The sequence below is a fragment of the Pseudoalteromonas sp. A3 genome (genome assembly GCF_025942345.1).
Lineage (GTDB): Bacteria > Pseudomonadota > Gammaproteobacteria > Enterobacterales > Alteromonadaceae > Pseudoalteromonas > Pseudoalteromonas atlantica.
Genome location: NZ_JAPCKL010000012.1, coordinates 308 through 57,978, shown reverse-complemented (window position 1 = coordinate 57,978; position 57,671 = coordinate 308). Strand labels below are relative to the sequence as shown.

General features: G+C 42.3%; 44 protein-coding genes (1 of these 44 cut by a window edge). 21 read left to right on the top strand and 23 right to left on the bottom strand.

What is annotated here, in order from left to right; genetic code table 11:
• Together OIZ54_RS16880 and OIZ54_RS16875 are read right to left on the bottom strand one after the other, a co-directional pair.
• A protein-coding gene (locus tag OIZ54_RS16880) for a hypothetical protein (RefSeq protein WP_096740325.1) crosses the window boundary here: on the bottom strand, nt 1-525 show its 5' portion. It extends 300 nt beyond the left edge of the window; 525 of the gene's 825 nt are visible here — the first part of the coding sequence; the start codon lies at nt 523-525; the stop codon falls past the left edge of the window.
• A gap of 71 nt (nt 526-596) precedes the next feature.
• Nucleotides 597-1,211, bottom strand: a complete 615-nt coding sequence (locus OIZ54_RS16875) for a PQ-loop domain-containing transporter (RefSeq protein ID WP_029773076.1) — start codon at nt 1,209-1,211, stop codon at nt 597-599.
• A gap of 363 nt (nt 1,212-1,574) precedes the next feature.
• Between OIZ54_RS16875 and OIZ54_RS16870 the strand changes: the two genes are divergently transcribed.
• Entirely contained in the window at nt 1,575-2,708 is a 1,134-nt protein-coding gene (locus OIZ54_RS16870) for a PepSY-associated TM helix domain-containing protein (protein ID WP_138577359.1), read from the top strand.
• A gap of 48 nt (nt 2,709-2,756) precedes the next feature.
• Nucleotides 2,757-3,902: a tetratricopeptide repeat protein gene (locus tag OIZ54_RS16865; RefSeq protein WP_126008625.1), complete on the top strand. Its 1,146-nt coding sequence runs from the start codon at nt 2,757-2,759 to the stop codon at nt 3,900-3,902.
• A gap of 84 nt (nt 3,903-3,986) precedes the next feature.
• Here the strand turns inward: OIZ54_RS16865 and OIZ54_RS16860 are convergent, their stop codons facing one another.
• The 4 genes from OIZ54_RS16860 to OIZ54_RS16845 all read right to left on the bottom strand — a co-directional run bounded on the left by OIZ54_RS16860 (nt 3,987) and on the right by OIZ54_RS16845 (nt 9,965).
• Nucleotides 3,987-6,806: a TolB family protein gene (locus tag OIZ54_RS16860; RefSeq protein ID WP_264390887.1), complete on the bottom strand. Its 2,820-nt coding sequence runs from the start codon at nt 6,804-6,806 to the stop codon at nt 3,987-3,989.
• A gap of 206 nt (nt 6,807-7,012) precedes the next feature.
• The gene (locus OIZ54_RS16855) at nt 7,013-8,557 is read right to left on the bottom strand and encodes a PH domain-containing protein (RefSeq protein ID WP_264390886.1); all 1,545 of its coding nucleotides are present in this window, start codon (nt 8,555-8,557) and stop codon (nt 7,013-7,015) included.
• Entirely contained in the window at nt 8,550-9,083 is a 534-nt protein-coding gene (locus tag OIZ54_RS16850) for a PH domain-containing protein (RefSeq protein WP_264390885.1), read from the bottom strand. The genes OIZ54_RS16855 and OIZ54_RS16850 overlap by 8 nt, the downstream gene beginning before the upstream one ends.
• A 21-nt stretch (nt 9,084-9,104) precedes the next feature.
• On the bottom strand, nt 9,105-9,965 hold the full coding sequence (locus tag OIZ54_RS16845; protein ID WP_248443766.1) for a D-hexose-6-phosphate mutarotase: 861 nt from the start codon (nt 9,963-9,965) through the stop codon (nt 9,105-9,107).
• 532 nt (nt 9,966-10,497) lie between these two features.
• Between OIZ54_RS16845 and OIZ54_RS16840 the strand changes: the two genes are divergently transcribed.
• The 7 genes from OIZ54_RS16840 to OIZ54_RS16810 all read left to right on the top strand — a co-directional run bounded on the left by OIZ54_RS16840 (nt 10,498) and on the right by OIZ54_RS16810 (nt 18,244).
• The gene (locus tag OIZ54_RS16840) at nt 10,498-10,980 is read left to right on the top strand and encodes a MarR family winged helix-turn-helix transcriptional regulator (protein WP_004586011.1); all 483 of its coding nucleotides are present in this window, start codon (nt 10,498-10,500) and stop codon (nt 10,978-10,980) included.
• Between the two features lie 102 nt (nt 10,981-11,082).
• On the top strand, nt 11,083-12,402 hold the full coding sequence (locus OIZ54_RS16835) for a hypothetical protein (protein ID WP_024033996.1): 1,320 nt from the start codon (nt 11,083-11,085) through the stop codon (nt 12,400-12,402).
• 128 nt (nt 12,403-12,530) lie between these two features.
• Nucleotides 12,531-12,929, top strand: coding sequence for a YbaN family protein (locus OIZ54_RS16830; RefSeq protein WP_264390884.1), 399 nt, complete (start codon nt 12,531-12,533; stop codon nt 12,927-12,929).
• Nucleotides 12,930-13,051: 122 nt separating this feature from the next.
• Nucleotides 13,052-13,684: a PepSY-associated TM helix domain-containing protein gene (locus tag OIZ54_RS16825; RefSeq protein WP_029773070.1), complete on the top strand. Its 633-nt coding sequence runs from the start codon at nt 13,052-13,054 to the stop codon at nt 13,682-13,684.
• The gene (locus tag OIZ54_RS16820; protein ID WP_054983579.1) at nt 13,684-14,193 is read left to right on the top strand and encodes a DUF2271 domain-containing protein; all 510 of its coding nucleotides are present in this window, start codon (nt 13,684-13,686) and stop codon (nt 14,191-14,193) included. The genes OIZ54_RS16825 and OIZ54_RS16820 overlap by 1 nt, the downstream gene beginning before the upstream one ends.
• Before the next feature lie 34 nt (nt 14,194-14,227).
• Nucleotides 14,228-15,073, top strand: a complete 846-nt coding sequence (locus OIZ54_RS16815; RefSeq protein WP_024033999.1) for a DUF4198 domain-containing protein — start codon at nt 14,228-14,230, stop codon at nt 15,071-15,073.
• A 642-nt stretch (nt 15,074-15,715) separates the two neighbouring features.
• Nucleotides 15,716-18,244: a TonB-dependent receptor plug domain-containing protein gene (locus tag OIZ54_RS16810; RefSeq protein ID WP_054983880.1), complete on the top strand. Its 2,529-nt coding sequence runs from the start codon at nt 15,716-15,718 to the stop codon at nt 18,242-18,244.
• Between the two features lie 459 nt (nt 18,245-18,703).
• Here the strand turns inward: OIZ54_RS16810 and OIZ54_RS16805 are convergent, their stop codons facing one another.
• Complete coding sequence (locus OIZ54_RS16805; protein WP_264390883.1) at nt 18,704-19,237, bottom strand: hypothetical protein; 534 nt, start codon at nt 19,235-19,237, stop codon at nt 18,704-18,706.
• Between the two features lie 827 nt (nt 19,238-20,064).
• Here OIZ54_RS16805 and OIZ54_RS16800 point away from each other — a divergent pair.
• Together OIZ54_RS16800 and OIZ54_RS16795 are read left to right on the top strand one after the other, a co-directional pair.
• A complete protein-coding gene (locus tag OIZ54_RS16800; protein ID WP_264390882.1) occupies nt 20,065-20,958 on the top strand; it encodes a DUF4097 domain-containing protein in 894 nt (297 codons plus the stop codon).
• A 95-nt stretch (nt 20,959-21,053) separates the two neighbouring features.
• Nucleotides 21,054-22,943 (top strand): monovalent cation:proton antiporter-2 (CPA2) family protein, encoded by a 1,890-nt coding sequence (locus OIZ54_RS16795; protein WP_264390881.1) that lies wholly within the window; start codon nt 21,054-21,056, stop codon nt 22,941-22,943.
• Nucleotides 22,944-23,028: 85 nt separating this feature from the next.
• Here OIZ54_RS16795 and OIZ54_RS16790 read toward each other — a convergent pair whose 3' ends face one another.
• The 10 genes from OIZ54_RS16790 to OIZ54_RS16745 form a co-directional block, all read right to left on the bottom strand.
• A complete protein-coding gene (locus OIZ54_RS16790) occupies nt 23,029-23,340 on the bottom strand; it encodes a hypothetical protein (protein WP_264390880.1) in 312 nt (103 codons plus the stop codon).
• A gap of 336 nt (nt 23,341-23,676) precedes the next feature.
• Nucleotides 23,677-23,931: a type II toxin-antitoxin system RelE family toxin gene (locus tag OIZ54_RS16785; protein WP_264390879.1), complete on the bottom strand. Its 255-nt coding sequence runs from the start codon at nt 23,929-23,931 to the stop codon at nt 23,677-23,679.
• A gap of 144 nt (nt 23,932-24,075) precedes the next feature.
• On the bottom strand, nt 24,076-24,321 hold the full coding sequence (locus OIZ54_RS16780; protein ID WP_264390878.1) for a hypothetical protein: 246 nt from the start codon (nt 24,319-24,321) through the stop codon (nt 24,076-24,078).
• A 299-nt stretch (nt 24,322-24,620) separates the two neighbouring features.
• Nucleotides 24,621-25,334, bottom strand: a complete 714-nt coding sequence (locus OIZ54_RS16775; RefSeq protein ID WP_264390877.1) for a hypothetical protein — start codon at nt 25,332-25,334, stop codon at nt 24,621-24,623.
• A gap of 162 nt (nt 25,335-25,496) precedes the next feature.
• On the bottom strand, nt 25,497-27,284 hold the full coding sequence (locus OIZ54_RS16770; protein ID WP_264390876.1) for an alkaline phosphatase: 1,788 nt from the start codon (nt 27,282-27,284) through the stop codon (nt 25,497-25,499).
• Between the two features lie 11 nt (nt 27,285-27,295).
• Nucleotides 27,296-28,879, bottom strand: coding sequence for an alkaline phosphatase (locus OIZ54_RS16765; RefSeq protein WP_264390875.1), 1,584 nt, complete (start codon nt 28,877-28,879; stop codon nt 27,296-27,298).
• A 210-nt stretch (nt 28,880-29,089) separates the two neighbouring features.
• Entirely contained in the window at nt 29,090-31,516 is a 2,427-nt protein-coding gene (locus OIZ54_RS16760; RefSeq protein WP_055255432.1) for a TonB-dependent receptor, read from the bottom strand.
• 212 nt (nt 31,517-31,728) lie between these two features.
• On the bottom strand, nt 31,729-33,468 hold the full coding sequence (locus OIZ54_RS16755; RefSeq protein ID WP_198401356.1) for a solute:sodium symporter family transporter: 1,740 nt from the start codon (nt 33,466-33,468) through the stop codon (nt 31,729-31,731).
• A gap of 101 nt (nt 33,469-33,569) precedes the next feature.
• Entirely contained in the window at nt 33,570-35,630 is a 2,061-nt protein-coding gene (locus OIZ54_RS16750) for an alpha-xylosidase (RefSeq protein WP_264390874.1), read from the bottom strand.
• 107 nt (nt 35,631-35,737) lie between these two features.
• Nucleotides 35,738-36,505 (bottom strand): sulfite exporter TauE/SafE family protein, encoded by a 768-nt coding sequence (locus OIZ54_RS16745; RefSeq protein WP_264390873.1) that lies wholly within the window; start codon nt 36,503-36,505, stop codon nt 35,738-35,740.
• A gap of 170 nt (nt 36,506-36,675) precedes the next feature.
• On the opposite strand from OIZ54_RS16745, the gene OIZ54_RS16740 reads away from it, so the two are divergent.
• The 6 genes from OIZ54_RS16740 to OIZ54_RS16715 all read left to right on the top strand — a co-directional run bounded on the left by OIZ54_RS16740 (nt 36,676) and on the right by OIZ54_RS16715 (nt 42,011).
• Nucleotides 36,676-37,425 carry a GntR family transcriptional regulator gene (locus tag OIZ54_RS16740; protein ID WP_004586029.1) on the top strand — a complete coding sequence of 250 codons (750 nt, stop codon included), beginning with the start codon at nt 36,676-36,678 and terminating at the stop codon, nt 37,423-37,425.
• Between the two features lie 216 nt (nt 37,426-37,641).
• Complete coding sequence (locus OIZ54_RS16735; protein WP_029773103.1) at nt 37,642-38,604, top strand: aldo/keto reductase; 963 nt, start codon at nt 37,642-37,644, stop codon at nt 38,602-38,604.
• A gap of 9 nt (nt 38,605-38,613) precedes the next feature.
• Nucleotides 38,614-39,609 (top strand): TauD/TfdA family dioxygenase, encoded by a 996-nt coding sequence (locus tag OIZ54_RS16730; RefSeq protein WP_248463058.1) that lies wholly within the window; start codon nt 38,614-38,616, stop codon nt 39,607-39,609.
• Nucleotides 39,609-40,613, top strand: coding sequence for a YeiH family protein (locus tag OIZ54_RS16725; RefSeq protein ID WP_264390872.1), 1,005 nt, complete (start codon nt 39,609-39,611; stop codon nt 40,611-40,613). The genes OIZ54_RS16730 and OIZ54_RS16725 overlap by 1 nt, the downstream gene beginning before the upstream one ends.
• Before the next feature lie 83 nt (nt 40,614-40,696).
• Nucleotides 40,697-40,942: a DUF3297 family protein gene (locus OIZ54_RS16720; RefSeq protein WP_024034014.1), complete on the top strand. Its 246-nt coding sequence runs from the start codon at nt 40,697-40,699 to the stop codon at nt 40,940-40,942.
• A gap of 166 nt (nt 40,943-41,108) precedes the next feature.
• On the top strand, nt 41,109-42,011 hold the full coding sequence (locus OIZ54_RS16715) for a homocysteine S-methyltransferase family protein (protein ID WP_264390871.1): 903 nt from the start codon (nt 41,109-41,111) through the stop codon (nt 42,009-42,011).
• A 14-nt stretch (nt 42,012-42,025) separates the two neighbouring features.
• On the opposite strand, the gene OIZ54_RS16710 is transcribed toward OIZ54_RS16715, so the two are convergent.
• Nucleotides 42,026-42,862: an alpha/beta hydrolase gene (locus OIZ54_RS16710; protein WP_264390870.1), complete on the bottom strand. Its 837-nt coding sequence runs from the start codon at nt 42,860-42,862 to the stop codon at nt 42,026-42,028.
• Between the two features lie 449 nt (nt 42,863-43,311).
• A complete protein-coding gene (locus OIZ54_RS16705; RefSeq protein ID WP_264390869.1) occupies nt 43,312-43,728 on the bottom strand; it encodes a MerC domain-containing protein in 417 nt (138 codons plus the stop codon).
• A 141-nt stretch (nt 43,729-43,869) separates the two neighbouring features.
• Here OIZ54_RS16705 and OIZ54_RS16700 point away from each other — a divergent pair, with 141 nt between their 5' ends.
• The 3 genes from OIZ54_RS16700 (at nt 43,870) to OIZ54_RS16690 (ending at nt 51,088) form a co-directional block, all read left to right on the top strand.
• On the top strand, nt 43,870-46,278 hold the full coding sequence (locus tag OIZ54_RS16700) for a TonB-dependent receptor (protein WP_264390868.1): 2,409 nt from the start codon (nt 43,870-43,872) through the stop codon (nt 46,276-46,278).
• 32 nt (nt 46,279-46,310) lie between these two features.
• Nucleotides 46,311-47,711 (top strand): 5-methyltetrahydrofolate--homocysteine methyltransferase, encoded by a 1,401-nt coding sequence (locus tag OIZ54_RS16695; RefSeq protein ID WP_264390867.1) that lies wholly within the window; start codon nt 46,311-46,313, stop codon nt 47,709-47,711.
• Nucleotides 47,712-47,866: 155 nt separating this feature from the next.
• On the top strand, nt 47,867-51,088 hold the full coding sequence (locus tag OIZ54_RS16690; RefSeq protein ID WP_264390866.1) for a S41 family peptidase: 3,222 nt from the start codon (nt 47,867-47,869) through the stop codon (nt 51,086-51,088).
• Nucleotides 51,089-51,186: 98 nt separating this feature from the next.
• Here the strand turns inward: OIZ54_RS16690 and OIZ54_RS16685 are convergent, their stop codons facing one another.
• From OIZ54_RS16685 to OIZ54_RS16670, 4 genes are all read right to left on the bottom strand, one after another.
• Nucleotides 51,187-52,482 (bottom strand): DEAD/DEAH box helicase, encoded by a 1,296-nt coding sequence (locus tag OIZ54_RS16685; protein ID WP_264390865.1) that lies wholly within the window; start codon nt 52,480-52,482, stop codon nt 51,187-51,189.
• Nucleotides 52,483-52,687: 205 nt separating this feature from the next.
• On the bottom strand, nt 52,688-53,875 hold the full coding sequence (locus tag OIZ54_RS16680) for an alpha/beta hydrolase-fold protein (RefSeq protein WP_264390864.1): 1,188 nt from the start codon (nt 53,873-53,875) through the stop codon (nt 52,688-52,690).
• Nucleotides 53,876-53,987: 112 nt separating this feature from the next.
• Nucleotides 53,988-55,808: a glutamine--fructose-6-phosphate transaminase (isomerizing) gene (gene glmS / locus OIZ54_RS16675; protein WP_264390863.1), complete on the bottom strand. Its 1,821-nt coding sequence runs from the start codon at nt 55,806-55,808 to the stop codon at nt 53,988-53,990.
• A 46-nt stretch (nt 55,809-55,854) separates the two neighbouring features.
• Entirely contained in the window at nt 55,855-56,619 is a 765-nt protein-coding gene (locus OIZ54_RS16670; protein WP_004588893.1) for a DeoR/GlpR family DNA-binding transcription regulator, read from the bottom strand.
• 154 nt (nt 56,620-56,773) lie between these two features.
• Between OIZ54_RS16670 and OIZ54_RS16665 the strand changes: the two genes are divergently transcribed.
• The gene (locus OIZ54_RS16665; RefSeq protein ID WP_264390862.1) at nt 56,774-57,301 is read left to right on the top strand and encodes a sugar O-acetyltransferase; all 528 of its coding nucleotides are present in this window, start codon (nt 56,774-56,776) and stop codon (nt 57,299-57,301) included.
• Nucleotides 57,302-57,671 lie beyond the last annotated feature (370 nt).

The window sequence follows — 57,671 nt, the reverse complement described above, 5'->3', positions numbered from 1 at the left end:
GCGGGGAAGTAAAGCTTTTGATAAACCAATAAAAGGCTGCGAGTCGGTTAAAGCGCATGCATTTTTAATTTTAAAAATTACTATAAAAATAATGCTTTGCAGTAAAACCAATAGAATAATTGGCACATACCAATAAGAAAAGTAATCACCTAAGGTGTGCGCGGAAGAAGCCATATGATTGCTATATATCTCTACAAATGTAGGAACAACAAAAGACTGATATAAAAGCGAAGAAAAAACATAAATAAAAAAAACAGCAGTTAAATAGCTAAAAATGCCTTTGTGCTCAAATTTATACCCGCTAACTAGCTGCGGTACACATTGATAATGCAGGGCTTGTTTTTGCAAAATACCTGCATCTTGCAGGGCAAATTTTGCTGCAAGGCAATTGGCTAATTTACTGTCTGCGTATTTATTAGCATAAACGGCTAAATACGATTGTGTGGTTAGCTCTTCTTTTTGTGCGGCACTTAATGTTTTAGAACTATAGACACGGCAAATGTAGCCAAACTGATTCCAATTCATACTTTATCCTTTTATTTGATAAAGTAACTTGCCACATATTTAGCACAATATAAATAGAAGACGATTGTTTTTTAAGCCATTGCGGGGCGCATTTTATAATATTGCATACATGCAAATTGCACGGCATTTGTAAGTAGTAACATAACGAACATTAAAATATGCGAGGTGCTGGGCATAGCACTGCTTAGCTCTACAAATAAGCCACAGGTACCTGCTACAAACTGCAAGCTAAAGTAGCGGGCGCTTAAATTGCTAATATTGCCACTGCGTAAGGTTTTGTACGTTTGCGGCATAACCCGCACTGAGCTCATTACCAGCCCTACGTATGTAAGGGCGTTGAGCACCGATGATGTTTCTAAGCTTTTATTTAACAGCAATAAAAAAGGTAATAACGAAAAGCCAAGCATAGCCACAAGCTGTATACGTTCAGCTTTTGCGGCGTTATAGCGTGCAAAGTAATATAAAATTAAACCACTTAGCGCCCCAGTTACAAAAAATGGTAAAGCAATAAAGTAGCGTTCAAAATAAATATTGTAGGTAATAAAGTAGAGGCTTTGTGCTAAACCAAAGGTCATCATTAATAGTGATAACCCCGACACACTGCGATTCTTTCTAATTTTGCTCAATAGCGGTAAAAAGCTAAAAACTAAAATAAAAGCCGACAAAATAGGTAGATAGTGCGCCAAAACAACCTCGCTCGTTACTTAAATGTTAATATAAAACCCGCCTGAAACAATAAATAAACATATGTTTTTAAAAGGGTTTTAAAGTGAGCGCGCATTGTAATGATGAATACATTTTACTCAACAAATTAGCGTAAACCTATATTAGGCACTGGCAAGATAGCTGTACAAAAAGCGTTACTTTAAGTGAACACCTGAGCCGCTTTGTATTTAAAAGTTACCAACCTTACACCTCAGCTTAAACGCATTTTACTCTAGAGATCGGCTCGCTCTAAAACAATTATTGTGCATTCATCGCACAACTATGAAATAGAACTGATAATTGTTATCATACGCAGGTCCGTGGCAATTACACAAAAAAAAACTATGAGAAAAACACTTTTTAAAATTCACAGCTGGGTAGCACTTATAGCGCTTATTCCGCTGCTTGTTATCAGTATAACTGGTAGCGTTTTGGTATTTAAAAGCGAGATTGACGGCTTACTAATGCCAGACAGTCACTTTGTTGTACAACAACAAGCCAACCGCTTACCTATTGATACACTTATAACAAAAACTCAAAAAACCTACCCTGAGTATGTTGTTGGTAGCTGGGAAATATTTAACGATGACACTGCTGATCGGGTTTATTTAATTAAACGCGGTACAGAGGACTGGTATAAATTTCATTTAGATCAATACACGGGCAATATTTTATCGGAGCCAGTAGGCACTAGCCATTACTTTACCGACTGGTTTTTAGACTTACATTACACCTTTTTACTTAACGATTTAAAAAGCTTACCAGGGCAAACTGGCACTGTTTTAGGGTTCTTTTTTGCGGTGTTTTTTTTAGTACTGAGTATTACAGGTCTTATTATTTATCGTAAGTTTTGGCAGCGGTTATTTAGTGTACGCTGGCGCGCCACACTGCAAATAGTGCTTAGCGACATTCATAAAATGACCGGCGTAATTGGCTCGCCAATTATTATAATTTTAGCCATCACCGGCGGCTACTTTAATGGCGCGGTGTGGTATCACGAAGTAATTGAACACGCAGAAGAAGAGCACTTTGTATTAACTAAAAATTTATACAATGAAGAGATTTCTTTTCAGCACGTACTTGATGACAGCCAAAAGCAAATACCCACCTTTAATGGTACGTTTTTAGTAATGCCGCTTGAGCCAGACGAAAACATAACGTTATTTGGTGAGGTTGATACCAGCAACCCGCTTGCCAGTGAATATGCCAATACCGTGACTTACAATAAGCTAACGGGCGAGCATATGGCTAACTGGGACATTCGCGAAGTGGGTGTAGGTTGGCAAGTAATTGATAGCTTTAGAAAACTACACTTTGGCTATTTTGCAGGACTCATTAGTAAAATAATTTGGTGTGTTATTGGTTTAAGCCCTGTTTGGCTTGGCGGTACTGGCTTTTATTTATGGTTTACTCGCCGTAAGCGTAAAAAACAGTCTCAAAAAAACCGCTTAAGTAAACACCGCACTGTAAGTGCTTGATTAAAAAATTACCTCACTGTAATGTTAAAACTCACAGTGAGGTGATATATGAAATATTTAGTTTTTACACTTAGTTTATTGCTAACTGCTTGCAGTAGCACCCCGCCCGAAGCGCCAATTAAAAAAGTACAACTTACCCATATAATAAATCACTCGCTTTTCGAGCAGGTTAAAACACCTAGCGAGCACAGTATTTTTGAGCTATCGGAGCCTGAAAAAAGCGCATTTTTAACCTACGCACACTCGCGTTTAAACAATGTACGCGCTGATGAAATTATTTTTAATTACCTGCAAAACCAGCTCACCAACTTTAAGTATGATGGCGCCACCCTCACAGCCCAACAAGCGATTGAACGCTCAGAAGGTAACTGCATTAGTTTAGCCATACTTACGCAAAGCTATGCGCAGCTTTTAAACCTCGAAACCAGCTTTCAAGAAATGACGAGCGAACCTGTGTATGCCAAAGAAGGCAATGTAATTTATGTTGCTAACCACTTTAGAACGAAAATTTACGCCCCAAAAAAAGAAACAGATGAAGATATTATTGTAATAATTCGCGCAGGCACGTTAATTGATTACTTCCCCACCCGTGGCAGCTTTTACTCAGGCAGCGCTACGTATAACGATTTACTGTCTAATTTTTATAGCAACTTAGCGGCCACGGCACTAGCCGAAAACAACCTTAATAAGGCTTACTCTTTAATTATGCAAGCCAACCGCTTTACGCCAAACGATGCAGAACTATTTAATATAGCCGGCGTGCTGCACCGCCGTGCAGGCGATTTAAAAAGCGCTCACATGATTTACCAAACCGCGCTTGATAGAAACGATATAAGTATAAATTTAATTAATAACTATCGAATATTAGCAAAAGAGTTGGGAGATAAAACACTAGAAAAACGCCTTACAAGCCAGCTTGTTGATAAAGAAAAAGATCCCTACGAGCTACTCGTTATTGCTAAAAATAACTTACATCAGGGCAAGGTCACTCAAGCTAAAAAACAACTCGAACTTGCCATTGCAAAAGCCCCTTATATATCGGAGCTCTATTTAGAGCTGGCTAAAATTCGCTACCAACAAGGTAACACAGCGCAAACACAAAGCTTGCTTGAAAAAGCCATCCAGTATGAGCGCAATAAAGAAAGGCTAAACGTATATCAAGCTAAGCTTGCGTCGCTAAACAAGCACAATTAACCATAGGTATTTTAAATTAGTTTAAACACGGCTTTTGCTAATGCACTTATTACACAAGTGCGTTAGCGTGTTATAGCAATTTACTTAAAGCGAGTAGTAAAAGCTAAACCAGCCGCGCATTTCATCCTCAAAGCTATCGCCTTCAACGCGCGATAATCCCATATTAAAGGTTAAATCGTTCACACCGACTGGGCCTAATCCAAAGCTAAAATTGCCTTGATACTTTAAACCATAACTTTGTGCGTATACCGCATCATCTACCTGATGCTGTTTGTAATAAAGCCACGGCATGCCTTCTTTAAAGCTAAAACCACCGCCATAACCCATGTAGCGCTCAGCAGTTGTGCTATAAAATGGCAGCTCTGATGAAAGCACAAACTCACTATTTTGATGCTCGCTAATTAGGTTTGAGCTAAATCCGCCTAGCGCTAAGCTGCTATCATCGCGCTGCTTTTGAGTAAAATTAATATAAAGCGGCACATCAAACGCTTTACCAAATAATTTGGCCGCTAAATCATAGCCATCCCAATTATTGTTTTTACTGCTGCCATCGTAATACTGGGCATTAACACTTTGCCCTATAGCAAATGCTTGGCGGTCGTACTGCCAGCTTTGTGTAATGCCTATGCGTGCCCATTTATTATAGTCTTGCTTATAATCGGTATAGTTATAAGCCAGCTCTGGCGTTATGCTAAACGCCGCGTATTTAATCGGGTAACTTAAGACTGCAAAACCACCTCGTGCAGATACTTCTGCATTTTCGCTCGCTTGGTATTGTTTTGCGGTATTTAAATCATAATTAAATACACTCAATTTAAGCTTAACTGGCAGTGCATTATATTTTGCCTGAGCGTATCCACCGTGCAAAGCATCATCATTTAAATCAACACCATAGCCCGCTTGAAGGTCTAACTGTTTAAGTAAGTCACTACTTTTAATATTTATATTTAAAGTACTTGAAGCGGCCGAGTAATACTGTGCGCCTAGCGCTAGGCTCGCATGCTGATCAAGCACATCGTAGCTGCTTTGTTTACCTACATTTTCGCTATATATTTTTGCTTTAGGCAAAGTGTATTGATCAACCAAAAGCAGTGGCGCGCTATTATCAAGTGCTAAATCAGTGATTACTTCACCCTCTAGCGTACTCGGTAGTTGCTTTACATTAGGCCCATCAGCAGTAATAGATAAATAAAGTAATGCCCCTTCGTTTGTTTCTAGCGGGTGGGCAACGGCTTCTTGGCCCTGGGTAAGTTTAGTTAATGTGCTATTTGCAATATGGTAGCTATAAATATCAGTTGAGCCTTTTAATCCGGCTACAAAGTAAATTTTTTCTCCGTTTTTACTAAAGCTGGTTTGGCTTAAGTATTGATACCCGTTTGGCATAGGCACGGCTTGGCGAGTATTATTGGCAATATCTTGTATATACAATTGCCAATTCTCATTCAAATTGGCTGATACATAAGCTAGCTGGGTTCCATCAGGGCTAAAAGTTGGGTAGTCGTAAGCTGTTTTTAAGCTTTTAGTAAATAAAGAGGTAATGGTTTGCGTTGTTAAGTCTACTTTTACTAATTCTGAGTAGCCACCACGTACTTGCTCGGCGTAAAGGGTTTCTCCATTGTTTGTAACACTAAAGCGGCGTAAGCCAGCAAGTTTAGTTAACTGCTCAACTTTTCCGGTTTCGGTGTTATAACTAAAAATATCAGACACTTTGTTATAAATACCCGTCTCTTCACGTGTATAAGCATTAAAGTAAAGTGTACTGTTATTTACCCATTGTGGATTAGCAATTCCCGCTCTGTTTATTTGATTTAATACGTGCTTTTTCTCACGTTTAAATACACTCGGGGCGTTATCGGGTATATCCAATGCATCGTTTTCTAATAGCGCTTTTTGTGCTTTTGTAAATTCATCTTCAGCTTTAGTATTATCCTGCGTGCTATAAATAATAAGCTTGGTTTTTTTATCTTTATCGCGCTCAACAATCGCAAGTTTACTGCCATCTTTTGAAAGCGCAGGGTTGCTTGCATATAAGTTAAGCTTTAACCACAGCTCGCTGTTAAGCGCAGGCTCTGACTGCTCTTTTGCCATCGCTTTATAGGTATATTGTGCAATAAAGCGGCCATATAACTTAGCCGCACTTTGGCCAAATATCCCAGTAAAGGCCTCGTTAAAATCGCGCTTTTTAACTGCCTGCATACGTGTCCAAACGGCATCGAGCATTTGCGCTGAATAAGTTTGCTCTAGCCAATTTAAAAACCGGCTGCCCATTAAATACGCCATAGAGCCAGCCATAAAACCGCCCTCTGTATCGCTTAGCTGGCTATAGCTAGGCAATGCCCCCTGCTGGGCAAACTCAATTAGCATTGACTCAGTGTAGTTATCAAATAGTCGCCCTCGGCCCGTCATTTTTGACTCAAGTAAGGTTGCATAACCTTCGGCTACCCAGCGCGGCATATCACTGTAAGTTAAGTCGTAAATATCCCACACACCCCGTATTTTTTGCTGCCACGTGTTGCGTGTTGGCTGCGCTAAATGCACTAAGTGAATATATTCGTGCAATATCAGTAATTGCTGCCAGCCACTAATGTTAGAAACCACCGTATCTGATTGTGGGGGCGTGGTAAAAAGGGCCATTAAAGGATTATTAGAAGTAGGTAAAGCAAAGCCGTTGGGCGCATTTAGGGGATCAAACACCACCACATCAACTACTTTATCGAGCGCTCGGTTTTGCTGCTCAAGCACTTTACTGCGTACTATTTCAAGTTCGACCGCTGTCGATTTAGCATAATCGGCGTTTTCGGTGCTGTAATGCACATTAAAGTGCTCGGTATGAATAGTTTGCCAATCAGCAGCTAAGGTAGGTGTGGCTAATAACAAAGAGGCAGCGATGAGTGATTTTTTCATAATAATCCTTTAAATGATTGATACCACTTAGAGTATTATTAAACCAACTAATGTTGCAGTAAAAAAATGTAACAAAGCTTATGAAAGTGTATAATTTATAAGCTTTTAAATTAAGCAATGCCTTGTTTTACATGAAAGATTAATAACGCCGTTAACGCTTTATTTGGCAACCTAAAAAGGCTAAATATGTAAGTCGATTGGTATAATTACATCCAATTACGCTGCGTTGACTCCGCCTGATAAAGAGTAAAATCAATTATATAATCAGCATCTTGCTGCTTTATATAGGGCATAAAGGCAAACCCTGATGCAAGTTGTATATACAGGCTTTTAAGCCCTGCGCGGCGCATAAAGTAGGTACTAATACTGCGTGCACTTTGTGCTTTATACAGTTCAAACACACGGTAATGCACACCTATCATACCTTTGCGTACCACCATGTAAAAACGGCCGTTGTCTTCATGCAAATAATAGCCATAACGCTGATAAGTAAGCGTTACTAATCCCGCTAAAATAAGTAATACTCCCAAGCTAAGCCAGGCATTAAAGTCGCCTAAATAACAACCTAACAGCACAATAGCGCTTGGAATTAAGGCATAAAAGCTCAAGTTTTTATAAAGTAAGGCACGTTCTGCGCCGTTAAACTGCAATTTTTTGCTATTAAACCACGGGTAAATCCATTGGCAAACGCTATCTACTTGCTCGCTATTTAAAACGGGTAACACTAAGGTTTGTTTATTTTTTTTAGCAGCCACGCCCGCCGCTATCCCCCCGCTACTAGCTTGTAAGCACTCAACGGTAAAACGCTTTAGTAACCGCCCCATTAGGTTTTGTTTTATAACTATAGATTGCACTTTATCCATGCTCATAGACAACTGATGGCGCTCTAATAAGCCGGCAATACGTTTAAATTTTTGACCTTTAAAGTAAAGCTCAAAGTTATAAAAACGAATAAACGACATACCTACCGACAACATCACAGCCGTTAAAACAAGCAAAGCAATAAGCGTTATCATGGCAAAGGTTGCAGCACTTGCCAGTAAACCAAGCTCTTGCTGATAAAACCCCTCTACCTTAGCAATAATTTGCTGCTCTAAAAAATCTACCAACACATTTATAAAAGGCGCAATAGCGGCCATTGCTAATATAGCCATATTAGACATTAAGCCAAATTTAGCGATTTCTTTATTACTGATACGTAAGCTATTTTCTGCTTCAAAATGCTCGCTTGAGGGTGTTTTCTCGTCGGGTTGCTGCTGCGCCTTAAAGGCAAAAATTTGTTTACGCATTTGCTGTGCATAGGCTTTGGTAACACCTGGCAATACCGCCTCTTGGGTTACGCTGCCTGCGGCATCAAAAATACAATTAACCAAATTAACGGGCGTAAAATAAAAGGGCTCAGCAATATTAACGTTTTGCACGCGCGAAAACTTTAGCGTTAGGCGCTCTTTTTTAAACACCCCTTTGTTAAGCAAAATTTCGTGATCGTCGCTAATGCAAAACTTAAAATTTATGTAATATAAAATTGAATATATTAGCAGTGTCACTAACGCAATAGCACCTGCAACTTGCGCCCAAAACAGCTTGTTTTCTACTTGTGTTACAAACACCACAAGCATAGGCAGCAGGTTTAAAAGCCCGTCTTTTACAAAGCGCACACTAAAATACACCACAAAATACAACACCGCCCAAGGCGATACTTTTTGCCAATGTAGTGAGCTACTTTGCTCCTGGCTAATGGTATTACTCATTTGCTAATTCAACCTGCGCGGGTGTGCCGTCTTGGCGATAATTTTGTACAAATTGGCGTATGTTTTTGCACTGCTCGTGGGTTAAGCCACTTATTTGTAAATCAGCACTGACCCCGCCGGCACTAAATAACTTTAAGCTGGCTAACTTTAGTTTTCGCTCAATGGGGCCTTGGTGAATTTCCATATGCTGTACACGCGCGAGGGGCAAAATAGTTATTTGCTGCCAAATAACCCCTTTTTTAAACGCAATATCGTGATTGCGCAGCGCAAAGCCCTGCAGCTTAATACTCAGGGCGTTATAAAGCATTGAAAGCAATATTAAAATAGGCACGCCTATCAGCAAGTAGGTTTGCGCTTTGTTAGCAAACGCTTCGTTAAAGTAACAAACAGCAAACAGTACCGCGCAAAAAGGAATGTAAAACGCCAGCCAATTAAGTTGCACGTGTAGTAACGCTTTATCGGCCAAGGGGTTGAGCTCTATTTCGCTATGCTTTGGTAAATCCATTACTTGCTGATTATCAAACACGATTTTAAGTACCTTTCCTATTTACTGACTATTAGCCCAGCTGATTGTAGTAACTAACGTATGGCTTTGTTTAGGCTCAAGTGTCACGTTATCTTCTAACACATTGGCGGCTTCTAAACACACCATGCTCAGGTATTCATCGTCAGCAAAATTAGATAAACGCTTAGATTTTTCTATCCATGGGTTCCACAGCACACACGAGCTTGAGTTCTCGCGGCTTACATTAATAATCCCATCTGGGGTGTGAATGTGTTGCTGCTTAGCGGCCTGGGTATAAACCATATCGGTTTCGCGGGTAAACTCCACTGGCGCATTTTGCGCAAACGGCCCTTCACCAAATTCAATATATTGCGCGCCTTGTAAACCTTCTACATGGGTGTGTTTTATATCTGAGGTAGGAAAATAGCTGTGCAAAGCCTGCGTATAGCTAAAAGGGCTATTACTTAAATTAGTGGTTGTTAAACGCACCTGTAATTGCTCGCTCAATACAAACTCAACCTTTAACGCCGAGTGGTGCGGCCAATACGTTGGGTTAACTAACTTCATGGGTAAGTTTAAGCTAATTGTAATGTGCTCATCATCTTCATGCACAGCATCAGCTTGCCATAAACTGGTACGTGCAAAGCCATGTGCTGGCCAATCTTGGTTTTCATGATTACCAAACCAAGGCCAACAAATAGGAATACCACCGCGAATGCTCACCCCTTCTTGAAACGTCTCATTTTTAGAGACCCAAATAAGTGGCTTGTTATTTTTTGGGATGAACTCGGTAATTTGCCCGCCTTGCAAAAATATTTTTGCATCACACTTTGAGCTCGCAACTTTTATAAACTCTAGGCCGGTTTCGCTTTGTTCAATGCTAACTGATGGCGATAATTTCATGTTTTTCCCTACAATGCTGATATTAAAGATTTTTAACATGTGCATATAAACAATAATGCATGTGCAAAGTATACGCTATACTCACTAAACATTGCGTGCATAATTTGTTCATTGGCGATTAATACATACACAGCTAACTTACAAACAATTACCAATTAATAACAGCTGTTATAAATAACACTAATGCGTATAAATAATGGCCATGCTTTAGGGTAGTAAAACCGCGGCTAAGCTTAGGCAAGCGCATGTTAAATTTATTAAGGTATTAATGCAGGTGGGTATAATACTAAAGTCTAAACCATAAGACTTGCCAATTATTCACAACATACGTAGTGTGCGCACCACAATGCAAACAATATGCTAATAACATTTAATAAGTTTTAAACAAAATTATACTATTTTAGTTTCTGCTCAAACTAATAAAAACCAATAAACATGGGCTCAAGCTTAATTTATTATTTGAATTCAATTTATTTGATGTGTAACATTTCGCGATTACGGCACACCTTTGGCCCATCGACGAGATAAGCAAATGCAAAAATATGACGAATTATTAGTTTCTTTACGTAAAGTAATCCGCGCGATTGACTTACATTCTAAGCAGCTAAATAAAACATCAGGTTTAACAGGCCCACAATTGCTTATAATGCAAGAAGTAGCGCACACCGATGGAATAACAGCAAGCCGTATCGCTCAGAATGTTAACTTAAGCCCGGCTACTGTAACTAATATTCTTGATAGAATAGAAAGCAGAAACCTTGTAACACGCGTTCGTAGTCAAATGGATAAACGCCGAGTGAGCTTATACCTCACCGAGCAAGGGAAAGAGTTACTAGAAAAAGCACCTCAGCCACTGCAAGAACACTTTATTGAAAAGTTTTCTGCACTTGCAGAGTGGGAGCAAAGTTTATTGCTTTCATCTATGCAACGCGTTGCAGCAATGATGGATGCTGATAAGTTAGACGCATCACCTCTATTAGAGGTAGGCGCGTTAACTCAAACACCAAATAAATAAAAAAAATAAAAAATAAATTTAAATTAGTTCTTACATCATTCGTAAGGGGCTTTTGGGCACCTTGAATTTTTTTATTTTTTAACCAAAACCTGAGCATCAACAATGACTAAACTCTCAAAATTAACGCTAGCACTAATGCTTGGCGGTGCAGCAAGCACTGCTCATGCAGCCGATCTCGACACACTGCAAAGCCAATTAAAGCAGCTTAAGCAACAAATGCAGTTGCTTGAACAGCAGCTTGCTGATGAAAAATCAAAGCAAAGCCAAATCAACAAGCAACACGAACAACAAGTTGCCGAGATCAGTAAAAAGGCCGACAACAAAGAAGTTGTTGTTGCCGCCGCTGCGCCTGAACAAGAAGATGAAGGCATTAAAATTGGCGGTGCCGTACGTTTTAACTACAGCACAAACACCTACGATGAAGACACGCAAGACCGTGGCGGCGATTTAGACTTTGAAGTATTTCGCCTTAACTTATCGGGTGAAATTAGCGATATTTCTGTAAATGGTGATTTTCGTTTTTACGATTACATGACCATTGTTAAGTATGCATACTTAGGTTACGAATTTACAGATGGCTGGGAAGCGCAAGCCGGTATTGCACCTGTACCGTTTGGTAACGGCCCATACAACTCACACAGCTACTTTTTTAGCACCAACTACTACGTTGGCCTAGAAGATGACTTTGATTTAGGTGTAACAGTAAACCGTAAACTTAAAGACAACTGGAAACTAGACCTCGGCTTTTTCAAAAATGATGAAGTAGGCGGCGTTGATGGCAGCTCAGAAGTTAACGAACGTTACTCTTACGATATTGTTGGTAGCCGTGCAACAACCGAAGGCACCTACGACGCACCAGGTTCGCGCCTTGGTGAGTACAATACTTTTGCTGGTCGTACAGTGTATCAAATAGAGCACAGCGAAAACGCTAAAACCGATATTGGCGTATCACTACTAAGCGGTGGTTTGCACGACGGTAACGACCGTGCAGGTAACTACGGCGCATGGGCGTTTCATGTAAATAGCCAAATTAACAACTGGAATATTCAATTTCAGCACGGCGAGTACGACTACGACCTAGACGACAACAGCAACCGCTTTGTAGTTGGCGCGTTTGATTACTACGATACCGTATCAAGCGAAGCAACCATGACCAACTTTAACGTAGCTTACGACCTATCGCTTGATTGGGGCCCAGTAACAGGCGTTCAATTTTACAACGATTACGGCATTATTTACGACAAGTCTGACGACAGCCCAGATACGTGGATGAACGTAACAGGCATGAGCGTATCGGCCGGTGCATTATTTACTTACTTTGACTTTATTCAAGCACGTAACCAGCCATTTATTGGTGGCTCTGTTGCAGGTGATGGCGACACAGAACGTCGCTTTAACATCAACGTAGGTTACTACTTCTAAATAAGTAACACATATTTAGTATTTTAAAAGGGCAAACTTAGTTTGCCCTTTTTTGCGTTTATAGGGTTCGATTTTATAACTATTTGGCCTACAATCCTAACTAACAGCCATTACTTAAAAGAGCCTAAGTGAATATAAAAGCAGTATTTATTTGTTATAAAAACTTATGGCTTAAAGCACTCGGGTTATTGTTAGTGGCTCTTGGCATTGTTGGTATTGTGCTGCCGGTTATGCCTACCACCATTTTTTTTATTCTTGCGCTTACCTGCTTTACTCGCTCATCACCGGCGCTTGAACACTGGCTACTTAGCCACCCTCGTTACGGCGTTACCTTACAACAATGGCAAGCGCATAAAGTAGTGCCTGTAAAAGCAAAATGCTACGCCGCGATTGGTATGCTTATTGGTTTTGTATTTTTGCTTTACTCAAACGCCCCTGTTTGGGTTATTTACCTTGTTGGCGTAATTGAAATAGCCGTTATGATTTACCTAATTTTAAGGCCCTCGCACCCACCAAGAGCTAAATAACCGCCCTTTTTTGCATGCACACACCGTTTAGGCAAAAATTTAATGTAAAGTTAAGTAAGTAAATTTGTAATGGTTAATGCAAATGATTATCATGTTCTAAATTTAATTTAATTACTGTTTCTATGGCGTTTATTAATAAGCGGGCTTTGTACAGCACAAGCCGTGCGCTCCATATTTATATTTCTACAGCTTTGTTTTTTTTGCTTATTTTATTTTGCGTTAGCGGCATTGTACTTAACCATGTTGATTGGCTTAAAAACGACAAAAACAACGGCCAAGTAAGTACCGCTATTCCTCAAGCGTTAATGGCTAAAGCGAATACTCAACTAGATACATTACCCACCCTCTACCCAGACATAGAAGCGTTTTTTGCCGAGCAATACGCGCTCACTAAAGTTAAAAGCATTGAGTGGGAAAAAGAAGACGCGCTGGTTATGCTCGACTACCCACTACCGGCAGGTTTTGCTTACGCAGAGCTTGATTTTACAACCGGTGAGCTAAACCTAGATTACCAAACCGGTGGCTTTTTAAGCCTGATTGGCGATTTACACAAAGGCCGCCACAGTGGCGCTGTGTGGAGCTGGGTTATTGATATTTCAGCGGTATTGATGATTATTTTTTCAATCACCGGGATGATTATTTTATTTCAAAACAGAAAAAAACGCTTAGCAGGAATATGGATAACCGTTTTAGGCATAGCAACGCCTTTGGTTATTTATTTATGTTGGGTGCCACAAATTAAAGGAGTGTCTTAATGTTAAAAGTAAGTACGGTACTAAGTGCAGCACTATTAATGGTTGCCGCATTATTTCAAACAACTGCGCAGGCACAAACGCCACAGCTAGAGATTGAATTAACCCTACCCGATCTTGATGTACAACCTTACCACCGCCCATACGTAGCTGTTTGGCTAGAAACGCCAAAGCGTAAACACGTAACTACGCTTGCGCTATGGGTTCAAAAAGCAGAATGGTTTAAAGATTTGCGCCAATGGTGGCGTAAAGCGGGTAAAACCGACATTAACTTTGACGGCATAAGTGGTGCAACTAAGCGTGCAGGTACTTACACCATTAACTGGCAAGGTAAAGATTTAGACGGCAATGCCGTAAAGCCTGGCAAATACCTTTTAAACATTGAGGTTGTGCGCGAAGAAGGCGGCCGTGATTACAGCCGCGTAGAGCTTGATTTATCGCAAGCTGGCAAAGTGACCATTGAAGGTAAAAAAGAATTTTCGACAAGTTTTGTAACCGTAAGCACTAAGTAGCTGCTACTTAATCATTTGAATTTAAGGAAATACAATGAAAATTAATTTATTAAAAACGGCTTTAATTGGCGCACTTAGCTTATCGGCGCTGGTATCTACATCGGCAAGTGCACATGGGCGCTGGTTATTACCTTCGCACACGTCATTATCTGGCGACAAAGCGCACTACGTAATGATTGACGCGAGTATTTCTAACGAAATATTTGCACCCGACAAAGCCTTTAAACCAAAAGAAAAAGGCGCAGAGTACGACGACACTCTACTTATGGCCCTTGCACCAAACGGCGAAGAAGTATCTGAGACCATTCGTGCTTATTACCTAAAGCGTAAAAGCTCAGCGGCGGTAAGCCTAAAAGAAGAAGGCACTTACCACATTGCCATGACGCAAAAGCCAATGTACATGACCTTCTACAAAAACGAAGAAGGTAAGCGCAAGCGCGTATTTGGTAAAAAGTCAGAAGCTAAATTACCAAGCAATGCAAAAGATGTAACCACAACTAAAGTTATATCTACAGTAGATACATTTGTAAGCCGTAACGGTACTTCTAAGCCTGCACAACTTGGTTTAGGCCTTGAGCTTAGCGGCCCAACGCATCCAAACGATTTATTTGTTGGCGAGCAAGCGCGTTTTCAGTTACTACAAGATGGCAAGCCAGCGGGCGAAGGCATTGAAGTAAGCATTTTAAAAGGCGATACACGCTACCGTAACGAACGTGGCGAAATAAAAGTAACAACCGATAAAAACGGCATGTTTAGCACAACCTGGAAAGAGCCAGGCCTATACCTAATCGAAACCTCTAACAAAGTTAAAGTAAACGAAGAAGGCGTAGATGCCGGTCGTTATGCTTTATTCACGACGTTAGAAGTAGCGCCTGAATAATTTTTTTCACGCAATTTACACAATAAATTAAGGCCAAGTTTTCAGGGCGTGTTGAGCTTTGATGGTTGAATTTGCAGCAGTGTGTTTGGTTTTTAGGCAAGGCAGAGCCTATGAAGTGTGGTTATTCCCCATAAATAGGCGATAACGCAGCATAAATGCCAAACATGTGCTGCCCTTCAGGTTCTGCCTAGGGGCGATAAACTCTTTGTTGCCTACATGGATGTAGGTAAGGGGCGTGAGCAGGACGCGGAAGCTTTACTCGATTTTTACTTATTCTTACAGGGATGTAAGTCATTAGAATAACGCAGGAGCAGTTATCGAGCCCACTAGGTTACAAACCTCGCGCCGCGATTTAATCGCCCCTAGATTGAACAAATTTCAATCCGCAAAGTGCAACACGCCCTAATATGGCCTTTTTGTTTTTTCAAAAAAACCTACAACTTACCTTGAATTTGCAGCCATTCGACACAAGATTGCAACTCGAGCGATCTAAACGTCTATAGCGGGCGTAAACTGTCATTTTAGTTGTTAACAACTTAGAATAACTTAGACAGTTTTTATCTTTGCACACAGGTAGTGCCTTCTATATTATGCGCTCCTTTGAAAAATCAATAGTCAGCAGCCCTTAAGGGAATCAACATCATGTTAAAGCAATTATCAGCCAAAAAAGTAGCACTTAGCCTGGCCGTTACCTCTGCGCTTGGCGCGTCTTATTCTCCTGCATTTGCTGCAGAACAAGACACTCAAGCACAAGAAAGTATTGAAGTGATTTCGGTTACCGGTACCCGCAGAAGCCTGCGCAGTATTGCCGAAAGTACCGTACCTGTAGATATTATTACCAGCGGTGATATGCAAAGCACGGGTCAGCTAGAAATTAGCCAAATACTGGCCAACCAAGTACCTAGCTTTAACTACCCAAGCGCCACCATGGGTGATGGTACAGACCACGCTAAACCGGCTGTATTACGTGGTTTAGCACCCGATCACACCCTAGTGCTTATTAATGGCAAACGCCGCCACGCTGGCGCGCTATTAAACTTAGCGGGTGTTGTTGGCCGTGGTTCTACCGCTGTTGACTTAAACATGATCCCAACTTCAGCCATTAAACGCGTAGAAGTACTACGTGATGGCGCAGCAGCGCAGTACGGCTCAGACGCCATTGCCGGTGTAATTAACATTGTACTTAAAGATGCCTCAGAAGGCGGCAGCGTAAGCGTAACCTACGGCGAGTACGACACCCAAATGGCTGGCGTACCTCAGCTAGAGAGCACCTACGCAGATGCAGATGGCAACCTTGCCTTTAATACCGGCGCCGACCGCGAAGTAAACGACGGCGCAAGTCGTACAATTAGCGCAAACTCTGGTTTTGAGCTTTTAGATAACGGCTTTGTAAACGTATCAATTGAGTATCGCGATAACGACTCTACGCAGCGCTCAGGCTTTGACCCGCGCGAGCAATACGACCGCCTAGAAGATGGCAGCCTAGACCCACGCGAATTTACTATCGACCGTTACAACCACCGCTTTGGTAAAGCAGAGCTTGAAGACTACGCACTGTTTTACAACATGGGTTACGACTTTGATAACGGCTATAACCTGTACTCGTTTGGTAGCTACTCAAAACGCGAAGGTAACTCAGGTGGTTTTTACCGCCGTGCAAAAGACAGCCGCAACGTGTTAGAAGTGTACCCAGACGGCTTTTTACCGCAAATTGAAACCGACGTACAAGATTACTCATTTGCCCTAGGCCTGCAAGGCGAAACTGGCGAATGGACATGGGATGTAAGTACCAACTACGGCCGTAACGACTTTGGTTTCGGCGTTGTAAATAGTATAAATACATCTCTAGGTGCCGACAGCCCAACCGAATTTGACAACGGTGCATTGGTTTACGATCAGTTTTTAGTAAACGCTACGGCAAATACAGTGCTAGATTTTGGCTTGCCAGATGACGTATTTTTTACTGTAGGTGCAGAATACCGCCACGAAAGCTACAAAATTGAGCAAGGCGAAGAAGCCTCTTACATTACCGCTTTAGATAGTGATGGCAATCCAATTGCTGCCGGTGGCGCACAAGTATTAGCTGGTTTTGGCCCAGAAAGCGTAACCGATGAAAGCCGCCATAACGTAGCGGTATTTGTTGAATTTGATACTTACCTAACAGAAGACTGGAACCTTGTTTTAGCGGGTCGCTACGAAGATTACACCGACTTTGGCGATACATTTACATCAAAGCTTGCGTCGCGTTACAGCATTAACGAAAACCTATCATTGCGTGGCGCAATTAGCACAGGTTTCCGTGCTCCATCACTTGCGCAAAGCTCGTACCGCCAAATCTCTACCGTACTTGAGAACAACCAACCGTTTGAAGTAGGTTTATTCCCTACCGATTCAGCGGCAGCGCAAGCGCTAGGTGCTGAACAACTAGATGCCGAAGAGTCAGTAAACGTAACGGCTGGCTTTATGTACACGCAAGGCAGCTTTAGCCTAACTGTAGACGCCTACCGCATTGATATTGATGACCGTATTGTATTGTCTGAAAACCTAGAGGGCGATGCCGTAGTAGAAATACTGCAAAATGCCGGCGAGCTAAACACAGAAAGCGTACGTTACTTTACTAACGCTATCGACTCGCGCACGCAAGGTGTTGATATTGTTGCTACCTATAACTTAGATTTAAGCGATTTAGGTGACTTACGCTTAAACGTAGCGGCTAACTTTAACGATACCGAAGTAACGCACGTAGACGACAACCCAAGCGAGCTAAACTCACTAGGTGACGACTACGTTGTATTTGCACGTCGCGAAGTAGGCCGCTTTGAAGAAGGCACACCAGATAGCAAATGGAACCTATCAGCAGTGTGGAACTTTAACGAATGGCAAACCACCCTTCGTGCAACGCGCTACGGTGAAGTGGCCGATATTTCAACTACCGCCGATCGCGATGAGTACATAGACCCTAAATGGATCACCGACCTAGAAGTAGCCTACCGTCCAGACGAATACTGGAAATTTGCAGTAGGTGCAAACAACTTGTTCGATCAGTACCCACAAGCAACGGTAGATAACATTGGTTACTCTGACTTTGGCCAAATATTCCCGTACACGCCTTATGCACCGTACGGATTAGACGGGCGTTTCCTATACGGTAATATTACTTACAGCTTTTAATAAATAACCTAAAAGCAAACACTTAAAAAGGATGCCATGTGCATTAATGCCGCTCACTTAAGGTGAGCGGCTTTATTGAATCACAACAAAAGAGGCCTATTAAATAAGTTGAAGATATTAAAAAAACTAGCATGCTCTACTCCATCTGAACTATCTATTTTTAAATTATCTCACATACCGATACTCAGGCTATAAACCTAGAAAGGCTTAAAAACCATGCCGCAAGGTATTTTTTTGCACTATTAAATTTCAATGGTGCACAAGAGCAAACCCAGCAATTACATTTAATAAATAATTTAAAATCATTTAAATTCATAGCCTTACATTGCGATAAGCACTGTTTCACTAGAATTTATACGAAAGTGAGCTTATATTAACATCGAACAAGAGGTTTTATAGAGGCGAGAAGAAGAGATTTAAAAGCCCTTTTCAGGGCTGTATTTTTGTGCGTTTCTGAAGCTAAATTATTTGTTTTCGCTCTTTGACATACTCAAGCACCTTGTGCAACGGAGCTAATCTCTTATTGTTAGATCTGACTGCCAGAGTAGTTACACCTATAAACCCACCGATAAAAAGAAGGTAACCGGCATCCTCGCTTTTAGTCATAAAGTACGTAATAAGTGAACCTACCCCACCAACGATTATCCAAAGTAATGAAAAAGATATTAGCTGCATAGTAAACACTACCTTCATGGCCGTTAACGCAGGTTTGAGCTCTACGTCAGAAATATGGTCAAATTTTCCCGCTTCAGTGGTGATACCTAAGATGGTTCTTTTTAATGTTGAGCGCTCTTTTAATTCTATGTAATCAAACGTAAACTCTTCACCAACTCCATGCACAAGATGCCTATTTATAACGTCGGGCACTTGCATGTTGCCATATTTAACACCGTCAATTTCCAAGTAATCATAGACATTTACAGTAGTTTTATCCGTTACTTGCCTATGACTTTCAGTTATGTCGGTGAGCTTACCTTTGAGTTGTTTTATCATTTAAAAACCTTATTTATTAATAATTTAAGAACAAACTAATCTTAAACAATTGTTGCTATACCACTAAAAAGCGAAAAGAGTGCTTCAGCAGGTGTATAGTTGAACCTATCAAATATTAAAAATTACGCTACAGAATGGATTTTATGAAACGAGCAGAGGTTTTCTTGGCTTTAGCCATAAAAATAATCCATTACTTTTTAGCAAATAATATTGTAGATGAAAATGATTGCATAAAGCACTTTATTGCTACATATCAAATATAGCATACAACTTTAGAATTAATGACTGTCAGAAGAATTATTTTTAGATATGTTTTTGTTTAGAGCACACGCAAATATAAAGCTAAAAGGCTGGGCAGAATTATATAGTTGCTATTAACCATAGCGAGCAGCAACAAAGCAGCATTGGTTTTACGAGTTACGCCTAATTAGTACATAAGACCCTCCAGCTAATGCAAACAGGATTAAAGAAATACTACTAATGTTGCGATTTGAATTGGAGGGCGATCAAAATTCCATACTCAGGGTAAGCGGCTGACAGAGTTTACTTATAATGGATTTATCAAATTCAGCACCTGCCTTTGCTGGTTAACAAATCAATTGTATCAGCTTGCTGGTTCACTTGCACAAACAACTCAAGTCTACTCTCATTGATACCATACGCATCCTTTTTTTATTACTTCTTAGTGTATTTAACCACTTTTTAGTAAATCCACTTTTCATAAACACATCTCACCACAATAAAATCAATGACTTACAGTTGGTCTTGTTTTTGCTCTACTATGCTTATACAAAACATGCATAAATAACAAACACAAAGGACTAAACATGAGCTCACCAACTGTATCTAACATTACAAAACCACTTTCACTTATTGGCGGCATTTTATTATTAAGCGGCTGTGTGTTTCATATATCGCCAAGCGTTGCCTCAGTAAAACAAACTCAGCAGTTATCACTGCCAAGTAATAACCTAGAATACTTAAACGTATTAAGCGGTGCAGGTTCTCTTGAAATAAAAGGCTCGCCCAATGCCACCAGCATAAGTGTAGATGCCACAATTTTTACCGCCGACATTGAAGACGAATACACACTTACCCTTGAGCAAAACGGCAAACAAGCTACCTTAGTTGCTAACAATAATACTGCCAGCGGTATGCGTTTTTACAGCGGCCAATCGCCACACATTGATTTAGTGGTTACCGTGCCTAGTAATTTAATGCTCGATATTGATGATGGCTCTGGCGACATTGCAATAAGCGCCATGCAAAATAATATAGATATAGAAGACGGCTCAGGCAGCTTATCTATCAACAGCGCTAAAAACCTTACTATTGAAGATGGCTCAGGCGATATAACCCTTGAAAACATCACCGGTAACTTAGCGCTTACCGATGGCTCTGGCAGCGTAAATATTAATAATGTTAGCGGCAATGCGGTTGTTGATGATGGTTCGGGCGATATGCGCATTAGCAATGTGCGCGGCACCTTAACTGTTGAAGACGGCTCCGGCAGCATTGCTATTAATAATATTAATGGCGCAGTAGATGTAGACGATAACTCTGGCGATTTAGTCATTGAGCATGTGCAAGCAAGCGTAACCATTGAAGATGGTTCGGGCAATATTCGTGTAAACTACGCTAAGGGGCTTACCATTACCGAATCAGGCTCAGGCGATGTAAGTATTGATAACATTAACGGCCCTGTAAAAGTAGCCGATTAATTATGCCTAAATGATCCATTTTCAGCCACATGACCCATTGTATTTTTAAAGCCACTAAGCCATGCTAAAAGCCTTGATACTATTAGGATATACGCGTGTTAGAAATAGCTTTAATTTACTTAGCGGCGGCCATAGTGGCTGTACCTATTGCCAAGCGAGTGGGACTTGGCTCGGTACTTGGTTATTTAATTGCGGGCATACTAATTGGCCCTTACGCCCTGGGTATTGTGGGCGATCAAACAGATGTAATGCACTTTGCCGAATTTGGTGTAGTGATGATGCTGTTTTTGGTTGGCCTTGAGCTACAACCAGCCCGTTTATGGAAACTTCGCCATTCAATATTAGGGCTTGGCGGCTTACAGGTCGTACTTACCGCCGCGGCTATTTTTGCGTTTTGTTATTGGGTTTTTACCATGCATTGGCAAACCGCCCTCGCCATTGGCCTAATGCTGGCGCTGTCATCAACCGCTATTGTACTGCAAAGCCTTGAAGAAAAAGGCTGGCTAAAGCAAGAAGCCGGGCAAAATGCATTCTCGGTTTTGCTGTTTCAAGACATCGCCATTATTCCTATTTTAGCGCTCCTACCACTATTGGCTTTTGCGCCGCAAAGTAGCTCAAAAGACATTAGCGACTCCATTATTGCAAGCTGGCCGGTATGGCAACAAGTTGGCGTATCGGTAGCGGTTATCGCCGCTATTATTGCCGGTGGAAAGTATGTGTCGGCGCCGTTATTTAGATACATAGCACAAACCCACATGCGTGAAATATTTACTATTTTTGCGCTGTTTTTAGTGGTGGCGATTGCCCTTGTAATGCAAAGTATTGGTTTATCTCCGGCACTCGGTACATTTTTAGCCGGTGTAGTCCTTGCCGAAAGCGAATTTAGACACGAGCTAGAAGCCGATATAGAGCCCTTTAAAGGCCTACTGTTAGGGCTGTTTTTTATCACTGTTGGCGCATCAATCAACTTTGAATTATTAGCGGATGAATTTACAACCGTTATTGCACTCGTTGCACTGCTTATTGTAGTAAAAGCCTGCATTTTATTTGCCCTTGCCATCACCTTTAATATTAGTAAAAAGCAGCGTTTACTGTTTGCACTAGCGCTGGCACAAGGCGGCGAATTTGCTTTTGTACTTTTAAGTGTAACCACTACATTAAGCATATTAACGCCAGAGCAAACAAGCCTCGTGACGTTAGTAGTGGCTGTTTCAATGTTGGTTGCGCCACTGTTATTAATGGCTTACGAGCAGCTACAAAAACGCACCAGTAACAGTGCGCCCGAGTTCGACAAGCCCGAGCAAATTAGCAGTGCTAAACACGTTATAATTGCAGGCTACGGTCGCTTTGGGCAAATTATGGGGCGCTTATTACACGCCCAAGGCTACGACATTACTGTACTTGATCACAGCCCAAGCCAAATAGAACTCCTACGCCGCTTTGGCAATACCGTATTTTATGGTGATGCTGCCCGCCAAGAACTCCTTGAAGCCGCAGGCGCTCACACCGCGCAAATGCTAATTGTGGCAATAGACGATGCAGACAAAACCCTCGAAATTATTAAGCTTGCGCATAAAAACTACCCGCAGCTTAAAATTGTTGCCCGCGCTATCGACCGCCGCCACGCGTATCAATTACTTAATTTAAAAGTAGATGCCTTTAACCGCGAAACGGTCGACTCGGCCATTAACCTAGCGGTAGATGCATTAGAGCTATTAGGTAACAATAAAGAAGATGCCCAGCGCGCCGGAAAACTATTTAGAGACCACGACCGCGCTGCTGTATTGCAACTAGCCGAACTGTGGGGCGACGACGCCAGCTACGGCGTAGCCGTGCGCCAACGTATGGAAGATTTGAAACAAGTGCTGCAACAAGACAAGCAGGCACAAAGTGATTTAAATACCTGCGACAGCGGCGACTGTGAAGACGGCCTAACAGAGCTAGCTGATAGACCTAAAAAGAATGATGATACTCATATTGGATAGCGCCAGATAGTTAGAATTAAGATAATAGCAGATCATGATATTGCCTCGTTGAGAGGCAATGCGTTCTAAAAATTAACTTCCTATGTTATTCAACCTCAAAGAATCCACCTTCGTCTCCTTTAAATTTTTCTTTATTTTTATCGCTAGACTCTTCAAGTTCTTTATCTAAGTCATCACTCATAGGCCAACCAGCATCTATAAAGCCCAAAAAATCCCCGATAGTAACCCAACCAACAACCTTTATTGAGTCAGCTTTAAGCCACTTATCGCCATCCCAATTAAGGTAATCGTAAGAGCCGAACCCTGTCGTATTATACCTAGATGCAACAAAATATAGGCCAGGCTGAACGGGATTTGAATTCTCAACCCAATCTACCGGCACATTCAATTTTTTCATTATTTTACGCCTCTAAAATCTGGAGCGTCTGTATATGTCTTGTTTATTTACCTTTGAGCAACAGCACTAGCTACGAAGTAGCTAGTGCAAACGTAGGAAAGATATAGAAACGAGTTCTGCACAATAAAAGCGATTTACATACTTGCGAATACGGCGACCTTAAGATTGGCCTAATAGAACAGGCTGATAAATCTAAAAGACTCGGGCGAGAATACCTTTAGTAGCAGCAACTAGTTGGCCTATGTTGTTAGAAAAGCATTCACATAAATTTTGAATGGCAGTTACACCCTCGCTAAAATTAGCAAACTTAATGGGTTTTGATGTGCTCGTTAGCTTTTAGTATATATTACCACGCCAATCAGCCTCTAAAACCCACACAACAAGATCGTTATCGATGACTTCGTAAACAATTCTGAAGTCACCCACTTTATATCTGTACCTATTAGAGAATCCTTGCATGGTTTTGATATTAGGGCCATTTCTAGGTGAATTTTCTATAAATTTAAATTTATTAAAAACTCGCTTTTTCATAACTGGATCTATTTTTTTAAAAGCTTTCTCAGCTCTTTTAGAGAAACGAATTGTATACATTATCGTTCCTCTTTCATCAGCTCATCTAACGTTTTAAGCTGTTTAATATCTTTGGTTCTAACTTTCTCAGCTGCTATATCAGATTTCTCTTTTATTTCCCTATTCACATTCTTGTGATCTTTCCTTTGGCTATCCCTTAACATTTTACTCTCCCATTAGGTCTTCAAGTGACGGTGAATTAGGATCATATTTTTCGTTTAATGATGAATCTATTTCATTTTCTTTTTCTTCAATTTTCTTTAGAAAAAACTCATATGCTTCAGGTTGTATAATTATACCTATAGTTTTTCCAAATTCGTTTTCAATAATTATGTCCTCACCTTCTAGAGGATCTGGATTAATAATCATATCTAATATTTGTGTTGAAAGTTCTGTACTTTTTAATTTCATAAAATTCTCTTTAGTTGGAATATTAAAAGCTTACATCTTTATAAGTGGACATTTCCTTATTGTCACAAAATGTCCCTATTGCGTGAACCTCTATTTGTATCAAATAGATTAAATATTTACCAATTATAAATAATTTTCATCAGACCGGTTCTTTCTGAAATAAGGGAGATCTGCTTGACTGATGCGCATCTGAAGCAGTAATTTAAAGTAATATGCTCTTTAAGTTAAACAAGTAGCCAATTTGTTGAAGTAGAAACTTAACCCCAGTCAGAAAGCTAGCTATGCGCTACATTTTAAACCTAGTGATGGTGCCCACCTTGAATCGCTTTACCTTGCTGGTTATAAAACCCCGTTGCGCCGTGTTCTATAAAACCTAGGTTGATCATTTTTGCTAAAAACGGGTCGTTTTCGTTATCGCCAATGTCGGCGTAGTCGGTGGTTTGAAAGCGATCCCATTTGGCAAACTGTGCGGTTATTTCTGCTTTATTGCTGTTTACATCGTTAAGGCTTAGCAAAGTATGGGTATCGCTTTTTTTATTGGTTACGCTAAAGCTTTTAACTAAGTTCGATTTGGTAAATAAAGCGAGTTTAAATTGGTTGTCGCCCTCAGAAAGTGTGTAGTTTTTTACTTCATCGCAGCCGTTGCCTTGGGTGTTAACTAGGGTCATTTTTTCGATTAAATGCGTATCCACCAGCTGATTTTTAGCGCTCCAACTTTGTACACCGCGTACCTCAGATGGCTGATACTCAATACCGCGTTGCTGGGCATTAAAATAACGAATTGGGCGAATTTGTTTGTTAGCTAAGTGCTGCCAAAGCTCAGTAATAACTTCACGCTGATGCGCAACTTGTGAGTTGTTTCGCCAAAGCGTAAGTGATTGCGTGCTTTGCTCGTTTTTATGAGTATTGGTAATTTTATAGTCGGCTTTTAAATGCGCGCTATCAATATTACATTGCTGCGCTAGGGTGTTGGTACTGGCAAGTGTTGCCATTAAAAATAATGCTAGTTTCATTAAATTATCTCTTATTTAAACGTCACTGTAATAGGCATTACCATACCCATTTACAGTGGCATTTTTATGACATAAAAAAACAACCCGCACAGCGTACGAGTTGTTTTTAAATACCTCATTTTTAATACGTACTTTATGTGCTGAGCGTACGTATTAAATTACTTATGGCGTTACTTTTTCATCAGCGGTAGTTACTAAGTCTGCTGCAAAGTCCATTACATGGAATAAAAAGCTTTGCTCGTTAGTGCCTGTAACTAAGTGAGCGCCTGGGCCCATTGCGTATACGCCAACATCTTCACCTGCGTGAGTTTCTGAGCCAAGTGGTACAAGTGCCTCTTGGTGAAAGCCCGCTGCAGTTGTATCAACATCGGTTAAATCTACACGCCCTGTAACAGGTGCAAATGCATAACCTGCATCGGCATCGGTTTCATCGCCTAAATCTCTAAAGCCGCCACCGTTGGTGTAGCCAACTGTGGTATATGGCATATCGTCGGCAGCTAGGCTTGGCTCGGTTTCACCTACGGCAACAACTTTACCTAATATTGGGTTACCACGTTTAGGGTAGCCTGCAATAGTAAATACGTGGCTGTGATCGGCAGTTACTACTATTAGCGTTTCTTCTGGGTTAGTGTTTTCCATTGCCACTTGCACAGCTTTTGCAAATTCTACTGTGTCGTTTAGGGCATTGTAGGCATTACCCGCATGGTGCGCGTGGTCAATACGACCTGCTTCTACCGATAAGAAAAAGCCATTGTCGTTGTTATCTAGTACGTTAATTGCTTTTTCGGTCATTTCGCTAAGCGACGGCTCGCCCGCTACATCGTTTGCTCGGTCGGCTTCGTATTGCATGTGCGATTCGTTAAATAAACCAAATACTTTAGTGGCATCGTCGCTAATTGCATCAAAACCGGTTTGGTCCATAACGTAAGTGCCGCTTGGGTAAGTTGTTTGCCACTCGGTTACGAGGTTGCGGCCATCAGTACGGTCGCCTTCTACTGCGCTTACTGCATCGGCTGAATTTGCTGCTTCATCTTTTGGTAAAAAGTGACGGCGTCCGCCACCCATTACAACATCAATGCCATCTACATCAATACCCGCATAACGCGACTCTAAGTTGGCTTCAAAGTTAACAAGCTGCGATGCAATATCTTCACAGGCTTCTGTGCCCTCTGGCATATCTGAGTTATCTTCCCAGTTACGGTCAGCCGATTTAGCATACGTTGCTGCAGGTGTTGCATGGGTAATACGTGCGGTTGAAATAAGGCCGGTTGCTTTACCCGCTATTTCAGCAAGCTCTAACGAGGTAACTAGTTCGTTGCCTGTTACCGTGGCACAGTCGCCGCGTTCAATGTCTTCATCCACGCCAATTACGCCCACATCGGTTTTAACACCTGATACCATTGCCGTCATTGTGCCTGCTGAATCCGGCGTTTGTGCATCTACGTTGTAAGTTTTAACAAAACCTGAGTAGGGCATTTTTTCAAAGCTTAACTGGTAGTCTTCACCTAAACCGCCTTCAAGCTGGCCTGCTAAAATACGTGCAGCTGTTACGGTAGAAATACCCATGCCGTCGCCAACAAATAATATAACGTTTTTCGCTTTGCCAGACTCAGTAACCACTTCGCTATTAGCTTGCTGTGTTGCCGCAAGCTTTGTTTGTGCATCGCCATACCATGCGTTAGTAGTTAGGGTGGCAAGTTGCTCGCTGGTAAGTGACGTAGCAGGTGCATTACACACTAAGTTAGAAGAGGTAACTTCGTCGCTATCTAGCACGCCGTTGCCGTTTGTATCTACGCCAGTTTGGGTTTCTACGCCGCCATTAACACATTGCTCAGAGCCGACTGCAATGGTGTTATCTACCGCGAGAATATTATTTTCGTCTTCGTCGTCGTCACTACAACCTGCTAGCGCGACCATTACTGCCAAAGAAAGTACTGTTAATTTGTTCATGTTAGCCGCCATTATTGCTGAGTTAGTTCAAGAGCTTGATTAATTAAATGAAATACTACGTTTTGCTCAATTACGCCTTGAGCTAGCTGTGCACCTGGGCCTTTTGCATGCAGCGAAATATCTTCACCGGCATGGGTTTCTGAGCCAAGAGGGACAGTGGTTTCTTGGTGAAAGCCAACATTGGTAGTATCAACGCCAGTAAGCTCTACACGTCCAGCAACTGGGCCAGTTGTATATGCTGCATCGGCATCTGTTTCATCAACTAAGTTTCTAAACCCTAAACCATTTGCATAGCCTACTGTGGTGTATGGCATATCGTCGGCAGCAAGGCTTGGTGTGGTTTCGCCTACGGCAACTACTTGGCCTAAGATTGGGTTACCGCGTTTAGGGTAGCCTGCAATAGTAAATACGTGGCTGTGATCGGCGGTTACTAAAATAAGGGTTTCTTCTGGGTTGGTATTATCTACCGCAGCTTGCACGGCTTTAGCAAATTCAATGGTGTCGTTAAGTGCGTTGTAGGCATTACCCGCGTGGTGTGCGTGGTCAATACGGCCCGACTCAACGGTTAAGAAAAAGCCGTTTTCGTTTTTACCTAATACATCAATTGCTTTGCTAGTCATTTCGCTCAGCGATGGCTCACCGGCAATATCGTTTGCGCGGTCTGCTTCGTATTGCATGTGCGATTCGTTAAATAAGCCAAACACTTTAGTGGCATCATCAGCAATGGCATCAAAGCCTGCTTGGTCCATAACATAAGTACCTTGTGGGTATTGTGTTTGCCACTCAGTAACTAAGTTACGCTCATCAGTACGATCGCCTTCTACAGCGCTAAGTGCATCTGCTGAGTTAGCTGCTTCATCTTTTGGTAAAAAGTGACGACGTCCGCCACCCATTACAAAATCAAGGCCGTCTACGTCGGTACCTACAAAACGTGCTTCTAGGTTTTTTTCAAAATTAACTAATTGCGAAGCAATGTCTTCACATGCAGTTTCGGTTTCTGGCATGTCTGAGATATCTTCCCAGTTACGGTCTGCCGATTTTGCATAGGTTGCCGCTGGCGTTGCATGGGTAATACGCGCTGTTGAAATAACACCGGTTGCTAGGCCTTTAATTTCAGCAAGTTCTGTTGCTGTTAAAAGCTCATTACCCGATACAGTTGAACACACACCGCGCTCTATGTCTTCGTCTACACCAATAACGCCTACATCGGTTTTAACCCCTGAGATCATCGCGGTCATTGTGCCTGCAGAATCTGGTGTTTGTGCATCTACGTTGTATGTTTTTACTTGTGCTGAGTACGGGAACTCTTCAAAGCTTAAATAACCTTCTTCACCTAAATCGCCCGCTCTTTGTCCTTTTAAGATACGTGCTGCGGTAAGGGTAGATACACCCATGCCGTCGCCTACAAACAAAATAACGTTTTTAGCTTTTGTTGTTTGCTGGCTTTGTGCAAGCGCAGTTTTTGTGGCGAGTGTAGTTTGGGCATTTGTATACCAGTCATTATCTGTTTGGCTTTGTGGTAATACATCGGCATGGCTTGCAGCACTTAATATAAACGTTAAGCCAACTGCCGCAGCAACTTTTTTAATTTTCATCCTTTATTATTCCCATTGTGTAGTGGTTATTTTTTGCTTGAAGCGTAAACCTCAAATAAGTAACCGCTGCACTATAGAAAATAGATGTGACCTCTAAGAGTACTTTTAATTAAAAAACAATGACTAAACCATGACAAAATTAAGGCACAAAAAAGCGCAGCGGTTAAACGCTGCGCTTAGCACAATTTTCACAGGGATGTATTTATAAAATTAAAAACGTGCCTTAAACGATACACCAAAGTAGCGCTCTGCATCACGCGGAATTTGGTAACGGAAGTTGTCGCCACTGTAGGTGGTTACGTAGCTTTCATCGGTTAAGTTTTTAGCAATAAGCGATACTCTAAATGCATCATCTTTAAACGATAAGCCCACACTTGCGTTTAAAATACCGTAATCTGGCAGTAACGCTGCTGGGTTAAACTCGCCTACATTGTTTGGTAGGTCTGAGTATTGCTCGTCGGTGTAAATGTAAGAGCCGTTAATATGAATATTAAAGTCGTGCTCCGTTTCAATAAAGTAATCAGCACTTAATGAGTACTTTAAATCTGGCGAAAACGGGACATCTAAGCCAGAGCGGTCAGTACATGAGCCTGCTTCTACTTCTGCCGGACAATTAAACTCGTCAATTTCGGCCTGAATGTACGCAATACCACCAGTTAACGTAAGTGAGTCGGTAGCCGCCCACATAAAGTCAACCTCAGCACCTTGTGTACTTACATCGCCGGCATTGGTTAAACGGGTAATACAGGTGCCGTCTGAACAGTCAAAGTTATTGGCTTGAAAGCCTTCAATTTCGGTTCTAAATACAGCAAAGTTAAATACAAAATCGCGGCTTGCGTATTTGTAGCCTAACTCGTATGCGTCTGACTCTTCTGGCGATATTTCGCGGCTATCGTTATCTGGATTAAAGTTGTAGTACACGTTAAAACCAGGGCCTTTATAGCCTTGCGAGTAAGTACCGTAAACCATTTGGCCATCGCCTAGGTCGTATTGCATACCTAAACGACCCGACACATTGGTTTCTTCTGCACTGCCTGATTCGTCAGTATTTAGTGCTGCTGAGCGTACACCTACACCGGTGCGACCAAATTCGTCATTGCTTACGCGGCGGTGTGTGTACGACACTTCATCGTCGGTATAACGAATACCAAACAGTACACGTAAGTCTTCAGATAAATCGTAAGTACCATCGGCAAAGGCTGCCCAGTTGTTAAACTCGGTACTCATGTACGCGGTTGCCGATACAATATCGTTAGCATTACAGCTTACACCTAAGCTTTGTGTGTAGGCGTCTAAGTCGGCCAATGCGGCATCAAGCTCTGCACCGGTTAAGTTATTTTGTGCGTAATACGCCATTGCAGCGTCTAGTTGGCCACCGTTATTTTGACAACTCGCGTCACGGGTAAAGTTACGTTGCGAGTCCATGTTCCAGTAAAATAAGCCAGCCACATAGTTAAACGGACCCGCTAGGTTTGAGGTGACTCTAAATTCTTGCGAAAACTGATCCCACTGCTGGGCACCTAAATCGTGTAATTGAAAGGGCGCGCCAAATACAGGTTCGTTACTGTCGCCAGCAATTGAGGTAAAATCGCCTTCGCGGTATTCGGTGTTATCCCACGAGCGCTGTGCAGTAATAGAGGTGTATGTGTAGTCGCCAATGGTTTTATCAACCTGTACCGAAAACGCGCTATGTTCGTCAATGGTGCGCGACTCATAGTCGTGATCAACTTTGCGCTGGTCTAGGTCAATATCGGCCACACCATCAACAATACCGTTGCTATTAGGGGCTGCGTCTGAATCTGGGTTGCGGCCACTTGGCAGGGCTTCTAAATCGGCACAACAGTCGTCGTCGGCGTTATAAAATTCGGCAATAAATTTTACGTTTAAATCATCGCTTGGCTCGTATTTAAATACAGCACGTGCGCCTTCACGGTCGTAACCGTTTACTTTTTCGTTGTTGTAAACGTTATCAATGTAGCCATCAAACTTACCTTTAAACACGGTTAAGCTTGCTGCTAAGTCGTCGGTTAAGCCGCCGCTTACCACGCCTTTAAAGCGGTATTCGTTGTCTTGATAAAACGAGGTTTCTACGCTGCCGGTAGTATCGTACGAAGGATCTTTGGTTGTAATGTTTACCACACCCGCCGAGGCATTTTTACCAAATAGTGTACCTTGTGGGCCGCGCAGTACTTCAATGCGAGATACATCGTATAAATCGGCAAAGGCTTGACCAGAGCGGCCAAGTACTACGCCATCAACTACAGTGGCCACACTTGGCTCAGCGGCAATACTAAACGAAATAGTACCAATACCGCGCACCGTTAGCGCTGAGTTACGGGTTGTGGTGCCTTTTCTAAAGCTCACCGAAGGCACAAGTGACTGTAGGCCTTCCATATTATTAGCAAACGCCGAATCAATCTGGTCGCTATTAAGTACAGACACCGCAAGTGGTACTTCGTTTAGGCTTTGCGTTCGTTTTTGTGAGGTAACAACAATTTTTTCAAACTGGTCGTTATTGTTTTGCTCTGCTTGTTGTTCAGTTTGCTCCTGCTGCGCATGTGCTTGCGTGCTTAGTGCTAAACCCGTTGTCATTGCTAACGTGACTGCCAAGCTTAAGACGGACTTTTTAGCTCTCATGTCATTCTCCAAATTGTGCGTGTGTGCTGTTAAATTACCGCGCTAGCAAGTGTGTGGGTTGCTAAAAAGCGGTGCCAGAGTGTTGTAGTTATTTTCCTTATATCTCTTATGTCTTATATAAGAGATATAAACTTAAACAAACTTATGTTCTATTGCAAACATTATGTGAATAAAATGTGATTTAAAATTTGTATAAAGAATATAACGCCGCGTTATGCGACCTTAGCAACGCCAATATGCGCTAAGCTGCTTTGGTAACGCTTATGCCATCGGCGTACGCTCCACCAGCTAAGCACAAAGGCGCTAGTCCAAACAGCAATTAAGCTTGGTACAAAGTACACGCTGGTGCCACCCACCAATCCAAGCGGAGAAAATAGTATGTACAAGCTTATAATTAAGCTCACTAATACAATCGCGCAAGGCAGTGCGTATTTCCACGGGCTTAGGTTTACCTCGGCTTTGCGGGTAAAGTTCCATGGTGTGGCAAGAGGTTTGTAGTAGCCAATACCTAACATAATGGCCAGCTCAATAAAGAATAATATGGCGTAAATATGGATAAAGTTAATATCTACATCCCACACAAATTTAAGCAAAGTGTAGGCAATAACATGAAAAACAATAGCCACTTTAGCGCCCAGTGCAGGCACTTTGCGAGTAAATAACCCCACGAGCACAATTGTGATGACCGGAATGTTGTAAAATCCGGTAAATACACGAATGATGTGCCATAAACCTTCTGGCGCAAACATCAGTAATGGCGCGGTAATAAACGATAAAACAGCAATTACAATACTGGTAATTTTGGCCACTTTAATCAGCTTTTCGTCGCTTACTTTGTCTTTTTTCATGGGTTTGTATACATCTAAACAAAACAACGTGGCGGCACTATTTAACAGTGAATTAAACGAGCTAAATACCGCACCTAATAGCACCGCTAAAAAGAACCCAGATAAGTACTGAGGCAGTACATCTTTAACTAAATGTGGGTAAGCTAAATCTATGGTTTGTAAGCTTTCGTGCTTATAAAGGTGATACGCAATTACGCCTGGGATCATCATCATAAAGGGTACTAGCACTTTAAAGTACCCTGAAAACAACACGCCCTTTTGGCCTTCTACTAAGTTTTTAGCGCCCAGTGTACGCTGGATCACGTACTGATTGGTGCCCCAATAAAATAAATTAGCGAGGATCATACCGGTAAAAATGGTGCCAAATGGCACGGGATCGTCACTGCTACCAATAGCGTTGAGCTTTTCGGTATCGGTGTTTACCAGTGTGCTTAGGCCATCGGCAAAATTGCCATCGCCAAGGGCAATAAGGCCAAGGGTAGGCACTAAAATACCAATAATTAATAACCCTACACCGTTAATGGTATCTGATACCGCAACCGCCTTTAAACCACCGAATACCGCGTAAATAGCGCCCACGGAGCCCACAATAATAATGGTGACAATTAAGCTTGCTTGATAGCTTAAGTTTAATAAGGTGGGCACATCAAACAGCCTAAGAACGGCGATTGATCCTGAGTACAAAACAGAAGGGATCGTTATAAAACAATACCCTACCATAAATAAGATCACCGTCATACGGCGTACGGTATCGTCAAAACGATCCCGTAAAAATTCAGGCAGGGTAGAAAACGCGCCAGCTAAATACCGCGGTAAAAAGATCAGCGCCATTATAATGGTTGATATCCCAGCCGTTACTTCCCACGCCATTGAACTTAGGTTGTAACCATACGCTGAACCATTAAGGCCAATAAGTTGCTCGGCCGATAAGTTAGTGAGGATCATCGACCCCGCTATAAATGTACCCGTTAAACCACGCCCCGCTAAAAAGTAGCCGTCTTGGGTGTTAACTTCCCCTTTGGTTTTTTGGTACGAGATATATCCTACCAGCGCCATAAACGCCAAGCACGATAGCAGTGTCATGGTAATGTTCATACCTTCCATCTTACGCCCCTTTTAGCTTACTTTACTCGGTAAAAAGTAAGCTAATATCTTTATTATTGTGTGTGTTACGTGTGTTGTGTGTGTTTGCTATTAACCGAGTTTTATTTTGGCCATGCTGTTAGCTGGCTCATGTCTTGCTCTGTGTGTTGAACCTCTGGGCCTAGCATGAGCGTATCGCCTTTACGAACAAATACGGCCATTTGTGTAAGCTCAAGTGTTTCTTCGTAATACTTGCCGCCTTGGTACGCCTGCCCATAAGGAAAGCTCAGCCATTCCCCTTGCGGTAAGTAAAATTTAACTTTACCGTTTGGTGCAACACATGGCACAACAAGGAGTTTTTCGCCGCACATAAATTGCTGATCAAAACTATGTGCCAGTATGTCATCAGGAAACGCCAATGCCATAGCACGCTGAATAGGCAGCCCTGTTTGCTGCGCTTGCTCTGCACATTCTTGTAAGTACGGAATTAACTGATAGCGTAATTTAAGCGCTGCAAATACAGCGTCACTTGCTTGCTCGGTGTATGACCACGGTTCGCGTGGGCCAATGCCATGTAAACGCATGTGTGCACTAAATACCGACGCTTGCGCCCAGCGAACATAAAGCTCTGCATCGCGGGTGTCTTTGTAAAAACCACCAATGTCGGTTGCAAAAAATGGCCCGCCCGACATGCCCCACGCTAAGCTGCCGCGAATACTCGCCGCTAAGCCTTGCCAATCGGCTTGTGGGTCGCCGCCCCATTGTGCTGGGAAGCGTTGGCTACCAGTCCATGCAGATCGGCTAAACAAAAATGGTCCTGTTTTACAGTATTTTTCGGCGGCTTCATAAACGCAGCGGTTGTACAGCATGCTATAAACATTATGCAGTCTAATACCACTGTCGCCACTGTGCGATACCATGTTTTCATCTTCTAGCTGCTCGCCAAAGTCTGCTTTTATCATATCTACGCCAAGCTCAAATAATGGCTTGTGCGACTCCAACCAGTATTCGTAAGCGTCGGGATGAGTAAAATCTAAAATACCCGACTCTGGTAATGGCGTAAGTACTTCGCCAAATGGGCTTAAATCCCACTCGTATTGATACGCTTTACCTGTGCGTTTGTCTTTTATTAGCCAGCCGTTTTCGGCCGCTTTTGCAAATAATGGGTTGTTTACCGAGATCATTGGGTATTCCCACACACAAATTTTAAAATCCATGGCTTTTAGTTCATCAAGCACAGGTTTTGGGTCGGCGTAACGTGTTGGGTCCCATTCAAAGGCAAAGCGGGTGTCGGTGTCTTGCCATGCACGGCCATCAAGGGTGATTACATCGCACGGCATGTTTTTAGCGCGTACTTCGCGGGCGACACTTAATAGCTCGTCGGCATCTTTGTAGTACGCTTTTGATAAAATAGCACCAAAACTCCACTGCGGTGGCACCGGTGCAAAACCAGTTAGCTCGCAGTAGCGATTAATGCTTTGTGCAGGCGTTTGCTCTTGGTATAAAAATACATCTAATGCGTCGTCTTCTACTAAACACACATAAGCACGTTGCGACCAAAGTGCGTAGCCTACGCCATGTGTAACGGGCGCCGGCGTGTGTACAAATAAATTCCAGCCCTCTGGGCTCCATGCGTATGGCGTATTTTTATAAGACTTTTCGGCGTTGACGCCTAGCGCATCGTGGTTGTATGAGCGAATAAGCTGGCCGCGTTTATCAAGCTTGCCCCATTTTTCGCCAAGGCCGTAAACGGCTTCGTCGTAATTAAGCTCTAGGCTTAAAATCCAGCCGTTATCAGTTTTAGCCAGTGGCGGTAAACGATGCTGGCGCACAAAGTGGCCATCGGTTGCTGATTGCTGAACTAATTTATCGTTTTTATAAAGCTCAAAGTAAAAAGGGTCGCTGTAAAATTCTAAACGGTACTCACCGGCGGTGGCTGCAAAGCCTTGGTCTAATTTATTAAGTGATAGCGGTAAGTTTGAAGGGGTGGTGGTTAATATTTTAAACGTCTCGTCATGCGTGGAGCCTGCATTTAAACGTAAACCAAACTGGCTTATGGTAACGCTGACCTCGCCAAATTGAGTTGGTAAAACTAGCACATGGCCTTGTAATTTAGGCTCTGCAGTTAAGCGTGCTGGCTCTATTGCGTTCCAGTCTGGCTCACGTAATTCAAATGCATTCATGGGAGTTCCTTAACCAATTATTAGTCTTGTATAAGACACAAGTTAAATAATTGTAATCCCCATGTCAATGTAAATAACCCTAAGATGAATTATTTACATCGTTACTTTTAAAATATGCCCGGTGCCGATGTTGCCACCAGCGAAACGCCGCTTAGGCCAAGCAATGCAATTGCTATTATACGAATCCATTTTGCATCAACGTAAGGCGTTAATTTACGAGCAAATTGCGTTACTAATAATACCAGCGGTATGGCCGCTGCAATTAAAAACATAATGTCGAGCTCGGGCAAGGTGCCAAATAAGGCAATACCAACGCGGACCAAGCCACCAATGGTAAATACCGCAAGTAAGGTGCTACGAATGGCCTCAATAGACCAAGCTTGTTTATAGCACTGAAACACCAATGGCGGCCCCGACGTTGAAAACAGCCCGCCCAATAAACCACTTACGCCGCCGGCAATTAAAAACGAGCTACGCCCGCTTTGCTTATTTGCTCTATCACGGCCAATTAGCATTAAGCCACAACATAGCAAAATACTAATGCCTAAAATAAAGTTTAAAAACTGCGTTAAATGCGCCGACATATATTCAAGCAATATAAAACCTAACAGCATTAGCGGAATTCCGGTATACAACATAAGTTTAAGCTCAGGCACTTTTACTGTACTGCGATTTTTAACCACCACAGTGGTTGAGTTAACTAAACCCAATAAACTCACTAAAAAGGTGGTGGCAGTGAGCGGTAAAACATCTAGCAACGTAAAGCTTGCAACCACCAGCAACCCAAAGCCAAACCCGCTAAGCGTTTGCATTATGGTGGCAAGGCTTAGGCACAACGCCATAAGCAAGATGAGTTCTAACGAAATACTGAGCACTTTAAATATCCTACGTGTGCGCTATTGTAGTGTAACGATTTGTTTTTAGGCATAATGTAAAAACAAACTACACGGCAATAGTTCACAATTAATTGAGCTTGCGCAAAACTGCGCAAAAAGTTTCACCTATGATATAAATACAGGTGGATTAAATTTAATGGTAAATAACAATGAGTAACTCTATGTTTGATCACAAATTAAGTGGCCCAAGCTTGGCTTTTCAACCACTTTACTTACAAGTGGCTGATTATATTAAACAGCTCATTGTTGAAAGACGCTGGGTACCTGGCGAAGTATTACCGAGCGAGTTTCGCCTTGCTGAAGAGTTTAACGTAAGCCAAGGTACTGTGCGTAAAGCGCTTAATTTATTAACCGACGATAAAATAGTTACTCGCCGCCAAGGTGTTGGTACGTTTGTATCTGAGCATACCGCGCAAGATGCCCTGTTTAGGTTTTTTCCGCTACAGGCCGACGGTAAAGGCGCCGACCTACCTAAAGCCGAGCTATTGTCGGTTGAGCTTTGCCCTGCACCACAAGATGTTATTGATGCGCTGCAACTTAATAAAAAAGACAAAGTCACTAAGCTTGTTCGCAGACGCATTCTCGATAACGAATTTTGTATGAGCGAAACTATATATCTACCACAAAGTTTCTTTCCTGATATACATCAAAGTAGTGATATTCCGCACACATTGTATCATTACTACCAAACCAAATTTAACCAAACCGTACATAAAACCCAAGACAGCATTAAAGCCGTTTTAGCAGATGAAACCGACGCTAAAATGCTCGCTATTAAAGCCGGTGACCCTTTATTGTTGGTATCGCGCATTACCGAATCAATCGAAGGTAAACGCATTGAATACCGTTTAAGCAAATGCCGTAGCGATCATTACCACTACCAAATAGAACTTGATTAATTAACCGCGCTTTAACCGCGAGTAAGTTATATTAGCGCATACTTATTAAATATTTTTTAAAGGCAGCAAACGCTGCCTTTTTGCTGCCTGTAGGTTTTTTAACACCTTTCATTTATTCCTTTGTGGTTAACACAGTGTTGACACTGTTAGATTCGTATAATAACTTATGTCTTATACAAGACCAAAGTCATTATGCAATTTTAACAGGAATTCCCAATGAGTTCATTAAATAACATCCCGCCAGTCGGGTTCGGTTTATGGAAAGTAGCACAAGAAGATTGCGCGCAAACGGTGTACCAAGCTATTAAAGCAGGTTACCGCCATCTTGATTGCGCATCAGACTACGGTAACGAAGAACAAGTAGGCGATGGCATTGCTCAAGCAATAAAAGACGGCCTATGTACCCGCGAAGAATTATGGGTAACATCAAAACTATGGAACACCTTTCATGCGCCAGAGCATGTAGAGCTTGCCATTGATAAAACCTTGAGCGATTTAAAGCTCGACTACCTCGACTTATACTTAATTCACTTTCCGATTGCGCAAACGTTTGTACCAATCGAAACGCGCTACCCACCAGAGTGGTTTGTAGACCCAGATGCACAAAACCCACAAATGGAACTGGCAAAAGTGCCGCTACACTTAACGTGGCAAGCAATGGAAGAGCAAGTACATAACAACAAAGCAAAACGCATTGGTGTGTGTAATTACTCAAGCGCGCTTATTCACGATTTAATGACCTACGCCACAATTAAACCCGCCATGCTGCAAATTGAGTCGCACCCTTATTTAACGCAAGAGCGCTTAGTAAGGCTTGCAAAACAGTACGATATTCCGGTTACGGCGTTTTCACCACTGGGTGCGCTTTCGTACCTTGAGCTTGAAATGGCCGATCAAACTGAGTCGGTACTTGAGCAAAGCGTGGTAAAAGCTGCGGCGCAAAATCATGGCAAAACACCAGCACAAGTTGTACTGCGCTGGGGTGTGCAACGCGGCACCGCCATTATTCCTAAAACCTCTAAATTTGAACGCATGAAAGAAAACCTCGCGCTGTTCGACTTTGAATTAACAGAGCAAGAAATGGCGCAAATTTCTGCGCTTAATAGCAACCGCCGTTTTAACGACCCTGGGCACTTTTGTGAAGCTGCCTTTAACCGTTTTCACCCTATTTACGATTAGGATAATAAAATGTCAGCTACCGAACTTAACTATGCCCAAGTGCCTACTCAATTAACGTTTGATGACTCGGTTTTTCCGTGCATTGTAGTTAATAACAATAACGCCAGCACCGTTGAAGAAGCGGTAGCTTTTATTCGCGCTAACAAAAGCGAGTTGGCTAAAAAACTACGCAGCTCAGGCGCTGTATTGTTTAGAGGCTTTCCTGTTGATAGCGCCGAAACCTTTGATACATTTTCAGCAGGGTTTGATTACGACAACTTTACGTACCAAGAGTCGCTATCTAACGCGGTACGTATTAACTTTACCGAGCGTGTATTTACCGCTAACGAAGCACCAAAAGATGTAGAAATTTATCTTCATCACGAAATGGCACAAACACCTATTTCGCCAAGTAAGCTGTTCTTTTTTTGTAAATCGGCAGCTGAGGAAGGCGGCGCGACACCGCTTTGCCGCTCAGATAAATTATTTAGCGCTTTAAAGCAGTTTGATAGCCAATTAGCCAATGACTTTGAACAAAAAGGCTTAAAGTACACCACTTACATGCCCGCAGCCGACGATGCAACATCGGGCCAAGGCCGCAGCTGGAAAAGCACCCTAAGTGTTGAAACCAAAGAAGAAGCACACAGCAAACTTACCGAGCTAGGTTACGAGTGGGAATGGCTAGAAGATGGCTCTTTAAAAGCAATTACCCCCGTTTTACCTGCAGTAGTTACCCTTGAAAACGGCGTACAGGTTTTTTATAACCAACTTATTGCCGCTTACATGGGCTGGAAAGGCGTTCGCGAAAATCCATCGGTTGCTATTACCTTTGGCGATGGTAGCGCCATTCCTAAACAAGGGCTTGAAAAAATTGTTGAGCTATCAAAAGAATTTACCTTTGATTTAGCGTGGCAAGATGGCGATGTAGCCTTAGTGGATAACGAAATGGCTATGCATGGCCGCCGCCCATTTACTGGCGAGCGTAAACGCCAAGTGCTTGTTGCACTGACAGCAGCTAACGCCTAATGCAAAGCTTAACCGGTGCACTAAAGGTAAAAGTTTCCCCGTTATGGCAAGGGGCCAGCATTGCTGCAATGACTGGCCTTGCTGCCTTATTTTTAAGTGAACACTATGGCGCACCCGCTATGTTGTTTGCTTTATTATTGGGGATGGCGGTGTCGTTTTTATATCAAAGCAACAGCCCGTGCGCTAAAGGCATAGACTTTACTGGCACCACGGTTTTACGCGTAGGCATTGTTTTACTTGGCACCCGTATAGCACTGGGCGATTTAATTACACTGGGCTGGCAAACAGCGCTAATGTTAGCTGGCGCTATATTTACCACCATTATTTTAGGGGTTGTACTTGCCCGAGTATTTGGGTTACAAAAACGCTTTGGCGCACTAACCGGTGGCTCAGTTGCTATTTGTGGTGCATCGGCAGCACTGGCTATTTCATCAATTATGCCAAGCAGCGAGCATAAAGAGCGCGATACCTTACTTACCGTAATTGGCGTAACGGCCATGTCGACCATTGCAATGATTTTATACCCTATTGTGGTTAACTACCTTGAATTTGATGCACATAACGCCGGGGTATTTTTAGGTGGCACCATACACGATGTAGCCCAAGTAGTGGGTGCCGGTTATTCGGTATCGCCCGAAACTGGCGATATAGCAACACTTACCAAACTAGTACGCGTGGCTATGCTATTGCCTGTAGTACTTATTATGATGGTGGTTATTAATCGCTCAAATAAAGGTAACCATGGCGAGTTGCCAAAAGTACCGGGGTTTTTAATTGGCTTTGTAATTTTAATGATTATAAACAGCACCTTTAACCTACCCGCTATTGTGCTTGAAACCACAAATGAGCTTTCTCGATTCTTTTTAATTGCCGCCATAGCCGCCATTGGTATGAAAACAAACCTAGGCAAACTCACCGAGGTGGGCTTAAAACCAATTATTATGATTGTTGCCGAAACCATTTGGATAGCACTGTTAATACTTGGCTTTGTATTGTGTAGCTAAGTTGAGTAGCTAAGCATTAAACCTTGAGCGTATTGAGTGGATTGCCTACAATAGCGCATCACTTTTTAATAAAGATTAAAACCATGACCGATTCAACAAAACCAGCATTACCTGATCAGCTTTCTATTAACCCACGTAGCAAGCATTACGTAGAAGAAGTGTTTGAACACGAAATTGGCGTAAGCTTAAATGGCAAAGAACGCTTTGACGTAGAAGAGTACTGCATTAGCGAAGGTTGGATTAAAATTGCCGCGCCTAAAGCGCTAGACCGTCGCGGCCAGCCTTTACTTATGAAAGTAAAAGGTACGGTAGACGTATTTTATAAGTAAGGTTTAGCCTACTTAAATAAGCGACTCTCCTGCGAGATGTCGCTTTTTTTATGCCTGTAAAAAAGCATTGAGCTTTTTTCATGTTAAAGGTGACGAAGTTTCATTATGAATCTAAAAAAATTATGGTTGAATAGCGCCATATTGTTTAGTTGTATAGAAATCCTTTATGAATAAAGTAACTATTTTAGATGGCGGCATGGGGCGCGAGCTTAAACGCATTGGCGCACCATTTACACAGCCACTGTGGAGTGCACAAGCACTAATAGAAGCCCCACATTTTGTAACGCAGGCTCACCAAGGTTTTATAGATGCAGGCGCTGAAATAATTACCGTTAATAGTTATGCCTGTGTGCCCTTTCATTTAGGTGAAGCGTTATACCAAGCTCAAGGCGCAGCCCTTGCGCAACAAGCGGCCGTTATTGCAAAAGAAGTAGCTCAAAACGCTACACAAAATGTATTAGTAGCAGGCTCATTACCACCCGCCTTTGGCTCTTACCGCCCTGAACTATTTGAAAGCGAACGCGCTTTTACTATTTTAGATACGTTATATAAAGCGCAAGACGAGCACGTAGATGTATGGATTGGCGAAACCATATCGAGCATTGAAGAAGCGCAAGTTATGGCAAATGTACTTAAAGGCTCAAACAAGCCATGTTATTACGCATTTACCTTAAATGATGTGGTAAGCGAGCAAGCGACACTTCGCTCTGGTGAGCTGGTAAGTGACGCTGTAGCGGCTTTGCTTGAACAAAATGTTACTGGTATTTTCTTTAACTGCTCAATACCTGAGGTTATAGAGCAAGCCTTTAGCGATACCAACGCAGTATTAGCTAAACAAAATAAAAGCGTTGTTTTAGGCGCATTTGCTAATGGCTTTACACCTATCGCAAGCGATTACAAAGCCAACGAAGGCTCGCAGGCGTATCGTGATATTTCACCTGCAGAATACCTAGATTTTGCAAAAACGTGGTACAGCCAAGGCGCAAGCATTATTGGCGGCTGCTGTGGTATAGGCCCAGAGTTTATTGAAGTATTAGTAAACTGGAAACAGGAACTTGAAAGCGCTTAAGCTTTTAGTGCCTTTTAGGGCTTGTTTGCTGTTACCCAATCAAGCCCTTGTATAGCTGTAGTAGGAAATGCCGTTGCATGGCTCGCCCCTTCAATAACAACGCTTTTTAGGTCAATATTGTCACTGCTAAGTGCATTAATTTTTTGCGTTAACTGCTTTGCCCCTGCCACCATATTTTGACCTTCACCAAAGCTTGGGGTTTCCTTTGCCCCCACCGATATATAAACCTTTGTAGGCACTTTAGGCTTATGTGCTTGTAGCGCTAAAATCGCATTGTTATTAAACCAAACCGATGGACTGCCAATTATATAATTGTTAAATAAATCGGGCATCGTAAATAAAATAGTCACGCCAAATAAACCGCCTAAAGAATTACCTATATAAGTTTTTTGTGTACTACTTGCTCGGTAGTTACTTTGTATAAACGGCAGTACAGTATTTTTTAAAAACAGCGCGTGGTTTTGCGCGTTACCGGTTTGTTTTTTCCAGCTTTGCGCCTTATTTGGTGTGTAGTCTCTAATTCGGCTATTAGACCCTCTAGAGCCTTTTTCGTAGCTAATGGCCACTATAATAGCCTGTTGCATTTTACCGCTATTCATAGGAAACCGTGTAGCACCCGCCACAATAGGAAACGTATACGGTGCATCGGTTAAATAAATAACTGGATATATTTTTTCAGGATGCTTTTTATATGACTTAGGGAGCTGAATAAAAACAGGATATACCCGATTGGTCATAGGCTCAGTGAGCTCTATAACGCTGCTTCTAGGGATTTGGTAGGGGGTATTTGCGCTTAATTTAAAACACATAAAAGCGCAAAGTAACAGTAAGTATTTTAAAGCAGTATTCATTAGGGCGTGTTGATCCTTGATGGTTGAATTTGCAGCAGTATGTTTGGTTTTTAGGCAAGGCAGAGCCTATGAAGTGTGGTTACTCCCCATAAATAGGCGATAACGCAGCATAAATGCCAAACATGCGCTGCCCTTCGGGTTCTGCCTAGGGGCGATAAACTCTTTGTTGCCTACATGGATGTAGGTAAGGGGCGTGAGCAGGACGCGGAAGCTTTACTCGGTTTTTACTTAGCCCACTAGGTTGCAAACCTCGCGCCGCGATTTAATCGCCCCTAGATTGAACAAATTTCAACCCGCAAAGATCAGCACGCCCTAGCCTAAGCCAAGCGTAATAAACCAATATTGGATGGTTACTTTAACTCACTTTTAGCTTCAGGTTATTAAAAAATTTAAACACTAGGGGATTAATTTAAAGTGCTACACGTTAGTTGTTTGTAGCACTAACAACGCTAAGCTACCTGATCAGATTCATCGCTTGAACACGGGCAGTTATCGTCATTTTGTTTAAGGCATTGTTGGTAATTAAACCAATGAGCCACAGCAATAAACGCCGACCCAATTAAAGTAAACGCTTTTTCGGCAACCTCATGCCCTAGTAATACAGCACATATCATAAAGGCTAGCCCAATAACGCCACAGGCCATATAACGTAAACGTTTATGCTTTTTACAGCCTAGGCTCAATGCTAATAAACTGGTGGGCAATACCGCCGCAAGAATCCATAAATGAAATTGTTCACTATCTATTTGCAGTACAGCAAAGCTTGGCAATAGCGCTAAAATAACCGGGGTTGCAAAACAATGCACTGTACACATTAACGATAACCCAATCGCCATACGATCCATAACACTTTGACTCGACTTCATTATTTCCTCTACTAAATTAGTGCCTCTACTCAAAAGCGTTACTTTTAAAGAGACATTTTAGTAACAACAGTTAATTACTATTGATACATTATAACATTTCTCGCACAATTGATATAATATAACATCTAACAAGGTAGTCAAATGAAACCTAGATCACAATTAGCTGCTCTCATAGCAGCTTTATTACCTGCAAGTGTGCTTGCATCCACAATTGAAGGTGTTGTTCTAAACAACAAAGGTAAAGTAGTTACCAATGCAACAGTAGAAGTTGAAGGCTCAGACCTTAAAGTAACCACCGATGAAAACGGTAAATTTGTAATAACCGAGCTAAACAATGGCTTAAAAGAGCTTCATGTTGTGGCGCCAGGTTATGCTCACCTTCATCGCGATATAACAATAACGAATGATGAAAACCAATCGGTTACGTTTAATTTAAAGCGCTCACCTATTGAAGTTATTGATATTGAAGCAACCCCTATTCATATGTCGGCAATGGAATCTGCCTCACCTGTTAGTGTTTTATCTGGCGAACAACTAAGGCGACAACAAGCTGCAACACTTGGCGACAGCCTTGAAAAACTTCCAGGCGTTAATACTAACTTTCACGGGAAGGTAGCCAGTACACCAATTATTCGTGGTTTAAGCGGCCCGCGTGTACTTATTACTCAAAATGGCCTTGATGTAAGTGATGTGTCGCGCGTTGGCCCTGATCACTCTGTTGCATCAGAGGCGTCTACCGCACAACAAATTGAAGTATTACGCGGCCCTGCAACACTGTTTTATGGCAGTGGCGCCATTGGTGGCGTAGTAAATGTGGTAGATAACCGCGTACCAACCGACAGCACAACACGCGGCGAGTGGAACGTAGAACATAACTCAGTAGATAACCAAAAAGTAGCCTCGTTTAATGCCACCACAGGCACAGACTCGGTGGCATTTTATGCCGATGCATTTTGGCGTGAAGCCGATGACTACGAAGTGCCTGTAGCGGCTGATATAGATAGCGACGGTGAAGAGCATCGCGGCGATTACAAAGTTGAAAACAGTAATGAAGAGTCTGATGGTTTTACTGTTGGCGCTAGCTATTTAATGGATAACGGCTTTATTGGCTTAGCAGTAGAGCAATTTAATCGTCAATACGGCATTCCAGGCCATACGCACGGCGAGGAAGAAGAGGAAGAACACAGCGACGAAGAAGAAAGCGTATTTGCTGATTTAGAGCAAACTAAAGTGCAATTATTAGGTGAGTACAACCTAGATAATAAATGGCTAAACAAAGTAAACCTTCGCGTTGGCCACACCGACTACGAACACGCTGAAATTGAAGGTGGCGCTGTAGGCACCACATTTAAAAACGAAACAAACGAATTACGCATAGACCTACTACATAACCAATTTAGCGAGTGGAATGGCGGCATTAGCTTTCATTACAAACAAAGCGATGTTGAAGCACAAGGTGAAGAGGCCTTTACCCCTCCATCAGAAACCGAAAGCTTTGCTGTAGCGTTAATGGAAGAAAGGCACTTTGGTGATTTTTTAGTGCAGTTAGGTGGGCGTATTGAGCGTGTAACCATTGAAGCAGGCGACGTATTACTGCCAAATATTGACGCTCACGCACACGATGAAGCAGAAGAAATCGACGAGCATGATCACGACCACGAAGAATGCGCAGAGACCACTCGTGTATTTGACGTAGAGCATGAATTTACACCAATCAGTTTATCTGCAGGCGTAGTGTGGGATTTTACACCTAACTATAATTTAGGACTTTCTGTATCGCGCTCTGAACGTGCGCCTTCTGCCTCTGAGTTGTTATCGTTTGGGCCACACATTGGTACTGGCACTTACGAAGTCGGTGCACTATTTGATTTAGATGAAGACGGCCATTTAGGTTTATCTAGTCAAACAATTGACCTAGAAACAGCCAATAATATCGATTTAACACTACGTAAAACCCAAGGCGATGTTGGCTTTATTTTAAATGCCTTTTATAACCAAGTAGATAATTACTATTACCAAGTAGACACCGGTTTATTCGCTGAAAGTGGCCACGACCATGGCGATGAAGAAGGCGCCGACGAACACGACCATTCATCAGAACTGCCGGTTTATTTATTTAAAACAGACGACGTAATTTTACACGGGTTTGAAGCGCAAATTGCGTGGCAATTAACCGATGAATTTAAAGTAGATTTATTCTCAGATTACGTTCGTGCACGCCTAAAAGACGGCGGCGATTTACCCCGTACTCCACCGCTTCGTTTTGGCAGCGAACTAAGCTATCAAACAGATAAACTAAGTGCACATATTCACGTTACTCGCTATCAAAAGCAAGACCGCACAGCTCCACAAGAAACAGCAACTGACGGCTACACATTGGTTGATGCAAACATCTCTTACGACCTTTCAGTATTAAACCAAGATATGTCTGTGTACCTGCGAGGCACCAACTTAACAGATACAGAAGCACGCGTGCACAGCTCGTTTGTAAAAGATATAGCACCACGTCCAGGGCGTAGCTTTGCGCTAGGCATTCGCGGTTATTTTTAAGCATTAAAAAATTATAATTAAAGGAAATAAACATGAAAAAACTATACAAATTAAAGCTTATTGCACTGGCTATTAGCACTACATTTATTACAGCCTGTGGCGATGCCCAGACCAATATTGTAGAAAAAGATCCTATTGTTGTAGAAGACGAGCACGATCATGACGATGATGATCACGACCATGATGATGGCTACACAATTGATTCATTGGGCAGATTAGCTGTGCTTGCAGGCGATAGCAACGAAGCCAGCTTTTATGACCTAGATGACAACGCTTTACTTGAAACATTTACCCTGACGAATGATTCAAACACGCTATCGTCATCACCTGATTTTCGTTATGCCGTTATTGCAAGCCGCGCACAAGATTACTTAGGCTTTATTGATGGTGGTTTATGGCGTGAAGACCATGGCGAGCATTTACACGACTACGAGCAAAGCCCAGCAGCTAGCAGTTATGAGCTAACAAGTGGCAGCCGCCCTACTCACCTTGTAAAACATGACGGCCAATTAGCTGTTTTTTATGATGGTGATGCAGAATCAGGCACGGTTGCCTCTGTTGAAGTATTAACAGATAACGACATAACCAGCGCAACAGCAACGCTACCGGGTATTAGCTACGATATTAATATGCACGGTGTAGCAGAGCCTCGCGGTGAGCATTTATTATCAACACTTCGCCGTGATGACAGCGAAAGCACATCGGTTGCTAAAGTACTGCCAGACCAAGTAGGTGTTTATCATTTTCATGATGGTGAATACGAGCTTGAACAAACCTTAGACCTTACGTGCCCTGATTTACACGGTGCTGCACAAAACCACGACTACGTGGCATTTGGTTGTAGCGATGGTGTGTTATTAGCCCACCAGCACGATGATGAATACGAAGCTGAAAAAATAGCGAACATTGCAGCCGTTGGCGATTTACGCATTGGTAGTATTTATGGCCACGAAGATAGCGAGACCTTTATTGGCGTAGCATCTGGCCATGGTGGCGGCGAAGCCATAATTGTAACTATTAACCCAGCAACAGCACAAATTGAAGAACTAGAATGGCAACTAGCCGATGGCGCAAGTGCTGTGTCGTATTCTTTTTCTGCCCATGGCGAGCACTTTTTAATATTAGACAGCTTAGGCTTTTTAAATGTATTTAGTGCACACGACCATGATGGCGAAATGCATTGGGAGCTTGAAGGCCAAGTTGATATTACCGAGCAAGATGTATCAACCATGCCAGAGGGCATGAGCTTTAGCATGACAGTGGCGCAAAATGGTCAGTTTGCTTATGTAGCCGACCCTATTGCTCAGCACGTTGTGCAAGTACACCTTGAAGACTTAGAAATTGAAAGTGAGGTTGAGCTTACTTTTGCTCCTAGTGCAATTACTTGGCTTGGTATTGCGCAAGAGGAAGAAGAAGACGACCACGACCACTAATTTCACTCTTTAAAAAGAGTACTCCCTTGAAGGTTGGCGTTTTAATGCCAACCTTTTTTTATTCACATTTTGTAACAGACCTTTTATCGCAAGTGCATCGCTATTTATAACCTTATTGTTATGATGTAACAGCTATTAATATAGGATGTAATCCCATGAAAAAATTAACAACATTGGCGCTTGCCTTGGCTGCGGTTATTGCACCGAGCGTATCGGCCTATGAAACTAAAGACACTCGCTTACTACGCTTTCCTGATATTCATAACCAAAACGTGACCTTTGTTTACAGCGGCGATATTTATATTGCTAATACACAAACCGGCGAAAGCAAACGTTTAACCGACCACATTGGTTTTGAAACCTTTCCTAAATTTTCTCCTGATGGTAAGCGCATTGCGTTTTCGGCTGAGTATAACGGCAGCCGCCAAGTTTATGTAATTAACAGCGATGGTTCAGGCCTTAAGCAGCTTACATACTACAACGATGTTGGCCCAATGCCGCCGCGTGGTGGCTTTGATTACCGCGTTTTAGATTGGACCGCCGATGGTAAAAATGTGGTGTTTAGAGCAAACCGCACACCATGGGGTAAACGTATGGGTCGCCCTTATATGGTCCCTGCCGACGGTGGACTTGAGCAACCTTTAGCTATTCCAGAAACAGGCGGCGGTATGCTCTCCCCAGATGGTAGCAAGTATGTTTATACGCCTATTGACCGTGAGTTTCGTACCTGGAAACGCACCCGTGGCGGCCGCGCGCAAGACGTATGGATTTACGATTTAGAAAATAACACCTCAGAGCAACTTACCACTAACCGTGCAACCGACCAACAACCTACCTGGGTTGGCGACAATATTTATTTTGTATCTGATCGTGATTACACACTAAACCTTTACCAATATCGCAAAGGCAGTGAGCCTAGAAAGCTCACCAACTTTAAAAACTTTGACGTACTTTGGCCCTCAGCAGGCCCTAATGCGGTTGTGTTCGAAAACGGCGGTTACTTATATCGCTTTGACGCAAAAACACAAAAAAGCACTAAGCTGAGCATTAACATTGCCGGTGTGCGCCAATACGCTATGCCGTACAGCAAAAATGTAAGCGACTTTATTGATTCTATGTCGATTTCTCACGATGGCAAACGTGCTGTATTTACAGCCCGTGGCGAGCTATTTAGTGTACCTGTTAAACAAGGCCCTACGCGTAACTTATCGTACACAGATAAGAGCCGTGAAATAGACGCAAGTTGGTCGCCAAATGGGCGTTACATTGCTTACATGAGCGATGAAAGCGGCGAGTACGAAATTTACTTAAAAGATCGCAGTAAAAATAATGCCATTAAACAGCTCACTAGCAATGGCACTATTTGGCGCTTTACGCCTATTTGGTCAGCTGATAGCTCAAAATTATTATTTGCAGATAAAAACCACACACTGTGGTGGTTAGATGCAAAATCGGGCAAGCAACACAAAATTGATACCGGCATTTACGACGAAGACGGCATTACTCAGTATACGTGGTCGCCTAACAGCCAAGACATTGTGTATGTTAAAAATAACGAAAACCGTTATGCCTCACTGTGGCACTACAACCTTAAAAAAGAAAAGGTAACGCGCCTAACAGATGAAATGAGTAACGAGCAAAACCCAACCTTTTCGCCAGATGGCCAATACCTTTACTTTAGCTCTGAGCGCGACTTTAACCTTGCGTTTAGCAGCTACGAGTTTGACTACATGTTTAACCGCGCCACCCGTATTTATGCGGCTGCAGTAAACGACAGTGTTAAACCGCTTATTGCCTTACAAAGTGACGAAACCACAATTGTAAAAGACGATGACGACGAAAAAGAAGACGACAAAAAAGTTAAAAACGCACTGCAAAGCAACGACTTCATGCAACGTGTTACCGCGCTTAATGCTCCTGCTGGCGATTACCGTGGCTTAACCGCAGTAAAAGACGGCGTACTAACACTTGCCAATGGTGGATTACAACTTGTAGGCACCGAACACGATAGCGAGCTAGAAACCGTGGCTAAAGGCGTTAGCCATTACACTATATCGAGCAATAGCGAGCACCTGCTTGTACATACAAGCGGCGGTTACAGCTTAATTGAGCCTAAACCCAAGCAAGACCTAGACGCCAACAAGCTCGATTTAAGCAAAATGACGCTTAAAATTAACCCGCAAGCTGAGTGGCAACAAATGTACGTAGAAGGCTGGCGCACACTGCGCGATTGGTTCTACGACGAAAACCACCACGGTCAAGATTGGGATGCTATTTTAGCTAAATACCAACCTATGGCTGATGCTATTAGCCACCGTAGCGACCTTGATTACGTACTTAGCGAAATTGCTGGCGAAATTAACTCCGGCCATATTTACGTGCAATCGGGTGATATGCCAAAAGCAGAACGTAAAAACCACGGTTTATTAGGCGCTAAGCTTGCAAGCGATCCATCGGGTTATGTAAAAATAGAGCAAATCTTTAAAGGTGAAAACTGGCATGACGATTTCCGCTCACCGCTGGGCACCACAGGCGTAAAAGCACATAACGGCGATTACATAATTGCGGTAAACGGCCGCTCGGTTAAAGACGTTGCTAACTTTTACGAACTCCTTGAAAACACCCAAGGCGAGCAAGTGGAGCTAGTGCTAAACAGTAAACCGCGTAGCAAAGGCGCGTGGCAAGTAACAGTAAAACCTATAGCCAGTGAGCAAGGCCTACGTTATTTAGATTGGGTTAACTCGCGTGCAGCCTACGTAAATAAGCTATCAAATGGGCGTATTGGCTACGTACACCTGCCAAATACAGCGTATGAAGGTAACCGCGCCATGTTTAAAAATTACATGCCGCAAACCACCAAAGACGCCATGATTATTGATGACCGTTACAATGGCGGTGGCTATATTCCTGAGCACATGATCACCTGGCTTGCACGTAAACCACTTAACTATTGGAAACGCCGAGGCACTGAGCCGACTAAAACGCCACAGTTTGCACACGATGGTCCTAAAGCAATGCTAATAAACGGCTATTCAAGCTCAGGCGGTGATGCAATTCCTTACTACTTCCGCCAAGCGGGTTTAGGTAAGCTAATTGGTACGCGTACGTGGGGTGGCTTAATTGGTATTTCTGGCAACCCTGCTCTTGTAGATGGCGGGCAAGTCATTGCGGCTACTTTCCGTATTTTAGATACCCAAGGTAACTGGATTATAGAAAACGAAGGCGTTGCTCCTGATATTAAAGTGGTTGATCGCCCAGAGCTTATTTATAAAGGCCAAGATCCATCAATAGAACGTGCTGTACAAGAGTTATTAAAGGAGCTTAAAGAAAACCCTAAGCAACCCTTAGTGGTGCCACCAGCTCCGTCTAAGTTTTAATATGCTGTATAGCTAAACAATCTAATACCAATAAAAAACCCTGCATAATTTGCAGGGTTTTTATTAATTCGAGTTTAATAACTTATATGTATTAAGGCTTATCTTTTTCTCCAACCACTCCACACATCTTCAACGTCGGCTTTTTTCTTCTTTTTCTTACCTGTGCCCTCTGGCTTTGCCATTGGCTTATCGTTTTTAAGTGCTTGTGCTGCATCAAGGTTTGCTTGGTTTACCGCAAAACCGGTTACTTCTTCGCGCTCTAAACGCAGTTTGTTTTTCTTTTCGATTATTTTAAAGTGATGAAAGTCTTCGTAATCAATTAACGATAACGCTAGGCCAACTTCACCGGCACGGCCGCTTCGGCCAATACGGTGCATATAATCAGCGGGGCTGCGCGGTAAGTTAAAGTTAATAACAACAGGCAGTTTGGCAATATCTAAACCACGGGCTGCTATATCGGTGGCAATAAGTACTTCTATTTCGCCCGCTTTAAATTTTTCTATTACGCGAGTACGCTCACTTTGGCCTTTATCACCATGAAATACCTGTGCGTTAATACCTCGCTTTTCAAGCTTACCTGCTAGGTGCTCACAGTCTTTTTTAGCGTTTACAAAAATAAGTGCTTGGCGCCATTTATGCGCTTTAATTAAATGCGCTAAAACCGTGGTTTTCTCGCCTTTATTAACTGTAAATACGCGCTGTACAAGCGTGCTTTCGTCTTTACTTTGAACTTGTATTTCTACTGGGTTGGTTAACAGCTCTTGCGTTAATTGTGTTACTTGCTCTGGGAAGGTTGCTGAAAACAACATAGTTTGTTTTTTAGCAGGCATTAACGCTAATAACTCAGCAAGCTCTTCGGTAAAGCCAAGGCTTAACATGCGGTCGGCTTCATCAAGCACTAAGGTTGTTACTTTATCGAGCTTAATAGCATTGCTTGAGATTAAATCGAGCAAACGCCCTGGCGTTGCAACAATGATATCGGCGCCGCCGCGTAGAGCCTGCATTTGTGTATTAACCGACACACCACCAAACACCGCCACCGTTTTAATAGCGCCATTAAAGTTAGCAGAATACGATTTAACGCTATCGGCCACCTGCGTAGCAAGCTCGCGCGTAGGTACCAAAATAAGCCCAGTGACAAAGTTACCTTTGCTCGCTGTTTTTTTAGCGCCTTGCTCTACAAATAGGGTTTGTAGCATAGGCAATGCAAACGTCGCTGTTTTACCTGAGCCAGTATTTGCCCCCGCAATTAAATCGCTACCTGCCAGTACACTTGGAATCGCCTTAGCTTGAATTGGCGTAGGTTGGTTATATTCCAAATCGGTTAAACGAGCTTGTAGCTCTGGAATAAGGCCAAGATCGTTAAAGGTGCTAGGGCTTGTTGCTGAGGTCATAAAATTGTGGGCTTATTGCTAAAAAAGTAGCCTGTAATTTTAGCGTATTTAGCGCTTATTAAGTAGGGATTAGTGATTTTAATGTGGTTTAAGTAATGGCTGCGAGCGTCGAGCTACAAGCTTCGAGGAATTTTGACTGTCACCGTGAGCACTCCAAACTTAAAGAGGCTTTCATAAAAAGCCAACAACTAAGTTAGCAATATTATTAGTTCTTGCTAAGTTCTGCTTGTAACCTAGCTTTTGTTTCTCTTAAATAATTTATATAAGGATATGAGTCGTCTGCTATCGCTAAAGCAGATTCCATCTGTTCAAGCGCTTGGCGAGTATCGCCCTGCATTTCATAAACGTAGGACAAGGCCGAAAGCGCATCGACTGATTTTGGGTGGTTTTTTATATTGTATTTAAACACTTCTATAGCACGGGTAAACTGCTTGCTACCCGTTAAGTTATAACCGAGTGATCTAACAGCACGATCTGGTGGAGATATTTGCTCGCCCCATTGCTGAGATAATGTTTGATAATAAGCATCAATAGATTCTATATCATCGCTTAAAGCACTGATTGGCATTTGCTTAGGTAAAAATAAGTTGTAATAGGCATTAAATATGCCTGCAGCAGAGGTTAAGCCATGCGAGATACCATTGAACGCATCACTAAAAAAGCGTAACCCTTGCACTTTATGCGATTGCAGTGATTGCTGTAATTCATCGTACCTTTCACGCATTATACCGGCTTCTTCACCAATATTTATATAAACATAGTTATTCAGATCTTTTGATTTATTGATAAACGACTTAGTCGCTTTTACCGGTGCGCCATAGTTCCACCAAACGGCAGGGCTATACGCAATATGCGCTTGGAAAAGCTCAGGGTTAGCTTGCATACTATAAAGTGCAAACACGCCTGCCGCTGAGCCCCCAGCAATTACATTAAAGCTGTGCGTACGGTAACTTTTATTAATCAAGGGCATAAGCTCTTGCTCAATAAATGCTAAAAACTTTGCTGCACCACCGCCTTCACCTACTGGACCTTGTGGCTCTTTATTAACTGTGGGGTATAAATCTCTTAAGCGATTGGTATTTTCAATAGCGACAATAATAACTTCAGGCGCACGATTATCATTTTGTAATCGCTCCATCACTGCACTTATAAGCGGTATGTTACCCGCGCCATCAAGACGATAAATGACCGGATAAACTTTGCTTGGATTAGCTTGATAACTCTTTGGAAGCTGGACTACAACTGTGCGTTCTTCGTTTAAAACGGCTGAATTAATAGTATGTGTTTGTTGCGTATAGCTAATGGTTTGCTGTTTTAAATCAGGCTCTGCAAGTGTGCTACTAGAATAAAATAGAAATAAACTACATATAAAAACAGCGGTTAATAAACGCATTACTAATCCTTTAGAAAATAGTGTGTTATTTAATCTAACAGGCTTTGAGGTACAAAAAAAGGCGCATTAAGCGCCTTTTTATCTTTAACAGGTAATTACCAACCTTTTGATTTTACTCAACAGTAACCGATTTAGCTAAGTTACGTGGTTGGTCAACGTCGGTACCTTTAATTACCGCTACGTAGTACGACAGTAACTGTAATGGCAGTGTGTAAACAATTGGCGCAATAATGTCGTCTGTGTGGTTTACGTTGATTACACGCATTGTGTCGTCTGACTCAAAGTGTGAATCTTTATCTGCGAATACGTAAATAATGCCGCCACGTGCACGTACTTCTTCTACGTTTGATTTAAGCTTTTCTAATAGCTCATTGTTTGGTGCTACAACAATAATTGGCATGTCGGCATCAATAAGTGCAAGTGGGCCATGTTTTAGCTCACCCGCTGCGTAGGCTTCTGCGTGAATGTACGAAATTTCTTTAAGTTTAAGCGCACCTTCCATTGCAATTGGGTATTGCGAGCCACGGCCTAAAAACAGTGAGTGATGCTTGTCGGCAAATTCTTCTGCAAGGTCTGCAATGCCATCAGCGAGTAGTAATGTTTCTTCAAGCTTAGCAGGAAGTACTTTAATTGCATTTACAATGGCACTTTGATCAAGCTGTTTTTCTTGCGATATAGACGCAGTAAGCATTAACAAACCAACTAATTGCGTAGTAAATGCTTTAGTAGAAGCTACACCAATTTCTGCGCCGGCTTTAGTCATAAAGGCAAGATCAGATTCGCGCACAAGCGATGAACCCGGTACGTTACAAATGGTCATTGAGGCCATGTAACCTTGCTCTTTAGCTAAGCGTAATGCAGCTAGCGTATCGGCTGTTTCACCCGATTGTGAAATAGTCACAAGTAGGCTGTTTTCATGAACAAACGACTGGCGGTAACGGAACTCAGAGGCAATCTCAACATTACAGCTAACGCCTGCAAATTGCTCAAGCCAGTAACGGGCAACCATACCTGAGTGGTATGACGTACCACAGGCAATAATTTGTACGTGTTTTACATCTTTAAATATTTGCTGAGCGCTGTCGCCAAAGGCATCAATTGATACGCGGTCGTCGTTTAAACGTCCTTCCAGGGTATTGCGTACCGCAAGTGGTTGCTCGTAGATTTCTTTTAGCATGTAGTGGCGGTAATCGCCTTTGCCTGAAGCATCTTGCGTGATGTTTGATTCAACAACTTCACGCTCTACAGCGTCGCCATTTTCATCAAAAATTTCTACTGTGTCGCGAGTAATACGGGCTACATCACCTTCTTCTAAAAATATGAAGCTACGTGTAACTGGCAATAGTGCTAACTGATCAGAAGCAATAAAGTTTTCGCCAAGGCCTAAACCAATAACAAGCGGGCTACCTGAGCGAGCTACGATGATTTCGTTGTCGTTTGCTTTATCAAATACAACCGTACCAAACGCACCTTCAAATTGCTTAACCGCTGCTTGAACAGATGCAAGTAACGTAGTGTGTTGCTTACGAAGCTTATGAATTAAGTGCACCATTACTTCGGTATCGGTTTCAGATAGGAACTCGTAACCTTCTTCTTTAAGCGATGCGCGTAGGCTTGCGTGGTTTTCAATAATACCGTTATGCACAAGTGCTAACTGGTTGTTTGATACATGCGGGTGAGCGTTTTCTTCAGTAACGCTACCGTGTGTTGCCCAGCGTGTGTGTGCAATACCTGTATGGCCGCTAACGCCTGCTTTCTCAAGTGCAGCTTCTACGTTTACTACTTTACCTACTGCTTTTACCGTATTAAGTGTGTTGCCATCAAGCAAGGCTACGCCTGCTGAGTCATAACCACGGTATTCAAGACGTTTAAGGCCTTCAACTAAAATTTTGTTTACTGGACGTTCTGCAACTGCCCCAACTATTCCACACATAGTGTCTCCATTAATTTTTTAATTCTAGTAACTCGCTTTGTAGTTACTATTCAATAATCTCTGCACAAATTAGTTTTACACCACACGCCTCAATCGCTTTGCGTTTATCATCTGCTAAGCCAGTATCGGTTATTAATGTGGTTACTATTTTCCACGGTAATTCTAAATTTGGTATTTTTCGGCCAATCTTATCTGATTCAACCATTACTATTACTTCACGGGCGGCCTTTGCCATAACTTGGCTTAAGCCGACTAACTCATTAAAAGTAGTCGTGCCGCGTTTTACATCTATGCCGTCTGCACCAATAAATAGCTGATCAAAGTCATAAGAGCATAATACGTTTTCGGCAACTTGCCCCTGAAACGACTCAGAATGCGGATCCCATGTTCCGCCAGTCATTAAAAGTGTTGGCTCGTTTTCAAGTGATAGTAAACGGCTCGCCACTTTAATCGCGTTGGTCATTACAACTAACCCGCGCTTATTTGCAAGCTCTGGGATCATAGCGGCCGTAGTACGCCCGCTATCAATAATAATGCGGTTATGATCTTTTATAAGTGCAGCAGCAGCCTTAGCTATTGCGACCTTACGCTTAGAGTCTATTTCGTCACTTACAATTTCTTTAGGCAGTGCAATAGCACCACCGTAACGGCGCAGTAACAGGCCACTTTTTTCAAGCGCGGTTAAATCTTTACGAATGGTTACTTCAGATGTTTGAAACTGCTCCGCAAGCTTTTCAACAGCCACCTCACCTAGCTCATTAACTTGAGTAAGTATTAAATGACGGCGTTGCTGGGTGTTTCGTTTAGTCATAAAGCTCGCAGATTAAGTTTCGTTTCGAAAGATGTGCAATTCTAAACGAAACAAGTTAAATGGCAAGTGAACGAGTAAAAATAAAGCAGCTTTCAACAAGTAATAATAAAGGTAAAATAGTCACAGTATCTCTTAACTAAACGAAGAAACTTTAATGCAGCCATTTAATAGCTTAAACAAAGAGCTTTTAGCCCTACGTAAACAAACAGGCGAAATATGCCGACTCTTTAATAAAAGCCCGAGTAAAGGTAATTTAAAACGCATTAAAGAGCTATTCGCTCAATGCGGTGAAGGCGTAATTATAGAATCAGGTTTTCATTGCGATTATGGTAATCAAATAGCTATTGGTGATCGTAGCTTCATAAACATTAACTGTACGGTATTAGATGCCCCAATTAGTGAAGGAGCTATCAGCATTGGTGATGACTGCTTAATTGGCCCCAATGTTCAGCTATTGACTGTATCCCATGCTGTTAACCCTACACAGCGACTGAATAAAGAAAACTTTGCTGCTCCTATTACAATAGGCAACAACGTGTGGATTGGCGCAGGTGCAATTATTTTAGCGGGCGTATGCATTGGGGATAACAGTGTTATTGGTGCGGGATCTGTCGTCACTAAAAATGTAGGGGCGGATACTGTTGTTGCTGGTAATCCAGCTCGTGAGATAAGAACACAATAACTATAATCGATGTTTTTTGCGTCGGGTATCGCTACGCTCGCCCGACCTACATTCTAGAAGTAGAAAAGTGTACATTAATTGTCCGCATTTTACTTTTCTACGGACGTAAAAAAGCCCGGCTCTTTCGAGTCGGGCTTTCTTTTATTTGGAGCCTGGCAATGTCGTAGTGCCCATAGCGATAGAGAGTCACATAGCAAATGCTACACTATCGTTGGCCGGGCTCGCCTTCGAGCTGTTTTACTTCTCTGGTGAGTTAGCCATGGGCCTGGCTATTTATTAAATCCCAGACAGCAAAAAACCCGTTACATTTCTGTAACGGGTTTCTCTTATTTGGAGCCTGGCAATGTCCTACTTTCACATAGCAAATGCT

Bases quoted from the DNA above. Each gene is read 5' to 3' on its own strand.
- OIZ54_RS16770 (WP_264390876.1), bottom strand. From the start codon at position 27,284: ATGAACAAATTAACAGTACTTTCTTTGGCAGTAATGGTCGCGCTAGCA.
- OIZ54_RS16710 (WP_264390870.1), bottom strand. From the start codon at position 42,862: ATGAATACTGCTTTAAAATACTTACTGTTACTTTGCGCTTTTATGTGT.
- OIZ54_RS16800 (WP_264390882.1), top strand. From the start codon at position 20,065: ATGAGCTCACCAACTGTATCTAACATTACAAAACCACTTTCACTTATT.
- OIZ54_RS16835 (WP_024033996.1), top strand. From the start codon at position 11,083: ATGACTAAACTCTCAAAATTAACGCTAGCACTAATGCTTGGCGGTGCA.
- OIZ54_RS16730 (WP_248463058.1), top strand. From the start codon at position 38,614: ATGTCAGCTACCGAACTTAACTATGCCCAAGTGCCTACTCAATTAACG.
- OIZ54_RS16815 (WP_024033999.1), top strand. From the start codon at position 14,228: ATGAAAATTAATTTATTAAAAACGGCTTTAATTGGCGCACTTAGCTTA.
- OIZ54_RS16670 (WP_004588893.1), bottom strand. From the start codon at position 56,619: ATGACTAAACGAAACACCCAGCAACGCCGTCATTTAATACTTACTCAA.
- OIZ54_RS16780 (WP_264390878.1), bottom strand. From the start codon at position 24,321: ATGAAATTAAAAAGTACAGAACTTTCAACACAAATATTAGATATGATT.
- OIZ54_RS16720 (WP_024034014.1), top strand. From the start codon at position 40,697: ATGACCGATTCAACAAAACCAGCATTACCTGATCAGCTTTCTATTAAC.
- OIZ54_RS16700 (WP_264390868.1), top strand. From the start codon at position 43,870: ATGAAACCTAGATCACAATTAGCTGCTCTCATAGCAGCTTTATTACCT.
- OIZ54_RS16870 (WP_138577359.1), top strand. From the start codon at position 1,575: ATGAGAAAAACACTTTTTAAAATTCACAGCTGGGTAGCACTTATAGCG.
- OIZ54_RS16785 (WP_264390879.1), bottom strand. From the start codon at position 23,931: ATGTATACAATTCGTTTCTCTAAAAGAGCTGAGAAAGCTTTTAAAAAA.
- OIZ54_RS16740 (WP_004586029.1), top strand. From the start codon at position 36,676: ATGAGTAACTCTATGTTTGATCACAAATTAAGTGGCCCAAGCTTGGCT.
- OIZ54_RS16860 (WP_264390887.1), bottom strand. From the start codon at position 6,806: ATGAAAAAATCACTCATCGCTGCCTCTTTGTTATTAGCCACACCTACC.
- OIZ54_RS16765 (WP_264390875.1), bottom strand. From the start codon at position 28,879: ATGAAAATTAAAAAAGTTGCTGCGGCAGTTGGCTTAACGTTTATATTA.
- OIZ54_RS16750 (WP_264390874.1), bottom strand. From the start codon at position 35,630: ATGAATGCATTTGAATTACGTGAGCCAGACTGGAACGCAATAGAGCCA.
- OIZ54_RS16735 (WP_029773103.1), top strand. From the start codon at position 37,642: ATGAGTTCATTAAATAACATCCCGCCAGTCGGGTTCGGTTTATGGAAA.
- OIZ54_RS16680 (WP_264390864.1), bottom strand. From the start codon at position 53,875: ATGCGTTTATTAACCGCTGTTTTTATATGTAGTTTATTTCTATTTTAT.
- OIZ54_RS16760 (WP_055255432.1), bottom strand. From the start codon at position 31,516: ATGAGAGCTAAAAAGTCCGTCTTAAGCTTGGCAGTCACGTTAGCAATG.
- OIZ54_RS16705 (WP_264390869.1), bottom strand. From the start codon at position 43,728: ATGAAGTCGAGTCAAAGTGTTATGGATCGTATGGCGATTGGGTTATCG.
- OIZ54_RS16810 (WP_054983880.1), top strand. From the start codon at position 15,716: ATGTTAAAGCAATTATCAGCCAAAAAAGTAGCACTTAGCCTGGCCGTT.
- OIZ54_RS16825 (WP_029773070.1), top strand. From the start codon at position 13,052: ATGGCGTTTATTAATAAGCGGGCTTTGTACAGCACAAGCCGTGCGCTC.
- OIZ54_RS16865 (WP_126008625.1), top strand. From the start codon at position 2,757: ATGAAATATTTAGTTTTTACACTTAGTTTATTGCTAACTGCTTGCAGT.
- OIZ54_RS16665 (WP_264390862.1), top strand. From the start codon at position 56,774: ATGCAGCCATTTAATAGCTTAAACAAAGAGCTTTTAGCCCTACGTAAA.
- OIZ54_RS16755 (WP_198401356.1), bottom strand. From the start codon at position 33,468: ATGGAAGGTATGAACATTACCATGACACTGCTATCGTGCTTGGCGTTT.
- OIZ54_RS16725 (WP_264390872.1), top strand. From the start codon at position 39,609: ATGCAAAGCTTAACCGGTGCACTAAAGGTAAAAGTTTCCCCGTTATGG.
- OIZ54_RS16715 (WP_264390871.1), top strand. From the start codon at position 41,109: ATGAATAAAGTAACTATTTTAGATGGCGGCATGGGGCGCGAGCTTAAA.
- OIZ54_RS16695 (WP_264390867.1), top strand. From the start codon at position 46,311: ATGAAAAAACTATACAAATTAAAGCTTATTGCACTGGCTATTAGCACT.
- OIZ54_RS16685 (WP_264390865.1), bottom strand. From the start codon at position 52,482: ATGACCTCAGCAACAAGCCCTAGCACCTTTAACGATCTTGGCCTTATT.
- OIZ54_RS16855 (WP_264390886.1), bottom strand. From the start codon at position 8,557: ATGAGTAATACCATTAGCCAGGAGCAAAGTAGCTCACTACATTGGCAA.
- OIZ54_RS16840 (WP_004586011.1), top strand. From the start codon at position 10,498: ATGCAAAAATATGACGAATTATTAGTTTCTTTACGTAAAGTAATCCGC.
- OIZ54_RS16845 (WP_248443766.1), bottom strand. From the start codon at position 9,965: ATGAAATTATCGCCATCAGTTAGCATTGAACAAAGCGAAACCGGCCTA.
- OIZ54_RS16790 (WP_264390880.1), bottom strand. From the start codon at position 23,340: ATGAAAAAATTGAATGTGCCGGTAGATTGGGTTGAGAATTCAAATCCC.
- OIZ54_RS16820 (WP_054983579.1), top strand. From the start codon at position 13,684: ATGTTAAAAGTAAGTACGGTACTAAGTGCAGCACTATTAATGGTTGCC.
- glmS (WP_264390863.1), bottom strand. From the start codon at position 55,808: ATGTGTGGAATAGTTGGGGCAGTTGCAGAACGTCCAGTAAACAAAATT.
- OIZ54_RS16775 (WP_264390877.1), bottom strand. From the start codon at position 25,334: ATGAAACTAGCATTATTTTTAATGGCAACACTTGCCAGTACCAACACC.
- OIZ54_RS16690 (WP_264390866.1), top strand. From the start codon at position 47,867: ATGAAAAAATTAACAACATTGGCGCTTGCCTTGGCTGCGGTTATTGCA.
- OIZ54_RS16805 (WP_264390883.1), bottom strand. From the start codon at position 19,237: ATGATAAAACAACTCAAAGGTAAGCTCACCGACATAACTGAAAGTCAT.